Source organism: Halolamina rubra, from assembly GCF_000739555.1.
GTDB classification, from domain to species: Archaea; Halobacteriota; Halobacteria; order Halobacteriales; family Haloferacaceae; genus Halolamina; species Halolamina rubra.
This window is the reverse complement of record NZ_BBJN01000012.1, coordinates 1-53,021: the sequence shown is the minus strand read 5'-3', so window position 1 is coordinate 53,021 and position 53,021 is coordinate 1. Positions and strand designations below refer to the sequence as shown.

59 protein-coding genes, 4 tRNA genes and 3 pseudogenes (1 of these 66 running past the window's edge) are annotated in these 53,021 nt (G+C 70.3%); 34 read left to right on the top strand and 32 right to left on the bottom strand.

Going from position 1 to position 53,021, the window contains the following annotated elements; genetic code table 11:
• From ACP95_RS03755 to ACP95_RS03745, 3 genes are all read left to right on the top strand, one after another.
• Positions 1 to 421, top strand: partial view of a DUF4396 domain-containing protein gene (locus tag ACP95_RS03755; protein WP_049979922.1) — the 3' portion only. 236 nt of this gene lie to the left of the window's left edge; only the last 421 of its 657 coding nucleotides appear in the window; its start codon lies off the left edge, out of view; its stop codon occupies positions 419 to 421.
• Between the two features lie 68 nt (positions 422 to 489).
• The gene (locus ACP95_RS03750; RefSeq protein ID WP_049979921.1) at positions 490 to 1,275 is read left to right on the top strand and encodes a helix-turn-helix transcriptional regulator; all 786 of its coding nucleotides are present in this window, start codon (positions 490 to 492) and stop codon (positions 1,273 to 1,275) included.
• A gap of 92 nt (positions 1,276 to 1,367) precedes the next feature.
• Positions 1,368 to 2,000 (top strand): hypothetical protein, encoded by a 633-nt coding sequence (locus tag ACP95_RS03745; RefSeq protein ID WP_049979920.1) that lies wholly within the window; start codon positions 1,368 to 1,370, stop codon positions 1,998 to 2,000.
• Positions 2,001 to 2,033: 33 nt separating this feature from the next.
• Here the strand turns inward: ACP95_RS03745 and ACP95_RS03740 are convergent, their stop codons facing one another.
• The 5 genes from ACP95_RS03740 to ACP95_RS03725 all read right to left on the bottom strand — a co-directional run bounded on the left by ACP95_RS03740 (position 2,034) and on the right by ACP95_RS03725 (position 6,122).
• A complete protein-coding gene (locus ACP95_RS03740) occupies positions 2,034 to 2,690 on the bottom strand; it encodes a DNA-3-methyladenine glycosylase family protein (protein WP_237560394.1) in 657 nt (218 codons plus the stop codon).
• A gap of 2 nt (positions 2,691 to 2,692) precedes the next feature.
• Positions 2,693 to 3,445: an MBL fold metallo-hydrolase gene (locus ACP95_RS03735; protein WP_049979919.1), complete on the bottom strand. Its 753-nt coding sequence runs from the start codon at positions 3,443 to 3,445 to the stop codon at positions 2,693 to 2,695.
• A gap of 38 nt (positions 3,446 to 3,483) precedes the next feature.
• Complete coding sequence (locus tag ACP95_RS15140; protein WP_154018426.1) at positions 3,484 to 4,218, bottom strand: sensor histidine kinase; 735 nt, start codon at positions 4,216 to 4,218, stop codon at positions 3,484 to 3,486.
• Complete coding sequence (locus tag ACP95_RS03730) at positions 4,155 to 5,144, bottom strand: histidine kinase N-terminal 7TM domain-containing protein (protein WP_049979917.1); 990 nt, start codon at positions 5,142 to 5,144, stop codon at positions 4,155 to 4,157. The genes ACP95_RS15140 and ACP95_RS03730 overlap by 64 nt, the downstream gene beginning before the upstream one ends.
• 90 nt (positions 5,145 to 5,234) lie before the next feature.
• Entirely contained in the window at positions 5,235 to 6,122 is an 888-nt protein-coding gene (locus ACP95_RS03725; RefSeq protein WP_049979916.1) for a complex I NDUFA9 subunit family protein, read from the bottom strand.
• A gap of 95 nt (positions 6,123 to 6,217) precedes the next feature.
• On the opposite strand from ACP95_RS03725, the gene tmk reads away from it, so the two are divergent.
• Positions 6,218 to 6,811, top strand: a complete 594-nt coding sequence (gene tmk / locus ACP95_RS03720; protein ID WP_049979915.1) for a dTMP kinase — start codon at positions 6,218 to 6,220, stop codon at positions 6,809 to 6,811.
• 1 nt (position 6,812) lies between these two features.
• On the opposite strand, the gene ACP95_RS03715 is transcribed toward tmk, so the two are convergent.
• Together ACP95_RS03715 and ACP95_RS03710 are read right to left on the bottom strand one after the other, a co-directional pair.
• The gene (locus ACP95_RS03715; RefSeq protein WP_049979914.1) at positions 6,813 to 7,133 is read right to left on the bottom strand and encodes a hypothetical protein; all 321 of its coding nucleotides are present in this window, start codon (positions 7,131 to 7,133) and stop codon (positions 6,813 to 6,815) included.
• A gap of 149 nt (positions 7,134 to 7,282) precedes the next feature.
• Positions 7,283 to 7,807 carry a DUF5813 family protein gene (locus tag ACP95_RS03710; protein WP_049979913.1) on the bottom strand — a complete coding sequence of 175 codons (525 nt, stop codon included), beginning with the start codon at positions 7,805 to 7,807 and terminating at the stop codon, positions 7,283 to 7,285.
• 140 nt (positions 7,808 to 7,947) lie between these two features.
• Here ACP95_RS03710 and ACP95_RS03705 point away from each other — a divergent pair, with 140 nt between their 5' ends.
• Positions 7,948 to 9,168 (top strand): carboxylate--amine ligase, encoded by a 1,221-nt coding sequence (locus ACP95_RS03705; RefSeq protein WP_049979912.1) that lies wholly within the window; start codon positions 7,948 to 7,950, stop codon positions 9,166 to 9,168.
• 149 nt (positions 9,169 to 9,317) lie between these two features.
• Complete coding sequence (locus ACP95_RS03700; RefSeq protein ID WP_049979911.1) at positions 9,318 to 10,673, top strand: LLM class flavin-dependent oxidoreductase; 1,356 nt, start codon at positions 9,318 to 9,320, stop codon at positions 10,671 to 10,673.
• A gap of 227 nt (positions 10,674 to 10,900) precedes the next feature.
• Here ACP95_RS03700 and ACP95_RS03695 read toward each other — a convergent pair whose 3' ends face one another.
• The 6 genes from ACP95_RS03695 to ACP95_RS03670 all read right to left on the bottom strand — a co-directional run bounded on the left by ACP95_RS03695 (position 10,901) and on the right by ACP95_RS03670 (position 14,540).
• Positions 10,901 to 11,089 (bottom strand): hypothetical protein, encoded by a 189-nt coding sequence (locus ACP95_RS03695; protein ID WP_049979910.1) that lies wholly within the window; start codon positions 11,087 to 11,089, stop codon positions 10,901 to 10,903.
• A gap of 220 nt (positions 11,090 to 11,309) precedes the next feature.
• A tRNA-Leu gene (locus ACP95_RS03690) sits at positions 11,310 to 11,394 on the bottom strand.
• 45 nt (positions 11,395 to 11,439) lie between these two features.
• Positions 11,440 to 12,402 carry a succinylglutamate desuccinylase/aspartoacylase family protein gene (locus tag ACP95_RS03685; protein ID WP_049979909.1) on the bottom strand — a complete coding sequence of 321 codons (963 nt, stop codon included), beginning with the start codon at positions 12,400 to 12,402 and terminating at the stop codon, positions 11,440 to 11,442.
• Positions 12,403 to 12,444: 42 nt separating this feature from the next.
• On the bottom strand, positions 12,445 to 13,098 hold the full coding sequence (locus tag ACP95_RS03680) for a DUF7504 family protein (protein WP_049979908.1): 654 nt from the start codon (positions 13,096 to 13,098) through the stop codon (positions 12,445 to 12,447).
• The gene (locus ACP95_RS03675) at positions 13,091 to 13,960 is read right to left on the bottom strand and encodes a GAF domain-containing protein (protein ID WP_049979907.1); all 870 of its coding nucleotides are present in this window, start codon (positions 13,958 to 13,960) and stop codon (positions 13,091 to 13,093) included. The genes ACP95_RS03680 and ACP95_RS03675 overlap by 8 nt, the downstream gene beginning before the upstream one ends.
• Before the next feature lie 40 nt (positions 13,961 to 14,000).
• Positions 14,001 to 14,540, bottom strand: coding sequence for a hypothetical protein (locus ACP95_RS03670; protein WP_049979906.1), 540 nt, complete (start codon positions 14,538 to 14,540; stop codon positions 14,001 to 14,003).
• Between the two features lie 129 nt (positions 14,541 to 14,669).
• Between ACP95_RS03670 and ACP95_RS03665 the strand changes: the two genes are divergently transcribed.
• Complete coding sequence (locus ACP95_RS03665; RefSeq protein WP_049979905.1) at positions 14,670 to 15,347, top strand: LiaF transmembrane domain-containing protein; 678 nt, start codon at positions 14,670 to 14,672, stop codon at positions 15,345 to 15,347.
• Between the two features lie 33 nt (positions 15,348 to 15,380).
• On the opposite strand, the gene ACP95_RS03660 is transcribed toward ACP95_RS03665, so the two are convergent.
• Together ACP95_RS03660 and ACP95_RS03655 are read right to left on the bottom strand one after the other, a co-directional pair.
• Positions 15,381 to 15,456, bottom strand: a tRNA-Ile gene (locus ACP95_RS03660).
• Between the two features lie 48 nt (positions 15,457 to 15,504).
• Positions 15,505 to 15,577: transfer RNA gene (locus tag ACP95_RS03655), tRNA-Asn, on the bottom strand.
• Positions 15,578 to 15,675: 98 nt separating this feature from the next.
• Here ACP95_RS03655 and cca point away from each other — a divergent pair.
• Positions 15,676 to 17,088, top strand: coding sequence for a CCA tRNA nucleotidyltransferase (gene cca, locus ACP95_RS03650; RefSeq protein ID WP_049979904.1), 1,413 nt, complete (start codon positions 15,676 to 15,678; stop codon positions 17,086 to 17,088).
• Positions 17,089 to 17,109: 21 nt separating this feature from the next.
• On the opposite strand, the gene ACP95_RS03645 is transcribed toward cca, so the two are convergent.
• The 3 genes from ACP95_RS03645 to ACP95_RS03635 all read right to left on the bottom strand — a co-directional run bounded on the left by ACP95_RS03645 (position 17,110) and on the right by ACP95_RS03635 (position 18,878).
• Positions 17,110 to 18,117, bottom strand: a complete 1,008-nt coding sequence (locus ACP95_RS03645) for a histone deacetylase family protein (protein WP_049979903.1) — start codon at positions 18,115 to 18,117, stop codon at positions 17,110 to 17,112.
• Positions 18,117 to 18,548, bottom strand: coding sequence for a histone (locus ACP95_RS03640; protein ID WP_049979902.1), 432 nt, complete (start codon positions 18,546 to 18,548; stop codon positions 18,117 to 18,119). The genes ACP95_RS03645 and ACP95_RS03640 overlap by 1 nt, the downstream gene beginning before the upstream one ends.
• A gap of 257 nt (positions 18,549 to 18,805) precedes the next feature.
• A tRNA-Arg gene (locus ACP95_RS03635) sits at positions 18,806 to 18,878 on the bottom strand.
• Between the two features lie 123 nt (positions 18,879 to 19,001).
• On the opposite strand from ACP95_RS03635, the gene ACP95_RS03630 reads away from it, so the two are divergent.
• The 4 genes from ACP95_RS03630 to radA all read left to right on the top strand — a co-directional run bounded on the left by ACP95_RS03630 (position 19,002) and on the right by radA (position 21,776).
• Positions 19,002 to 19,487: a hypothetical protein gene (locus ACP95_RS03630; RefSeq protein ID WP_049979901.1), complete on the top strand. Its 486-nt coding sequence runs from the start codon at positions 19,002 to 19,004 to the stop codon at positions 19,485 to 19,487.
• Between the two features lie 50 nt (positions 19,488 to 19,537).
• A complete protein-coding gene (pspAB, locus tag ACP95_RS03625; RefSeq protein WP_049979900.1) occupies positions 19,538 to 20,209 on the top strand; it encodes a PspA-associated protein PspAB in 672 nt (223 codons plus the stop codon).
• 106 nt (positions 20,210 to 20,315) lie between these two features.
• Positions 20,316 to 20,570, top strand: a complete 255-nt coding sequence (locus tag ACP95_RS03620; RefSeq protein ID WP_049979899.1) for a hypothetical protein — start codon at positions 20,316 to 20,318, stop codon at positions 20,568 to 20,570.
• A 174-nt stretch (positions 20,571 to 20,744) separates the two neighbouring features.
• Positions 20,745 to 21,776: a DNA repair and recombination protein RadA gene (radA, locus tag ACP95_RS03615; protein WP_049979898.1), complete on the top strand. Its 1,032-nt coding sequence runs from the start codon at positions 20,745 to 20,747 to the stop codon at positions 21,774 to 21,776.
• Between the two features lie 68 nt (positions 21,777 to 21,844).
• Here the strand turns inward: radA and ACP95_RS03610 are convergent, their stop codons facing one another.
• Positions 21,845 to 22,066 (bottom strand): DUF7561 family protein, encoded by a 222-nt coding sequence (locus ACP95_RS03610; RefSeq protein ID WP_049979897.1) that lies wholly within the window; start codon positions 22,064 to 22,066, stop codon positions 21,845 to 21,847.
• A 104-nt stretch (positions 22,067 to 22,170) separates the two neighbouring features.
• Complete coding sequence (locus ACP95_RS16005; RefSeq protein WP_202593766.1) at positions 22,171 to 22,344, bottom strand: DUF5786 family protein; 174 nt, start codon at positions 22,342 to 22,344, stop codon at positions 22,171 to 22,173.
• A gap of 153 nt (positions 22,345 to 22,497) precedes the next feature.
• Here ACP95_RS16005 and ACP95_RS03605 point away from each other — a divergent pair, with 153 nt between their 5' ends.
• The 3 genes from ACP95_RS03605 (at position 22,498) to ACP95_RS03595 (ending at position 24,978) form a co-directional block, all read left to right on the top strand.
• Positions 22,498 to 23,514 carry a DUF5784 family protein gene (locus tag ACP95_RS03605; protein WP_049979896.1) on the top strand — a complete coding sequence of 339 codons (1,017 nt, stop codon included), beginning with the start codon at positions 22,498 to 22,500 and terminating at the stop codon, positions 23,512 to 23,514.
• Positions 23,515 to 23,558: 44 nt separating this feature from the next.
• Positions 23,559 to 24,383, top strand: a complete 825-nt coding sequence (locus ACP95_RS03600; protein WP_049979895.1) for a PHP domain-containing protein — start codon at positions 23,559 to 23,561, stop codon at positions 24,381 to 24,383.
• Positions 24,384 to 24,480: 97 nt separating this feature from the next.
• Positions 24,481 to 24,978, top strand: coding sequence for a DedA family protein (locus ACP95_RS03595; RefSeq protein ID WP_049979965.1), 498 nt, complete (start codon positions 24,481 to 24,483; stop codon positions 24,976 to 24,978).
• Here the strand turns inward: ACP95_RS03595 and ACP95_RS16000 are convergent, their stop codons facing one another.
• Complete coding sequence (locus ACP95_RS16000; protein WP_202593765.1) at positions 24,979 to 25,143, bottom strand: DUF6757 family protein; 165 nt, start codon at positions 25,141 to 25,143, stop codon at positions 24,979 to 24,981.
• Positions 25,144 to 25,233: 90 nt separating this feature from the next.
• Between ACP95_RS16000 and hemB the strand changes: the two genes are divergently transcribed.
• Together hemB and ACP95_RS03585 are read left to right on the top strand one after the other, a co-directional pair.
• Complete coding sequence (gene hemB / locus ACP95_RS03590; RefSeq protein ID WP_049979894.1) at positions 25,234 to 26,238, top strand: porphobilinogen synthase; 1,005 nt, start codon at positions 25,234 to 25,236, stop codon at positions 26,236 to 26,238.
• A gap of 181 nt (positions 26,239 to 26,419) precedes the next feature.
• Positions 26,420 to 26,827 (top strand): universal stress protein, encoded by a 408-nt coding sequence (locus tag ACP95_RS03585; RefSeq protein WP_049979893.1) that lies wholly within the window; start codon positions 26,420 to 26,422, stop codon positions 26,825 to 26,827.
• Here ACP95_RS03585 and ACP95_RS03580 read toward each other — a convergent pair.
• The gene (locus tag ACP95_RS03580) at positions 26,806 to 27,369 is read right to left on the bottom strand and encodes a GNAT family N-acetyltransferase (protein ID WP_049979892.1); all 564 of its coding nucleotides are present in this window, start codon (positions 27,367 to 27,369) and stop codon (positions 26,806 to 26,808) included. The genes ACP95_RS03585 and ACP95_RS03580 overlap by 22 nt on opposite strands.
• 2 nt (positions 27,370 to 27,371) lie before the next feature.
• Positions 27,372 to 27,739 (bottom strand): annotated as a pseudogene (locus ACP95_RS03575) (universal stress protein).
• A gap of 87 nt (positions 27,740 to 27,826) precedes the next feature.
• Between ACP95_RS03575 and ACP95_RS03570 the strand changes: the two are divergent.
• Positions 27,827 to 28,612 (top strand): DUF5806 family protein, encoded by a 786-nt coding sequence (locus ACP95_RS03570; RefSeq protein ID WP_082224550.1) that lies wholly within the window; start codon positions 27,827 to 27,829, stop codon positions 28,610 to 28,612.
• A 22-nt stretch (positions 28,613 to 28,634) separates the two neighbouring features.
• Here the strand turns inward: ACP95_RS03570 and ACP95_RS03565 are convergent, their stop codons facing one another.
• Complete coding sequence (locus tag ACP95_RS03565) at positions 28,635 to 29,738, bottom strand: aminopeptidase (protein WP_049979891.1); 1,104 nt, start codon at positions 29,736 to 29,738, stop codon at positions 28,635 to 28,637.
• Between the two features lie 129 nt (positions 29,739 to 29,867).
• Here ACP95_RS03565 and ACP95_RS03560 point away from each other — a divergent pair, with 129 nt between their 5' ends.
• Together ACP95_RS03560 and gnd are read left to right on the top strand one after the other, a co-directional pair.
• Positions 29,868 to 31,307 carry an amidohydrolase family protein gene (locus ACP95_RS03560; protein ID WP_049979890.1) on the top strand — a complete coding sequence of 480 codons (1,440 nt, stop codon included), beginning with the start codon at positions 29,868 to 29,870 and terminating at the stop codon, positions 31,305 to 31,307.
• Positions 31,308 to 31,346: 39 nt separating this feature from the next.
• Positions 31,347 to 32,261, top strand: a pseudogene (gnd, locus tag ACP95_RS03555) (phosphogluconate dehydrogenase (NAD(+)-dependent, decarboxylating)); the annotation flags it as partial.
• Positions 32,262 to 32,269: 8 nt separating this feature from the next.
• Here gnd and ACP95_RS03550 read toward each other — a convergent pair.
• From ACP95_RS03550 to ACP95_RS03535, 4 genes are all read right to left on the bottom strand, one after another.
• Positions 32,270 to 33,202, bottom strand: coding sequence for a ferritin-like domain-containing protein (locus ACP95_RS03550; RefSeq protein WP_237560393.1), 933 nt, complete (start codon positions 33,200 to 33,202; stop codon positions 32,270 to 32,272).
• Between the two features lie 145 nt (positions 33,203 to 33,347).
• A complete protein-coding gene (locus ACP95_RS03545; protein WP_049979888.1) occupies positions 33,348 to 34,241 on the bottom strand; it encodes an ABC transporter permease subunit in 894 nt (297 codons plus the stop codon).
• Positions 34,238 to 35,191, bottom strand: a complete 954-nt coding sequence (locus ACP95_RS03540) for an ABC transporter ATP-binding protein (protein ID WP_049979887.1) — start codon at positions 35,189 to 35,191, stop codon at positions 34,238 to 34,240. Before ACP95_RS03540 ends, ACP95_RS03545 begins: the two co-directional genes overlap by 4 nt.
• Before the next feature lie 90 nt (positions 35,192 to 35,281).
• Complete coding sequence (locus ACP95_RS03535) at positions 35,282 to 35,539, bottom strand: hypothetical protein (protein ID WP_049979886.1); 258 nt, start codon at positions 35,537 to 35,539, stop codon at positions 35,282 to 35,284.
• Between the two features lie 196 nt (positions 35,540 to 35,735).
• Between ACP95_RS03535 and ACP95_RS03530 the strand changes: the two genes are divergently transcribed.
• The 3 genes and pseudogenes from ACP95_RS03530 (at position 35,736) to ACP95_RS03520 (ending at position 39,354) form a co-directional block, all read left to right on the top strand.
• On the top strand, positions 35,736 to 36,137 hold the full coding sequence (locus ACP95_RS03530) for a carboxymuconolactone decarboxylase family protein (RefSeq protein WP_049979885.1): 402 nt from the start codon (positions 35,736 to 35,738) through the stop codon (positions 36,135 to 36,137).
• A 49-nt stretch (positions 36,138 to 36,186) separates the two neighbouring features.
• Positions 36,187 to 37,934, top strand: a pseudogene (locus ACP95_RS03525) (excinuclease ABC subunit C).
• 115 nt (positions 37,935 to 38,049) lie between these two features.
• Positions 38,050 to 39,354, top strand: coding sequence for a COG1470 family protein (locus tag ACP95_RS03520; protein ID WP_049979884.1), 1,305 nt, complete (start codon positions 38,050 to 38,052; stop codon positions 39,352 to 39,354).
• 63 nt (positions 39,355 to 39,417) lie between these two features.
• Here ACP95_RS03520 and ACP95_RS03515 read toward each other — a convergent pair whose 3' ends face one another.
• From ACP95_RS03515 to mdh, 3 genes are read right to left on the bottom strand one after another with little or no spacing between them, the layout of a single operon-like run.
• On the bottom strand, positions 39,418 to 39,864 hold the full coding sequence (locus ACP95_RS03515) for an FxLYD domain-containing protein (RefSeq protein ID WP_049979883.1): 447 nt from the start codon (positions 39,862 to 39,864) through the stop codon (positions 39,418 to 39,420).
• Positions 39,865 to 39,901: 37 nt separating this feature from the next.
• The gene (locus tag ACP95_RS03510; protein ID WP_202593763.1) at positions 39,902 to 40,798 is read right to left on the bottom strand and encodes a CPBP family intramembrane glutamic endopeptidase; all 897 of its coding nucleotides are present in this window, start codon (positions 40,796 to 40,798) and stop codon (positions 39,902 to 39,904) included.
• A 42-nt stretch (positions 40,799 to 40,840) separates the two neighbouring features.
• Positions 40,841 to 41,755, bottom strand: a complete 915-nt coding sequence (gene mdh / locus ACP95_RS03505; RefSeq protein WP_049979881.1) for a malate dehydrogenase — start codon at positions 41,753 to 41,755, stop codon at positions 40,841 to 40,843.
• Between the two features lie 151 nt (positions 41,756 to 41,906).
• Between mdh and ACP95_RS03500 the strand changes: the two genes are divergently transcribed.
• From ACP95_RS03500 to ddh, 7 genes are all read left to right on the top strand, one after another.
• Positions 41,907 to 42,962 (top strand): isocitrate/isopropylmalate dehydrogenase family protein, encoded by a 1,056-nt coding sequence (locus ACP95_RS03500; RefSeq protein WP_049979880.1) that lies wholly within the window; start codon positions 41,907 to 41,909, stop codon positions 42,960 to 42,962.
• Between the two features lie 137 nt (positions 42,963 to 43,099).
• Positions 43,100 to 44,095: an ABC transporter substrate-binding protein gene (locus tag ACP95_RS03495; protein WP_049979879.1), complete on the top strand. Its 996-nt coding sequence runs from the start codon at positions 43,100 to 43,102 to the stop codon at positions 44,093 to 44,095.
• On the top strand, positions 44,092 to 44,487 hold the full coding sequence (locus ACP95_RS03490; protein WP_049979878.1) for a hypothetical protein: 396 nt from the start codon (positions 44,092 to 44,094) through the stop codon (positions 44,485 to 44,487). The genes ACP95_RS03495 and ACP95_RS03490 overlap by 4 nt, the downstream gene beginning before the upstream one ends.
• 1 nt (position 44,488) lies before the next feature.
• On the top strand, positions 44,489 to 45,451 hold the full coding sequence (locus tag ACP95_RS03485; protein ID WP_049979877.1) for a carbohydrate ABC transporter permease: 963 nt from the start codon (positions 44,489 to 44,491) through the stop codon (positions 45,449 to 45,451).
• Entirely contained in the window at positions 45,448 to 46,302 is an 855-nt protein-coding gene (locus ACP95_RS03480; RefSeq protein WP_049979876.1) for a carbohydrate ABC transporter permease, read from the top strand. Before ACP95_RS03485 ends, ACP95_RS03480 begins: the two co-directional genes overlap by 4 nt.
• Positions 46,303 to 46,323: 21 nt before the next feature.
• Positions 46,324 to 47,448, top strand: coding sequence for an ABC transporter ATP-binding protein (locus ACP95_RS03475; protein ID WP_049979875.1), 1,125 nt, complete (start codon positions 46,324 to 46,326; stop codon positions 47,446 to 47,448).
• A gap of 106 nt (positions 47,449 to 47,554) precedes the next feature.
• Entirely contained in the window at positions 47,555 to 48,493 is a 939-nt protein-coding gene (gene ddh, locus ACP95_RS03470) for a D-2-hydroxyacid dehydrogenase (RefSeq protein WP_049979874.1), read from the top strand.
• Between the two features lie 27 nt (positions 48,494 to 48,520).
• On the opposite strand, the gene ACP95_RS03465 is transcribed toward ddh, so the two are convergent.
• Positions 48,521 to 48,781, bottom strand: a complete 261-nt coding sequence (locus ACP95_RS03465; RefSeq protein WP_049979873.1) for a hypothetical protein — start codon at positions 48,779 to 48,781, stop codon at positions 48,521 to 48,523.
• Between the two features lie 147 nt (positions 48,782 to 48,928).
• On the opposite strand from ACP95_RS03465, the gene ACP95_RS03460 reads away from it, so the two are divergent.
• The 4 genes from ACP95_RS03460 to ACP95_RS03445 all read left to right on the top strand — a co-directional run.
• On the top strand, positions 48,929 to 49,489 hold the full coding sequence (locus ACP95_RS03460) for an HIT family protein (RefSeq protein WP_049979872.1): 561 nt from the start codon (positions 48,929 to 48,931) through the stop codon (positions 49,487 to 49,489).
• Positions 49,490 to 49,615: 126 nt separating this feature from the next.
• Positions 49,616 to 50,959 carry a sodium-dependent transporter gene (locus ACP95_RS03455; RefSeq protein WP_049979871.1) on the top strand — a complete coding sequence of 448 codons (1,344 nt, stop codon included), beginning with the start codon at positions 49,616 to 49,618 and terminating at the stop codon, positions 50,957 to 50,959.
• Positions 50,960 to 51,074: 115 nt separating this feature from the next.
• Positions 51,075 to 51,989 (top strand): cation diffusion facilitator family transporter, encoded by a 915-nt coding sequence (locus tag ACP95_RS03450; RefSeq protein ID WP_049979870.1) that lies wholly within the window; start codon positions 51,075 to 51,077, stop codon positions 51,987 to 51,989.
• Positions 51,990 to 52,058: 69 nt separating this feature from the next.
• Positions 52,059 to 53,021, top strand: a 963-nt coding sequence (locus ACP95_RS03445; protein ID WP_049979869.1) for a carotenoid oxygenase family protein, incomplete at its 3' end; no start/stop codon positions are given.

Genomic DNA, 53,021 nt, shown 5'->3' with positions numbered 1-53,021 from the left:
CCGCGGGATGCGCTCGACGGCGCACTGCTACTCTGGCTGTGGCGTCGGCGAGGTGCTCGGCGTCACGCTCGCGGCCGGGATCCTGCTGTTGAACACCGTCGGCGTCGTCGCCACCACGTTCACGCTCGCGTACACCTTCGGCGTCGCGTTCACCGTCGGCCCCCTGCTGCAGGAGGGCGTCGGCCTCCGCGAGGCGCTCTCGGATGCGGTGTACAGCGAGTCCGGTAGCATCGTCGCGATGGAGGCCGTCGCCATCGGCTCGGACATCTACCTCGCCGGCGAGGCGACGATGGGCGAGCCGGTGTTCTGGGCGTCGCTCGCGGTGTCGCTCTCGCTGGGGTTCCTCGCGGCGTTCCCGATCAACCTCGGGCTGCTCCACGCCGGCGTGAAGGAGGGGATGGGCGACCCCTCGGCGATGTAGCGCACGCGGCGTCGACACCTGGCCGAACCACGCGGAGACTTTTCTCGCTCGCCCCCGAGACGCGGAGCATGGCCGACGACACCGCCCGGTTCCTCGCGGACTCGCCGGACCGGCTCGCCCTCCTCGAACGCCTTCGCGACGCGCCGGCGTCGCCGTCGACGCTGGTCGCCGACCTCGACCCCGCCCGCCGGAGCATCCAGCGCAACCTCGCCGCCTTCGAGAGTCGCGGCTGGGTCGCCCACTGCGAGGACGGCTACCGACTCACCGCTGCCGGCGACTCGATCGCTCGCGCGCACGCCGACTACCTCGGCCAGTTGCGGCGGATCGGCGAATCCATCCCGTTGCTCTCGCATCTCGATCCCGCAGACGCACCGGGGGCGGAACTGCTGGCCGACGCCGACCTCGTGGTGGCCTCCGAGGCCGATCCGCAGGCACCGATTCACGCCTACACGGAGCAACTCCGGGAGATGGACGGCGACCGAATCCGGGTCTGCTCGCCGGTGCTCTCGAGAGCGTTCCACGAGGCCCACGCCGCGCTGGCGCTGGACGGCGTCCGGACGGAGCTCCTGCTGTCGACGACGACGGCGCGGCGGGCGAAGGAACTGGGGCCGCTGGAGTTCGCGGCGGTGCTCCGGGCCGGCCCCCTGGACCTGTTCGTCCGCGACGGCGAGATTCCGTTCGGCCTCGCCCTCGGCGAGGAGTCGCTCCTGCTCGGCGCGTACGCGGAAGGACACCTCCAGGCCTGCCTCCAGGGGACCGACCCGGACCTGCTCGCGTGGGCCGAGTCGGCGTTCGAAGCGCTCCGCGAGGACGCCCGGCGGGTCGAGTCGCCCGGCGACCTCGACCCCGCGTAGCGCCCAAGCAGTCGAAAGACCGGCGAGCGGTGACAGCCCCTGTCACCGCCGCCGACGCGAGTCGTAATACCCCCGCGGCACGAACGGGGCGTATGGCGAAGCCCTCCGGCGCCGTCGCCTCGGCCCTCGTCGACCGCACCGCCCTCGCCCTGTTCGCGCTCCTCGCCGGCGGGTGGTTCCTCCCCGTCCTGTATCCCCCAGTTGCTGGCACGCCGGTGATCGTTCCGCCCTACCTGGTCGTCATCGTGCTCTACGACGGCCTGCTCGGGCTGGAACACGTCGCCTACGCCGTCGCGGAGATGCTCCCCCTGACACGGGGTCTCGCCTTCGACGCCGGCCTCCTCGTGACGTTCTACCTGTTCGCGGTCGTCGTCGCCGCACTCGGCAGGGTGCTGAGGAGCCGACTGGGACCGGTGACGGCCGATGGGAGCGACACGCGGACGCTCGGCCAGTTCGGCTACGCCGTCGCCGCCGGCACGCTCGTGATCGGCCTGCTGCTGGCCGCGCAGGGCGTCGTCGCCCAGCCGACCGTGACGACCGAGAGCTGTACGGGGCAGGGAAGCGCCGCGGCGAACGGCGGGTCGACGACGACGGCTACCGGGACTTGCACGACGACGACGGAGCCGGCGACGGGGCAACTGCTCTACATCGTCTCGCTCGGCCTCGGCATCGCCGCGCTCGGTGCAGGAATCGTCGGCGTCGACCGCTGGCTGGCGGGCGGGTGAGCGACCGTACTGCAGGTGGTCCCCTCCCGTCGCTCACTCCCCGACCACGTCGCCGACGCGCTCGCCGAGCTCCTCCTCCACCTGCCAGAGGTACAGCGCCGCGTAGCTCCGGACCGGCGCCCAGCGCTCCGCGAACGCGGTCATCTCCCCCCGCGTCATCTCCGGGTCCTCGCCGTGGTGGTCGACCAGCGTCTTCAGCCCCTCGCGGACGCCGAGGTCGCCGACGGGGAACACGTCCGGCCGACCCAGCACGAACAGCAGGAACATGTCGGCCGTCCACGGGCCGACGCCGGTGATGTCGGTCAGCGTCGCGCGCACCTCGGCCTCGTCCATCCCGGCGAACGAGTCGCGGCTCCACCCCTCCTCGGCGAACCGGTCCGCGATCTCGTTGACGTAGCGCGTCTTCTGTCGCGAGAGGCCGGCGTCGCGCAGCAGCTCGTCGTCGGCGGCGCGGATCCCCGCGGGTGTCACCTCGACGGCGTCGTGCAGGCGTTCGCGGGTGGCCGCCGCCGACGCGACCGACACCTGCTGGCTGACGATCGAGCGGATCAGGCGTTCGAACGCGTCCTCTGCGGGGTCGAGCGAGACGGGGCCGACCTCGGCGGCGATCGGTCCGAGGTACGCGTCCTCGCTGAGGCGCTCGTGGGCATCCTCCGGGTCGATTTCCGACGGTGTGGCTGTCTCGTCCACGGTCACACCTCGAACCGCATCCCGTCCTCGGCGACCGCCACGTCGCCGTCGAAGCCGGCGCGCTCGACGCTCTCGATCATCTCCTCGTGCTTCCCCTCGGTGTGGGGGTAGAGGTGGGTCAGGAGGAGGCGGTCGATGTCGGTCCCGGCCAGCGCCTCGCCGAGCTGGGTCGGCGTCGGGTGGTTGTCCACGTCGACCTCGTCCGGGAACGAGCAGTCGTGGAGCAGCGTGTCCGAGCCGTCGGCGAAGCGGGCGATCGACGCGCTGGCCTCGCCGTCGGCGCCGAAGGTGAACTCCGCCCCGTCCTCCCCTCCGGCGAACCGGTAGGCCAGACAGTCCATCGAGTGGACCGTCTCGTGGGTCGCGATCTCGAACCCGGCGGCCTCGAACTCGACGCCGGTGCTGATCTCCCGGATCGAGAGGTCGACCCGCCCCTCGAGGTAGTCGTGGACGGAGAGCAGGTCGTCGAGCAGCGCCTTGGTGCCGGCGGGCCCGATCACTTCCAGGTGGGTCTCGCCGGCGAGCCAGCGCGCCTTCAGCAGCGCGAGCAGGTCGCTGACGTGGTCGAGGTGGTGGTGCGTCAGCAGTACCGTCGAGACGCCCTCGTAGCCCACGTCCGTCGTCGAGAGGCGGTGGAGGACGCCGGCGCCGCAGTCCACGAGCAGCGCGCGGTCGTCGCGTTCGAGCAGCAGGCCGGTCTGGACGCGGTCGGGGACGGGCATCGCGCTCCCCGTGCCCAGTAGCGTGACGCGCATACCCGGGGCTCTGGCGCCTGCGGGGAAAGGCTGTGTGGTCAGCCCCGGTCGGCCGGCGGGAACTCGATCCGGACCGTCGTCCCGTCGGGGCCGCTCGACTCGACGGCGAGCTCGCCGCCGGCCGCGCGGGCGCTCCAGGAGGCGAGCCAGAGGCCGAGCCCACGGCTGTGTTTCAGCGGCGTCTCCGTCTCGCGGCGGAGCACCTCCCGCTCCTCCTCGGGGAGCCCCGGCCCGTCGTCGACGACCCGGAGCCACGCCCGGTCGCCGTTCCGTTCGGCGTCCACGCGGACCCAGGGCTCGTCGCACTCGTTGTGCTCGACGGCGTTCTCGAGCAGGTTCGACAGCGCGGTCGCGAGCGCGGACTCGTCGGCGACCGCCGCGGGCGCCCGCGAGAGCTCACACTCGACGGTCGCCGCCCCCTCGCCGTCGAACTGCGTGGCCACCTCCTCGGCGACCGTCCCCAGCTCGGTCGGCGCCGCGTCGTCGACGGAGGAGGGCTCCATCCGGGTCATCTCCCGCACCTTCTCGCTGGTTTCGACGACGCCGTCGACTTTCGACTGGATCCGGGCCGCGACCGCGGCGGGGTCGTCGGCGTCGCCGGCCGCGATCCGTCCGGCGAGCCCGTGGACCACGTTCATGTCGTTTCGGAGGTTGTGCCGGAGCACCCGGTTGGCGACCTGCAGGCGCTGTTCGTACGCGCGGCGGTCGGTCACGTCCCGGAGCACCAGCGCTTGGCCGGAGAGCCGGTCGTCGGCGCCCCGTAGCGGCGACACCTGCACCTCGTACGTCCGGCGGATGGCCGCGGTCTCGCTCTCGACGGTGGTCCCCGAGAGCCGCTCGAGCGGGGTGTCGGGGAACACGACGAGACGTGCGTGCCGACCGCCGGCGCCGGCGTGAGCACGCGCCGGGCGCGCTCGTCGGCGTCGACGACCATCCCCTCGGCGTCGAGCACGACCAGCCCGTTGCCCACCACGTCCAGCGCCGCCGCGCGGGCGATCGGCGTGCGGTCGAGCAGGTCGAACCGGAACAGCGCGACGCCGATGAACACGACCGTGGCGCCGAACGTGAACGGGGTGAGGTCCAGCCCCGGCACCGGGCTAGCCCTGAGCGTGAACGCGACGTGGGCGACCCAGGGCGGCGCTACCGCGGCGAGCAGGGTGCCCGCCTGTCGCCGGTAGAGGGCCGAGGAGCGGGCGGCGGTCCGGAGCACGAGGTAGCTGGCGAACCCGACGATCGCGTAGGCGTAGGCGATGTGGAGGTAGTAGCCGACCGCGAACTCCGGGGCGAACACCCCGACCGGCGCCGCCGCGAGGCGGAACTCGGTCCAGATCAGCCCGTGGCGCGGGTTGGTGAGCACGAACGCCGCGAACACCGCGGGCTCGGACACCATCAGCCAGCGGGCCGGACGAGTGAGCCACGCGTCCTTCCCGGCGTAGCGCAGCGTGAACAGCAGCCACGCGGTCGGGATGAACCCCGCGACCGCCAGCGTCAGCTGCCACCAGGGGAGCTGTGCCGCGCGGCTCCCGAACCCCAGCTGGACGCCGTAGCTGAGCGCCCACGCGCCGATGACGGCGACGAGCGCGACGAAGCCGCCGACGTAGCGTTCGCTCCGGGTGCGTCGGACGGCGACCGCGAGCAGCGCCGAGAGCAGGCTGATACCGAACAGGACGAACGACGGAACTCCCGGAACCCACGGCATCGTACGACAGTTGGGTCACGATGGCGTCGTAAAAAGATGGGCAACCGCGAGCCGGTCGGCAGGGCGCCAGCCGGACTCGGGCCGGGCGCCTCAGTCGAGGTCGAGGAACGACGACAGCGTCGTCAGGTCGGCCTCGTCGACGCCGAACGCCGACACGTCGTTGTCGTCGACGGTGTTGTCCATCTCCAGCGAGCGGTACTGGTCGGCGCCGAACGGGAACCCGGGGACGTAGTCGAGCACCGAGAGCCCGATCTTCGCCATCGACATCGGAACCGGGAGCACGTTCACCCCCCGGCCGTCGGCGCGGTGGCCCAGCCGCGCCACCTCGGCCATCGTGAGCTTCTCCGGGCCGCCGATGTCGTAGGCGTGGCCGACGTGCTCGTCCTCGAGCAGGGCGTCGGCCATGATCGGCACCAGGTCGCCGACGTGGATCGGCTGGAACCGCGTCTTCCCGCTGCCGGGCAGCGGCGTGACGTAGGGGGGTGCGAGCAGCTTGGTGAACTTCACGAACTCGCCGCCCTCGCCGAACACCACCGAGGGGCGGGTGATCGTCCAGTCGAGGCTCGACGCGCGCACGACCTCCTCGGCCTGCCCCTTCGCGCGGATGTAGCTCGTCGGCCCGTCCGGGTCGGCGCCGAGGGCGCTCTGCTGGAGGAACCGGTCCGCGCCGGCCGCCTCGGCGGCGTCGACGAGGTTCCGCGTCCCCTCGAGGTGGATGCGGAAATGCTGCTCCTCGCCGCCCTTCGGGCTGAACAGCGGCGAGAGCGCGACAAGGTTGACGACGGCGTCGTGGCCGTCGACGGCCGGCTCCGTCGAGTCGTAGTCGGTCACGTCGCCCGTTTCGTGGCTCACGCCCTCCGGGAGCGGGTCCTCCGGCTCGCTGCGGGACATCGCGGTCACGTCGTGGCCGCGGTCTGCGAGCTCCGAACAGAGCGGTCGGCCGATGAAGCCGTCCCCGCCGGCGACGAGTACCTTCATACGCCACGGGTTGACGCGCAGCCAACTTAAAGCCGGGCGCCAGCGGCACCCCGCGAACCGACGCGCCTTAATCCCGGGCCGAACACCCTCCGGCCATGCTCATCACGCTGGAGGGGCTGGACGGGAGCGGGAAGACGACCGTCTGGGAGGCCCTCCACGACTCCCACCCCGAGGCGACGTTCACCCGGGAGCCGACCGAGTCGTGGTACGGCGACGCCGTGAACCGCGCCATCGACGACGACGACGCCGACCCGCTGGCGACGCTGTTCCTGTTCACCGCCGACCACGCCGACCACCTCTCGCGGACGATCCGGCCCGCGCTCGAGAACGACGAGCTGGTGATCTCGGACCGCTACTCCGACTCGCGGTACGCCTACCAGGCCGCAGCGCTCTCGGGCAGCGACCTCACGCGGCCGATGGAGTACATCCGCGGCATCCACTCGGCGTTCACCCGCGAGCCGGACAAGACGATCTACCTCGAGGTGGACCCGGAGACGGCGGCGGCGCGCAGCGGCTCGACCAACCAGTTCGAGGACGCCGCCTTCCTCGCGCAGGTGGAGTCGAACTACGAGCGCCTCATCGACGCTGAGCCCGATCGGTTCGTGCGCGTCGACGGCACGCAGTCGCCCGAGGCCGTGATCGAGTCGGTGGAGGAGATCGTCGACAGGTTGCGAGCAGAGGACGCGTAGCTCACTCCCAGCTCTCGGGGAGGTCGACGCTGTCGGGCGGCGGGACGTACAGCACGTCGATCAGCGCGCCCATCCCCACCGGCACCGCGACTAGGAGCGTGAGCACGACGGCGGGGCTGCCCAGCCCCGGGCCGAGGTTGAGCAGCCCCGAGAACACGTACGTCGACGCCAGCAGCACGATGGGGATGGCGGTGACGGTGAACACGGCGGCGCCCCCGCGGGTGTCGAGCGCGATGCGGAAGTAGCGCGTCAGCACTGCCGCGACCAGGGTGTGCGCCGCGAGCACGACGAGCAGGAACGCGACCGAAAGCACCGAGACCATTGCTCGCCACTCGGCGCCGCGTGACCTTTTCGTTGTCGCTACTGTCCCGGGAAGTCAGAACTGAGTCGCCGACTCCTACCGTTCGACAGCGTCGGCTGGCCGGCGCCAACTCCTACTGTTCCACACCGTCGGCTGACCCCCGCCGACTCCTACTGTTCCACACCGTCGCTGCCGCCGGCCCGCCGCGCCTCGGCGAGGATCCCGGCGACGGGGTCGGTGTAGTCGTAGCCGGGGATCACGCCCTGGACGTACGTCCCCTCGACGAAGTCGATCAGCGCGGCGGCGTCGTTCACGCCGCGGCGCGGGTCGATGTCCGCGAAGGTGACGGTGACCTCCGCGCTCCGGGTCCCCCCGTGGACGGTCTCTCTCACCGCCGGGTCCGGCACGTCGTCGCCGGCCAGCACGCCGCCGCCGACGTTGCCGACGCGGCGCTCGAACGTCTCGTACCAGCCCTCCTCGACGACCGGCGCGACCTCGTCCTCGGTCACCGCGTCGAGCATCGGCGCGCGGACGGTCACGTCGAACTCGATCCGGCCGCCGTCGGCGGGCGCCGCGTCGACGACGCCGTCGAAGGGGGTCGAGGTAGCGACGAACCGGTCCGCGGCCGCCTCCGCGGCTTCGAACGCGTCGTGACTGCGGAACGCTCGCCGGGCTCTGTCGGGCAGCTCGCTCATACCCGTCCCAGGCGGTTGCGCCGAATAAGCGCGTCCCTTCCGGTGGGCCGCGGCGCCGCTACCGGGCGGGAGCGACCGCGGTACGGGCGCTCCCGTGCCGGTTCGACGGGGCTTTTCCCAGCCGACGCCGAACGCCGGGTATGGCCGAGCAGTTCCTCGACACCGACGCGCTCGTCGCCGCCGTCGACGACGCCGAGTTCGACCGCACGCCTGCGGTCGTCGCGAACGCACACATCACGGGGCTGAGCGTCGCCCGCGCGCTCGACGCCCACGGCGTGCCCGTGATCGCGATCGACCGAGTCGGCGACGGGGTCGCCCACCCCTCCGACGCGATCGATTTCGCGGGCGAAGTGCGCTACCCGCTCGACGACCCGCAAGGTTTCGCGGAAGATCTTGCCGCGATCGCCGACGCCGCCGGCGAGGTCGTCGCGTTCGGCTGCATGGACGAGTGGGTCCACGGGTTCGCCGACGCCGGCGTCGAGAACGTGATCCTCCCGTGGGAGAACCACGTGAGCGTGCTCGACAAGAGCCGACTCTACCGCCGCGCCGAGGAGCTGGGCGTCCCCTACCCCGAGACGTACTTTCCGAGCGAGACCGACCCCGACGCGGCCGCCGCGGAGCTCGGCTTCCCGCTGGTCGTCAAGCCCGCACGGAAGCGCGAGGGCGAGGAGGCGATCGGCAGCAACGTCGTCGAGGTGGCGAACGGGGAGGAACTGCACGACGTGCTCGACGCCGCCGCGACCGCGGGCGTCGAGGTGATGCTGCAGGAGAAAGTGAACATCGCGACCGGGAAGGACCGCTCGCTGGCCTCCTACGTGCCGGCGGAGGGCGAACCGCTCGCCGTGGTCGGCAACGCCGCCGTGCGGTTCCCGCTGGAGTTCGGCACCTCCTGTCTGGTGGAGACCGTCGACGCCCCCGAGATCGAGGCCCGGGCGCTCTCGGTGATCGAGGACGCCGGCTACCGCGGGATCAGCGAGTCGGAGTTCGTGTACGACGCCGACCGCGAGGAGTACGTGCTGCTGGACATCAACACCCGCCCCTGGAAGTGGATCTCGCTGCCGGTGTCGGTGGGCGCGAACCTGCCGTACGCCGCCTACGCCGACGCCGTGGGGGAGGCGTTCGAGCCGGGCCCCATCGACGACGGGCGCTGGGTGTACCTGCGGGACTACCTCACCCTGCTCGCGACCGCGGAGGCGTTCTGGGACGTGCTCGACACCGAGGACTGGATGTCGCTGGTCTCCGGCGACTTCGAGCCCGACGGCGACCTGACGACCGGCGTCTATCGCCCGAGCGATCCGGCGCCGACGGCGCAGCTGCTCGACACCGAGTTCACGGACCGCGAGTACTACTGCTCCTGCTGAGGCGGCCATTCGGGGTGGTCCAGCCGACGGCGTCGACGACGCTCGACGCCCCAGACCTGCACACTGTCGTACGGATCCGTCCACGAAACCCCACCGTTTCGCCGGCACCCGGTGGTTCCTAACCCGTCACGCCGCTACTGGCGAGTAAGATGAGCGATCGGCTCCACCTCAACCTCTTCACGATGAACGCCGTCGAGCACGTCTCGCCCGGGACGTGGCGGCGGGACGGCGACCGCTCGGGCGAGTACACCGACCGGGAGTACTGGACCGACGTGGCCCGCACCGCCGAGCGCGGCAAGTTCGACGCCGTGTTCTTCGCCGACGTGCGCGGTATCTACGACGTCTACGGCGGCGACCGCGAGACGGCCATCGAGAAGGCCGTCCAGACGCCCTCGAACGACCCCGCACTCGTGGTGCCCGCGATGGCGGAGGTGACCGACGATTTGGGGTTCGCGATCACCAAGTCCACCACGTACAACCACCCCTACCAGCTCGCCCGCGAGTTCTCGACGCTCGACCACCTCACCGACGGCCGCGTGGCGTTCAACGTCGTCACCTCCTACCTCGAGTCCGCCGCCGACAACCTCGGCCTCGACGAACGGATGGAGAAGGAGACGCGCTACGAGCGCGCCGCGGAGTTCCTCGACGTCTGCTACGCGCTCTGGGAGGACTCGTGGGAGGACGATGCCGTGCTGCGGGACGCCGAGTCGGGGCGCTACACCGATCCGGAGAAGGTCCACAGCATCGACCACGAGGGCGAGTTCTTCGACGTGCCCGGCCCGCACGGCTCCGAGCCCTCACCGCAGCGCACGCCGGTGATCTACCAGGCCGGCTCCTCGGAGTACGGTCGCGACTTCGCCGCCGCCAACGCCGAGGCGGTGTTCTGCTCCCAGCCCACCGAGGAGGGGGTCCGGGAGTACGTGGAGGACGTCCAGCAGCGGGCCGCCGACGCCGGCCGCGACGAGGACTCGATCTCCTTCTTCATCGGCATCGTGCCGGTCGTGGCGCCGACGGAAGCGGAGGCCGAAGCGAAGTACGAGGCGCTGAAGGACTCGATCGACGTGGAGTCGACGCTCGCCCTGCTCTCGGGCTTCCTCGACATGGACCTCTCCGAACTCGACCCGGACCAGAAAGTCGAGCACATCGAGACGCAGGCGATCCAGGGAACGATGAACGCGTTCACGCAGGCCGACCCCGACCGCGAGTGGACCGTGCGCGAGGTGGCGGAGTTCTCCGGCCTCGGTTCGACCTCCCCCATCGTCGTCGGCACGCCCGAGCAGGTCGCCGACGAACTCGTGTACTGGCACGAGTCGGTCGGCGTCGACGGGTTCAACGTGAAGGAGGCGGTCCGCACCGGCAGCCTCGACGAGTTCGTCGATCAGGTGGTGCCGGAACTGCAGGATCGCGGCCTGTTCCGCACCGAGTACGAGGGTGACACGCTTCGGGAACGGCTCTACGGCGAGGGGCAGCGACGCCTCCCCGACCACCACCCGGCCCGGCAGTGAGGACCGCAGAACCGCTGCCAGGGGCGCCCGTGCGTCAAGGCTCGGCGTTCCGGTAGCGAATAGGTTTAAGGTGTTCCACCCACATGGTTCAGGTGACGCTTCGCTTTGGAGGGCCGAAGCGTCAGCGGGGACCAACCGGGCTCGCGCCGCCGCGCTTTTTCGCGGCGGCGCGGCCCGTTTTCGCTGAAACGTACTCGACCAGCGTCGCCGCCGTCACCGGCGACGGCTCAGTTCTCCGTCGGCGGGTTGAGCGCGACGCCGTCGACGACGGCGAGGCTCGCCAGCACCGAGCCAGCGCCGGCGCCGACGCCGATCGACAGCGGCGAGAGTACGGCGGCGAGCACGCCGGAAAGCAACGCGAACGGGATGAACAGGAGCTGGAGGTCCGGCCGCGTGAGGTCGCCGACCGAGCGCATGGTAATTACATGTAATTAGATCCAGCGTCAAAGAGTTTGTGTCGAGGGGCGTCGATGAGGCGTCGATGATCTGTGGCGTCGAGGCCGTGGGAAAATCGGGGAGGGATTCGAACCACGGTCGGACCTGCTCGCTCGCGTTCGCTCGCTGCGCGCGACCTCCCTGGTTCGAAGCCACTCCCGTGACGATTTTCACGACGCTCCCTTCGGTCGCGCCGGAAAATGCGAGGGGAGGGATTCGAACCCACGGACCCCTACGGGAGCGGGTCTTAAGCCCGCCGCCTTTGTCCTGACTCGGCCACCCTCGCGCGTCCGGCAGTTCCCCGTACCGCCGGAAGTCGGTTTCGGTCCCGCTACTCCTCGAGCAGCAGCGCGACCCCGACCAGGTTCGAGCCGGCGGTCACCGTCGCCTCCCGCTCCAGCGAGTAGACGATCCCCTCGCGGTCGACGGTCACCTCCTGCAGCGCCTCGTAGCTCGTCGGGTCGTACAGCGTGCCGACGTAGTCCCCCGGCTCGACGTAGTCGCCGAGTTCGACCGGGCCGTCGACGTGGAACAGCCCCGAGTCGGCGGCTTTCACCCGGCCCAGGTGGTTGCGCGCGACCGTCGCGTTCTTCGACGCCGGCTCGCCCGGCAGCATGTCGAGGTGCCGGAGCGTGTCGAGCATCCCGGCCAGGCCGGCGTCGATGGCGTCCTCGACGAGTTCGGTGTTGTGGGCGAGCTCGGGCGTGATGGTCGGGATCCCCTCCTGGGTGGCCGCGACGCGGAGCTTCCCGCCGAAGTCGCGGTCCTGCCACTCCGCGTCGGCGTCCTCGCCCGCCGCCTCCGCCAGCAGCAGGTCGATGCCGAACGCCTCCGCGAGCGCGCGGCACTCGGCGTCGCCCTTCAGGTAGACGGTGTGGGGGAGCATCTCCAGCCCCCCGGTGTGGAGGTCGACGATGGCGTCGGCGTCGCCGGCGTACTCCCAGAGCGTCGCCGCCATACGCTCGTGGAGCGTGCCGTCCTCGTCGCCGGGCCAGCAGCGGTTCATGTTCGCGTTCACCGAGTCCAGCGGCTCCGGCGCGGTGTAGGAGACGCGGTCGAACGTGATCGGGTCGGCGACGGGGACGGCGATCAGCGTGCCAGAGAAGTCGTCCTGCCGCGCGAGCAGTTCGGCGTGGAGCCGTCGGAGCACCTCGCTCCCGTTGATCTCGCGGCCGTGCTGGGCCGCCTGCACGTACAGCGTCGGCCCGTCGCCGTCGCCGTACGTGTGGACGGTCGTCTCCAGTTCCACGCCCGAGGGGAGTCGGGCCAACGTGACGCGTTCGGCGTCGTGCATAGCCGGACCAACGGACTCGGGGGTCTTTGCACCACCGGCTAGCTACTCCCACGCCAGATCGAACCCGCGCCAGTCCCGTGACTGGCTGGGGAGGCCACGCGCCCGGAGCTCCGGCCCGTCGTCGCCCTCGCGGACGTCGATGCGGCCGGCACAGAACTGCGAGAGCGTGCTGATCGTCGCGTCGTCGTGGATCGCCGGGTCGACCACCAGCACGCCCAGCCCGTCGAGGGAGTCGATGCGACCGACGAGCGTGTGGACGAACCGCGAGACCGTCTTGAGGTCGCCGAACGAGAGCAGCGTCGACAGCGAGAACAGCCCCGTTCGGATGCGGTCGATCCCGGATCGGGCGAACTCGCGGTGCACGTCCGAGTAGCGCATCCCGATCCCCGTCAGGTCCGAGGGGCCCGAGACCGGGAGTACCTGTGCGGGCACGTCGCTGTCCTCGCCACCGACGCAGTCAAGGATGGCCGTGCTGTCCGCCGCCAGCCGGAGCCCCGCGCGCTCGCAGTCGGCGGCGATGCGCCGGGAACGTCGGTTGGTGGTGACGAGGATCGCCCCCTCACCCTCCCGGCCGGCGAGCAAGCGGAGCCCCAGTTCGCGCGTTCCGGCGTGGCTCGGCCCAGCGAGCAGCACGGTCGTCCCCGGCCGGATCGTGTCGAGCGGGACGTCCTCGAACCCGTAGCGGTCGTCACTCATCGTCGACCTCGCGGAGTCGACGGCGGAGCGTCAGTTGCTCCATCGCTTCGTCGCCCAGGAGTGAGAGGAGCTCCCGGTCGCGCGCCGAGAACCCCCGCGGTTCGTCGTCGTAGACACAGAACGTCCCGATGGCCTCGCCCGAACCCGTCTCGATCGGTGCGCTGGCGTAGAACCGGATGTTCGCCGCCTCCAGTCCCTCGTTCTCCGCGAACCGGGGGTCCTCCTCGGTGTCCTCGATCACGGTCACGCCGTCGTCGAGGATCGCGTAGGTGCAGATGGTGTCTTCCCGGTCCATCGGGCCGAGCGAAACCCCGTGGCAGGCGAGAAAGCGCTGTTCGTGGGTGTCGATCAGACCGATCGCGGCGGCGTCGACGCCGAACAGTTCGGCCGCGAGTTCGGTCAGTCGGTCGAACGACTCCCCGAGCTCGCCGGGGTTGGCCGCGTGCTGCTCAAGCGCGGCGAGGCGAGCCTCCTCGTTCTCCGGCAGCGGGTAGGCTGTCTGATCACGGAACGCGACGGCGTGGTTCAGCAGGTCCACGACCTCCGACCGCGCGTTTGGCGCGTCCTTCGGGACGTACTCGACAACGAGGTCGCCGAACGCCGCAGTGTCGATCTCCGCAACGGGCACGTCGGTGAACAGGACACAGGGCGTGTCGGGGACGGCATCGCGCACGTCGGCCACGAGTTCCAACCCGGTCCCGCCCGACAGCGTTTGTTCGGTGACGACTCCCTCGAGATCGTCGTCGAAACGCTCCCGCGCGGCGCCCGCCGTCGCCGCCTCCGCGACGGTGAACCCGGCATCCCGCAGCGTCTCGGCCGTCGCCGTCCGCGCGGCGGCGTCCGAATCGACGCAGAGTAACATACGCGCCCTTCCCCCGGCGGGGTTAGGAAACTGGCGGCCCTCAGCTGGGCGTCCGCTCGGCGATGTCGACCATGATCTCGTCCAGCGCGCGGATCAGGTCACGCTCCCGCGGGCCGTCCGCCCACGTCCGGCCGTACGTCGACGTGCGGTTGTCGAACGTCACGCCGACCAGGAGCTGGGGGTCCGGTTCGCTGTCCCCGATGCCCTGGTTGTCGAACGTTTCCTCGAACGCGTCGCTCTCCTCCCAGTCGATCCACGTCGGCTCGGCGGCGTCGCCGAGGAGGCCGATCTTGCGGTCCTCGGTCAGCCACTCGGCTGCCTGCTCGGGGTCGACGCCCGTGTCCCCGGGGAGGAGGAGCAGGTCGGCGTCGCCGGGCTCGCTCTCGGTGGGGACCTCGTCGGGGAGCGTGAGGTCGACGCCGTCGGCGACGTAGGTGGGCGTCTGGTGGAGCTCGTCGAAGGTGAGCTCCTCGGTCGTGTCGCTAGTGCCCGGCAGGGTCGAACAGCCGGCGACGGCGGCTGTGAGCGTGGTGGCTGTGGCGGCGACGAACCGTCGTCGGTGGAGGGCGTTCTGTCGCACGAGTGGGGGTTGTGGCCGGCCCGATAAAGAAGTCACTCAGAGACAAAACGGCGTTTGAGTGACGGTGTGGCGTGCCAGTCCGGTAGAAACCTCGGCGTAACAATACGGGGGCTCGGCCAATCCCGCCGTATGGCCGACCGCACACTGTCGTCGCAAGTCGTCGTGGGCGTGGTGATCGTGCTCGTCGGGGTGCTCCTGTTCCTCGACACGACCGGGATTTACGACACCGGACCGCTGTTTCGCTACACGCCGGCGCTGTTCGTGCTCGTCGGCCTCTACGCGATCGTCGTCAGTGGCTTTCGGAACCTGTTCGGCCCGCTCACACTGATCCTGGTCGCCGGGGCGATCCAGCTCGTGACGCTCGATATCTTCGAGTGGGCCGAACTCGCGACGCTCTGGCCGCTGGTGATCGTCATCTTCGGCCTCTCGCTGCTCGCCGGGCGGTTCGACCGCACGACGCCGACGACCGAGCGGTCGGTGGTCGACACGTTCTCGCTGTTCGGCGACGTCGAACGCCGGGTCCGCGGCACCGCGTTCGAGCGAGCGAACCTGATCACCCTGTTCGGCGGAACCACGCTCGATCTGCGTGACGCCAGCCCCGGGGAGCGCCCCGCACGCGTGAACGTGACCGTGCTGTTCGGCGGCGTCGATATCGTCGTCCCCCGCGACTGGAACGTCGAACTGGACGTGTTGCCCGTCTTCGGCGCCAGCGAGGACAGCCGGCTGCGCGTCGACGCCGATCACGAGACGGTCGATCTCGTCATTACTGGCTTCGTCGCGTTCGGAGGCGTGGAACTGAAAGACTAGTCGCTGGTCGGTGCCAAACTGTAGCAGTTCGAGTGGGCCCTGGCGGATTTGAACCACCGATCGCCCGGTTATGAGCCGGGTGCTGTGAACCAGACTAAGCTAAGGGCCCTACGTGAATAGCCGGAGGGCTCGCCCTTGAGACTACCGAAAGGATCGACGCCGTCGCCAGGGCTCGAACCTGGGACAACCACGTTAACAGCGTGGTGCTCTACCAGCTGAGCTACGACGGCTCATTCCCACGTACCGCGGTTTCATTCATATGGGTTTCGTTTCCCCGCGGCGGCGGCCGACCGACACGGTTTCCCCGCCGCCCGGAATACGCTCGCGCATGACCGACGACGCCCTCGACGCCGTGCTCGACCGCGTGAGCGAGCGCGTCACGCCCGACGGCGACGAGCGCGAGCGCCTGCGCGCCGTGGCCGCGGAGCTCACCGCGCGCGCCGAGGCCGCCATCGACGACCTGCCCGTCGACGCCGACGTGACCCAGGTCGGCTCCAGCGCCCGCTCGACGTGGCTCGCCGGCGACCGCGACATCGACCTGTTCGTCCGCTTCCCCACGTCGATCGACCGCGAGGCGCTGGAGCGCTACGGCCTCGAGGTGGGCCACGCCGTGCTCCCGGACGGCCACGAGGAGTACGCCGAACACCCCTACGTGAAGGGGGAGTACGAGGGTTTCGACGTGGATCTCGTGCCGTGCTACGCCGTCGACGCCGCCACCGACATCCACTCCGCGGTCGACCGGACGCCGTTCCACGACGCCTACCTGCAGGCCCGCTACAACCCCGAACTCGCCGCGGCCGCCCGGCTGTGCAAGCGGTTCATGAAGGGCGTCGGGATCTACGGGAGCGACCTCCGCACCGAGGGGTTCTCCGGCTACCTGGTCGAACTGCTGATCCTGGAGTACGGCGGCTTCGTCCCGCTGGTCGAGGCGGCCGCCGACTGGCACCCGCCCGTGCAGTTCGACCTGCGCGGGAGCGAGGGACCGGCCGAAGTCCCACCCGAGGAGGCCGAGGCCGCCGAGTTCGACGACCCGCTGGTGGTCATCGACCCCACCGACCCCGACCGCAACGTCGCCGCCGTGCTCTCGGCGGCGAACCTCGCACGCTTCCAGCACTACTGCCGGGAGCTGCTCGACGACCCCCGGGAGTCGCTGTTCTTCCCGGAGCCGACCGAGCCCATCGACGCCGCGGGCGTCCGCGACCACCTCGATCGCCGCGGGAGCCACGCGGTCGCGCTCGTCTTCGATACGCCCGACGTGGTCGAGGACCAGCTCTACCCCCAGCTCCGCCGCTCGCTCGGCGGCGTCACCGAGGAACTCGACCGCTGCGGGTTCGACAGCCTGCGGGCGACCGCGCTCGCCGACGGCGTCGGCGAGGACGGGTCGGGTCGCTCGGTGCTGTTCGTGGAGACCGCGGTCGACGAGCTCCCCGGGGTCGAGCGCCACGAGGGGCCACCGGTTCACGTCGGCGAGCACGCGGCCTCGTTCTACGACGCCTACGCCGACGATCCGGCCGTGTACGGCCCGTTCGTCGAGGGCGGTCGCTACGTGGTCGAACGCCCGCGTGATCACCGCACGCCCGAGGCGTTCCTCCGGAGCGACGCGCTGTTCGACGTGGCGCTCGGGACCCACGTCGAGACGGCGCTTGAGAACGAGTACGCGGTGCTCGTCGGCGACGAGGTGGCGTCGCTGGCCGAGCGGTTCGGCGAGGAGCTCCGGGAGTACTTCGAGCCCGAAGTCTGAACCAGTCCGGGGGCAACCGGCTCAGAGGTCGTGGATCTCGCGGAGTTCGTCGACCAGCGTCACGACCTCGTCGGCCGGCTCGTCGTCCTCGGGGATGGGGTCGCGGCCGTCGAACGTCTCGTGGACGACGGCGACGCTCTCGGAGAGCGTGTCGAGGCCGTAGCCACCCTCGAGGACGAACGCCAGCGCGGCGTCGAGCTCGTCGGACAGCTCCCGGACCGCGTCGGTGAACTGGGCGTACCCCTCGGTGGAGACGCGCATCCGCGAGATCGGGTCGTGTCGGTGGGCGTCGAACCCCGCGGAGACCAACAACAGATCGGGGTCGAACCGCTCGAAGGCGGGGGCGATCAGTTCCTCGAACGCGTGGCGGTACTCCGCGTCGCCACAGCCGGCCGAGAGCGGCACGTTGAGCGTCGTCCCCTCGCCCGCGCCCTCGCCCGTCTCCTCGATCGCGCCCGTGCCGGGGTAGAGCCCCTCCTCGTGGGTCGAAGCGTAGAACACGTCCGGGTCGTCGGCGCAGATCTCCTGGATCCCGTTGCCGTGGTGGACGTCCCAGTCCCAGATCGCGACGCGGTCGACCGAATCGTGGCCGTCGATCGCCGCCCGCGCGGCGACGGCGGCGTTGTTGAAGAAGCAGAACCCCATCGCCTCGTCGGACTCGGCGTGGTGGCCCGGGGGGCGGCCGATCGCGAAGGGGGTGTTACGGCCGTCGGCGCCGTCGACGGCCGCCTCGGCGGCCCAGATCGCCAGCCCCGCGGACTTGCGCGCCACGTCGTACGTGTCCTCGCCGGCGACGGTGTCGGGGTCCCACTCGCCGCCGCCGTCCTCGCAGAACTGCTCGACCTCCTCGACGTACTCGGCGTCGTGGGCGCGCTCCAGCGCCTCGCGGTCGGCGGCGGGGGCGTCGACGTACTCGACGCAGTGGCGGTCCTTCAGCGTCTCGCGGATCGCCCGCATGCGGTCGGGCGACTCGGGGTGTCGGGGGCCGGTGTCGTGGTCGAGACAGCGGTCCGAGTAGCCGAACTGCATTACTCGAACAGGGCGAAGTACGTCTCGATGTCCTCGGCCTGTACGGTTCGGCGGTCGGCGTGGCGGGCGAGCTTGGCGGCCGCGCGTGCGACGTTGTCGGCGTAGTCCTCGAGGATGTCCGCCAGCGCGATCCGGGCCTCCATCGACACCCGGTAGCGGTCGTCGATGCGCAGGCGGGCGATGCGGTCGACGGGCGCGACGGGGAGGTCGACGGCGTCGCGGTCGACGACCTGGCCGACGCCGAAGTCAGCGGCCATGAGGGTCTTCCGGCCGTCCTCCGTGGCCTCCTCCGCGGCTTCGACGGCGAGTTCGGCGCCGCGGTCCTGGATGCGCGCCGCCAGTTCCTCGGCCGCGTCGGCGCTGACGCGGAGTCCGTCCGCGTTGCGACGGATGATCGCGTCGACGGGGGCGAACGGCAGCTCGACGGTCATACCCACACGCCGGGCGTGGCGCGTAAAACGCTTCCCCTCCGCTCTCAGGGCGTCACAGGGAGTATGCGTCGGCGTCGACGTTGCGGGTGACGATGATATCGGCGCTCGCTCCGCTCGCGGGATGGCGCCGACAGCAACGTCCGGACGGAGTCCACGCGAGAGACTCGCTTCGCTCGTCTCTCTGGCTCAAATCTCCGCGACAGCCGTATCGACTCACGGACTTCTCGCTGTCGCTCGTTGTCGTAGTTCGTCGAAAACGTCCCGGCGGCGATTTGAACGCCGGTCCCTGGCTCCGCAAGCCAAGAGGATAGTCCACTACCCTACCGGGACTCGTTTCCACAAACGCCCGACCTGCATAAGTCGGTTCCGGTTCCCGAACGGCGTGGGGGGAAGGAACAAAGCACGTTTTGTCCATACCGCGACCTTATGCAACCAGCCGCCGTCCGTGGAGCTATGGAGCGCAGAACGTTGCTCACGGGCGCCGCCGGGGCGCTCGCGACGATCGCCGGCTGCGTCGGGTCGTCCCCGGAGACGCCCGACGACGGTCCAGCAGCGACGGACACGCCGACGGCGACGCCGGCGGCGCCGACGATCACCGCCCGGTCGCTCGAGCCGCGTGAGGAGTGCCCCGAGCCCGGGAGCGCCAGCATCGCCGCCGAGGGGAGCACCGTCACCGTCGAGGGCTGCATCGTCGGCAAGAACGGCTGCATGGTCGCGTCGCTCGCGTCGGCGACGTACGACGCCGAGGCGGACGAACTCGCGGTGCGCGTGGCGACCCGCGACGACACCGACGAGGACGAGATGTGCACCCAACAGCTCGTCGAGCGGGGGTACACCGTCACCGTGGAGTTCGACGGCGGCCTCCCGGGGACGACGACGGTCACCCACGACGGCGTCGACGGCGAGCAGCAGGTCGCCCAGCGGCAGACCGGCGAGTAGCCGGTCGTGGGTGACCGGAGGACTAACGGCGCCGCGGGCGAACGACCGGTATGGGCATTCTCGACTCGCTGAAGTCCGTCCTCGGCGTGCGCGCGGAGGCCGACGCCGCGAGCGCGGCCGACCCCGAGGCGCTGTTCGGCATGAGCACGGCCTACGTCACGATGGAGGCCGAACTCGGCTACCGCTCGGCCGGCGCGGCCGCGCTCTGTTTCTCCCGGGTCGACAGCACCGCGTTCGCCGACGCCGTCGACGAGGTCGAGACGATCCTCCGCGCGGGCGAGGCGGAGACGGGCACCGAGTTCCGCCGCCACGAGGACGACCACGGCTACCACTGGGTGATCCTCGTCGACGACGACCCGGAGGACCTGGTGACGAGCGTCCACTTCGCCGCCGACGAGTTCGTGGAGCAGGGGTTCGGCTCCCGGCTGCTTGCCGCCGTCTTCGGCTTCGAGAAGGCCGACAGCGACGCCGCCGAGAACGGCGGCAAACGCGGCGAGTGCGGCGCGAGCGCCACCCGCGCCAGCACCGATCGCGCCTACTGGATCTACTCCTTCCGCCGCGGCGCATACTACCCGTTCTGCCCCAGCGGCGACCACGACCGCAACACGAAAGCGGAGTTCAAGCTCCGTTCGGTGCTGGACGGCGAGCTCGACATCGAGGACGACGAATCCCACTGGTACCCGCTCTGGCCCGACTCGCCGGGCGGCCACCCCTGGGAGTGACGATGGCCGACGAGCCCGCAGTCTACGATCACTACCGCCTGACCGAGGGCGAGCCGCCGGCGCCGTCTTCCGGGTCGTCGGCGTCGGCGGCGGCGACGACGACCGCGTGACCCTCCTGCGTCTCACCGACGCCGCCGGGAACCGCGAGGCGACGGGCGACCTCCGGCACGTCGGCCGCGAGGAACTCGACCGCGCGTTCACGCCCGCGAGCGACCCCGCCCCGCGCTTCGAACTGCCCGACTACCTCGCGGGGCTGTCGCTGCTGGCCGGCGTCGCGCTCGCGGTCCACCCCGCCGGCGACCGCCTCGGCGGCGCGATACTGGCCGTCGGTGGGGCCTACCTGCTCTGGCGGCGCCACTGAGCCGCCCCTTCGACGGTCGCGTCGACGCCACGCCGTCGACGCCTCACCGTCGCCGCCGCGTCATCCGGTTTTAACGTTCGTGCGCGAGTGAGACGCAGCACCAGCACGGCCCCAGTTTCACTTTCACTCTACTGTTAACGAGGGTTTATCCCGGGTGGCGCACAACGGAGGAGTATGGCAGAAGACGACCTCGAAAGCCTGCCCGGCGTCGGCCCCGCAACCGCAGACAAGCTCACGGAGGCTGGGTTCGACAGCTACCAGAGCATCGCCGTCGCGAGCCCCGGCGAACTGTCCAACTCCGCGGACGTGGGCGACTCCACGGCCGCCGACGTGATCAACGCCGCCCGCGAGGCCGCCGACGTCGGCGGCTTCGAGACCGGCGCGAGCGTGCTCGAGCGCCGCGAGCGCATCGGGAAGCTCTCCTGGCAGATGGACGAGGTGGACGACCTCCTCGGCGGCGGGATGGAGACCCAGTCCATCACCGAGGTGTACGGCGAGTTCGGGACCGGGAAGTCCCAGGTCACCCACCAGATGTCCGTCAACGTCCAGCTCTCGCAGGAGAACGGCGGCCTCGACGGCGGCGCCATCTTCATCGACACGGAGGACACGTTCCGCCCCGAGCGGATCGACGACATGATCCGGGGGCTCGACGACGAGATCATCGCCGAGGAGCTCGAACGCCGCGAGATCGAGGGCGAGCCCGGCGACGAGGAGGCGATGGAGCAGCTGCTCGAGTCGTTCCTCGACAACATCCACGTCGCGAAGGCGTTCAACGCCAACCACCAGATGCTGCTGGCCGAGAAGGCCCTCGAGCTCGCGAAGGAGCACGAGGACACCGACTGGCCGATCCGACTGCTCTGTGTCGACTCGCTGACCGCGCACTTCCGCGCGGAGTACGTCGGCCGCGGCGAGCTCGCCGAGCGCCAGCAGAAGCTCAACAAACACCTCCACGAGCTCGACAAGGTCGGCAACCTCCACAACGTCGCCGTCCTCGTCACGAACCAGGTCGCCTCCAATCCCGACTCCTACTTCGGCGACCCGACCCAGCCCATCGGCGGGAACATCCTGGGCCACAAGTCCACGTTCCGCATCTACCTCCGCAAGTCGAAGGGCGACAAGCGGATCGTCCGGCTCGTCGACGCGCCCAACCTCGCCGACGGCGAGGCGGTGATGCGCGTCCAGGACGGCGGCCTGAAGCCCGAGTAAGGCGTCGGTTCGGTTCCCCCGGTTTCCCCGATTCCCCCACCTATCCCCTCATTCCCGCCGTTCCCCACTCACTCCTCGGCACGATCCGCGAGCGCGTCGACGTCCTCGGGCGTCGCGTCGCGGTCGTCGGGCAACTGCTCGATACAGTCGAAACAGAGGAAGAACTCCGAGCCGTCGGCGAGCTCCAGATCCATCCCCTCCGTCGACCCGCCCTCGAACGTCCAGAAGTCGCCGATCCCCCCGCCGATCCGGGTCCGCCGGTCGCAGCCGTCACAGCGCTGAGTGGCCATCGACGGCGCTTCGGGCCCGAGTCGGTTAGGCGCTCCGGCGGGGGCCCGACGATCGGCGGCGCCGCCGCTGGACGGGTGAGCTGCCGGAGGAAGGAGATCGCGGATCAGTCCTCTTTGATCTCTTCGAACTGGTCGAGCAGTGCCTCCGCCGAATCGCCGGAGTCGTAGCTGACGCTGCCGCTGAACTCCTCGGGCGCCTCCTCGAACTCGGCGTCCGCCTGCGAGGTCAGTCGTTCGCGTCGTTCGTGTTCGCCTTCGTCATAGGCACCGAATGACATGGTAACTAGTCACTTTGTGGTTGCCTTGCATATACGTATCGGTTAGTTTCAGCCCGGAACCACGTAGGTACCAGACGCGACGGCCGCGCTAGTTAGCCCGAGGGCCCCGGCGTGGCTCGAAAACTGTAAACCCCCGCCCCGCCGAGGGAACGTGTGGCAAAGCCGCTTCGGTTCCGATACGCCCCCGGGTCCTGGTCCGAGGCGCGCGTTCGTAACGAGCTGTTGCAGCCGCTGCAGGCCAACATCGGGGCGGAGATGCGCGATCCGTGGTACCAGTCGCCGGCTGGCTTCGACGCCGTCCGGTTCGAGATGGCCAACGGCGACGTGGCGCTGTTCTGCTGGGACGACGAGGCCGGCTACTGGCTGGGCAACACCGAGACGCCGTCGGCGCTCTGGCGCACCGACAAACACGGGTTCGCGGAGGTGTCCTACCCGATCCGGCGCTGGGCCGAGCGCGAGCTGCTCGCCCAGTTGAACGAGGAGTCCCCCTGGCTGGAGGCGTACCCGCACGTCTCGTGGTTCTTCCTCCCTGTGTTCCTCTCGAAGGACGGCCGACACACCACCCGGGAGTTCTTCCGCGATCACGCCGCCGGGTTCCCCGACGCCGACCGGGACGACGTGCTCGCGTTCTACGAGGAGTTGCTCTCGACAGGCGCGCTCGACCCCTACCGCGAGACGATGGCCGGCAAGCTCGGCACCTCCGAGACGCTCGACCTCACCCGGATGACGGCGACGATGGGCGAGTTCAACGCCGCCTACCTCCTCCTCGAGGCGGGCTACGACGTGACCCCCGAGGCGGCGGTGACGACGGGCCACTCCATCGACTACCGCGCCAGCCACGACGGCGACGAGGAAGCGTCGCTGGTCGAGGTGACCCGACCCCTGCCGCCGAAACACCGCTCGGCGGGCTCGCCGATCACCGCGATCCGGGAGACCGCGGAGACGAAATCCTCGGGCCAGCTGGAGGAGCACGGCGGCGGCGTCACGCTGTTCGTCGACTGCTCCTCGTTCCCCGACGACGACTGGCTGGCGATCGCCGGCGAGCAGCCGGAGGTCCGCCACCGGCCGGCGGTCGTGTTCCGCCTCCGGCCCTCCGGCCACGTCGAGGCTTACCGGAAAGGCGGGCTCCCGCTGGATCTGGGCGACGCCGTCGAGTGGATCGACGACTGATCGGCATCGCAAGCGGTTTCTCCCGGCGCCGACACGTTCCGGCAATGAGCGTCGTCGCCGACCTCCACACGCACACCACCGTCTCCGACGGGACGTTCTCGCTGGACGCGCTGGTCGAGACCGCCCGCGAGGAAGGGCTCGACGCCGTCGCCGTCACCGACCACGACCGCTACCACCCCGAGCTCTCGGTCCCCGTCGAGCGCCGCGGCGACCTGCTCGTCGTCCGCGGGATCGAACTCCGCGTCGAGACGCCCGAGGAGCGCGTCGACCTGCTGGGCTACGGGCTCGAGCCCACCGACGCCCTGACCGCGGAGGTCGAGCGCCTCCAGCAGGACCGCATCGACCGCGGGCGCCGGATCGTCGAGAACGTCGAGGCCGAACTGGGCGTCGATCTGGGGATCGAACCCCACGCCGGCCTCGGCCGCCCCCACATCGCCCGCGCAGTCGTCGAGAGCGACGCCGACTACGACGCCGTCGGCGCCGTCTTCGACGACCTGATCGGCGACGACGGCCCCTGCTACGTCGCCCGCGAGGTGCCCGACTTCGAGACCGGACGGGAGCTGCTCGCGGACGCCTGCGCGTTCGTCGGGCTCGCCCACCCGCTTCGGTACGACGACCCCGCGGCCGCGCTGGAGCTGGCCGCGGATCTCGACGCCGTCGAGCGCTACTACCCCTACGACCGGCCAGTCTCCCCGGACGACGCCGACGCGCTCGACCCGCGACCCGTCGAGGCCGCGATCGCCGACCACGAGCTGCTGGCGACCGGCGGCACCGACGCCCACGAGGAGGAGTTAGCCGTCGACGGCCTCCCGGCGGCCGCGTGGGAGCGCGTTCGCGAGCGCCTGCCCGAACCGGTCGAACTCGCCTGACACGACGGTCGAAGCGGCTGCTTGCCAGCGGGGAGAGAAACTGATTTACCCGCGACTCCGGTATCGCCGGGGCGTGAACGAGGGGATCGTCGCCGAGATGCCGGCGTGGCTCCAGTCGCTGCTGCACTCCGATTGGGCGCTGGTCGTCCTCTTCGGCGTGTTCGTGCTCGAGGGCGCGATGCTGATGTACTTCGTCCCGAGCGAGCTCATCGTCCCCGGGTCGCTCGCGCTGCTGGGCCACAGCCCGGATACGCTGCTGCCCGTGCTCGGCGTCGCCGTCCTCGGCGCGACGGTGGGCCAGTTCGCGCTGTTTCTCGTCGCCCAGCGCGGCGGCCGTGAGTACCTGCTGCAGAAGCGGTGGTTCCGCGTGAGCGAGGACGCGCTCGCCCGGTTCGACGGCTGGTTCGACCGCTGGGGCGCGCCCGCCGTCGCCGGCAGCAACGCGATGCTGTTCACTCGCGGGATGTTGACGGTGCCGGCGGGACTGGCGAAGATGGACGCGAAACGGTTCGTCGCGCTGTCGGCCGTCGGGACGCTGGTGTTCGAGTCGGCGCTCGCCGGGCTGTACGTGTTCGGCGTCGACGTGCTCTGGTAGTTACTCCGCGCGGTCGATCTCGGTCCGCTCGCGCAGCGCTTGCAGTCGCTCGTCGTCGGCCAGCTCCTCGACGCGCTCCTGGAAGTGCTGCTCACAGAGGCCGACTTTGACGCCGTCCGTCTCCGCGGCGTAGACGGCGTCGTCCTCGCAGTAGTGGCACTTCATACACGAATGTACGCGCCCCACTCGGTTAAGAACGCGGGTAGCGGCCGGGCGGAGCGACGCGGTTTTGCCGCCGGAGATGCTGGTGCCGACATGAACCACGCCCCACGTCCAGGCCGCGACGACGCCCGGCGCCCCCGTCGCCTGCGGGCCGACGGCGTCCGCTCGCTCGTCGCCGAGACCGACCTCTCCGCGTCGGACCTGATCGCCCCCGTGTTCGTCGACGCCACGACCGACGAGCGGGTCCCGATCGACTCGATGCCCGGCCACGAGCGCGTCCCCGTCGACGACGCCGTCGCCCGCGTCGAGGAGGTGCTCGCGACGGGCGTCGAGGCGGTGATGGTGTTCGGCATCCCCGAGTTCAAGGACGACCGCGGCACCCGCGCCTACGCCGAGACCGGCGTCGTCCAGCGCGCCGTCCGGCAGATCACCGAGGAGACCGACGCGTACGTGATCACCGACGTGTGTCTCTGTGAGTACACCGAGCACGGCCACTGCGGCATCGTCGAACCCGGCGCCGCCGAGGACCCCCACCTCACCGTCGAGAACGACGAGAGCGTCGACCTGCTCGCGGAGATCGCGGTCTCCCACGCCGAGGCGGGCGCGGACATGGTCGCGCCCTCGGCCAGCCTCGACGGGATGGTCGGCGCCATCCGCGAGGGGCTGGACGAAGCGGGCTTTTCGAACCTGCCGATCATGTCCTACGCCGCGAAGTACGAGTCGGCGTTCTACGGCCCGTTCCGGGACGCCGCCGACGGCGCGCCCGCCTTCGGCGACCGCCGACACTACCAGATGGACCCCGCCAACGCCCGGGAGGCGCGCCGCGAGGTCGAACTCGACGTGCAGGAGGGCGCCGACGTGCTGATGGTCAAGCCCGCGCTCCCGTACCTCGACGTGGTCGCGCAGGTGCGCGAGGACCACGACCACCCCGTCGCGGCGTACAACGTCTCCGGCGAGTACGCGATGCTGCACGCGGCCGCGGAGAAGGGCTGGCTCGACCTCGACGCCGTGGCTCACGAGTCGCTGCTGTCGATCAAGCGCGCCGGCGCGGACCTGATCCTCACGTACTTCGCCGAGGACGTGGCCGAGTCGCTCTGAGCGCGGGTCGTTTTCGAGGTGGTTTGGCGCCTCGCTTCGGTCGGAGTTTTCGAGGTCGCGGCTCACGGCTCACTTCGTTCGCCGTTCGCTCTCGAGGTGGTTTGCCTCCTCCCTTCGGTCGGAGTTTTCCCACCTCGCTTCCGACGGAAACGGTTTTGCATCGGCGGCCTGACTCCCACCCATGGATCCGTTCGACCTCGTGCTCGTCGCCGTCGACGGGAGTGAAGAGTCCACTCGCGCCGTCGAGTACGCCGTGACGGTCGCCGACGCCTACGACGCCGCGGTCCACGTCGCCTACGTGCTCGGCGAGGACGTCGCGGAGAACTACGAGGACGAGGGGTACGCCGAGACCGCAGCCGAGATCGCCGACGAGCGCGGCGTCGAGATCGACACTAGCACGGTCTCGGGGTTCTCGAAGAGCCGCCTCTCCCAACACCCCGGCAGCGTCGTCCTCGACACCGCCGAGGAGCGCGGCGCCGACTTCATCGTCCTCCCGCGGGAGCCACAGACCGGCACGCGAGCGGCGGTACTGGAGAAGACGGCGGAGTACGTGCTCTGCTACGCGAGTCAGCCCGTGCTCTCGGTCTGATCGTCGAGCCGGATCGCCATCTCCAGCTCGAAGCTCTCGGCGTCGGTCGTCTCGAACCCGATCTTCTCGTACAGCCCCACCGCGGCGCGGTTCCAGCGTTCGACCGTGAGCCACACCTGCGAGATCCCCTGGTCGGCGCCGTAGCCCAGCGTCGTCTCGATGAGCGCCGTCCCGATGCCGGCGCCCTGGTGTGACTGCAGCACGAAGATCGCGAGCTCGTACGGCGACTCCGTCCCGTTCTCGGGGACGAGCGTCACGTGGCCGACCACGTCGTCACCGTCCCACGCGAACACGTTGAAGCAGTCCTCGGAGAGGATGCGGTCGAGCCAGCCCCGGAGCTTCGACGGGCGGCTCGGCGGGATCCCCTGTGCGCGGTCGGCGGGGTCGAACGCCTCGTACATCGCCTGCAGCGCCTCGCGGTCGGCGTCGCTCCCGTCGTACACCCGGAGCTCGATCGTCCGGCCCTCGGCGTCCTCGACGGTCCGGGGCGGCGACGGGAACCCGCCAGCCTGGTCGTCGGGGTAGCGCTCTGGTCCGGTCATGCTCACCGAACCAGCTTGACGCTCGTGTGGGCGTTCAACAGGACGAACTCCGCGATACTCCCCACGTTGATCTTCCCCATCGGCTGGTCTGGCCGCCGCCCAGCGCGATCTCGTCGTACCCCTCGCGCTCGGCGATGTCGACCAGCTCGCTCCCGGGGTCGCCCTCGACCTGCCGGATCTCGGCGTCGACGCCGGCGGCGTCGAGCTCCTCGCGCGTCCGCTCGGCGATCTCCTCGCGCGAGCGGGGCGACCGCGGGTTCTCGACGATCGCGACGGTGAGCTCGTCGCCAACCTCGGCCGTCCGGGCGACTACCCGTTCCAGCGCCCGTATGGAGTCGTCGCTTCCGCCGATCCCGAGCAGCACCTTCATGAGCGGGCGCAGGACCGCTCTGTTCATAAACCCCGCGGGCCGGCGCCGGTGAACAACCCTATGTCCGTGGGTGTGTCAGGTGGGTGCATGAGCGACGATCCGACGCCGACGGGGGAGGAGACCGACCGCGAGGCTGTGGGCGAGGGGGCGCCCAGCGACGACGGGGTCGACCGCCCGGACGCCCCGAGCGACGACGGGGGAGACGACGAGGTGGCAGGCGACGACGCGGGAAGCGATGAGGCGGTAGGCGACGACGGGGCGATCGACGGCGAGTTCGACCGCGCCGACGCCGCCGATAACGGCGCGGGCGACGTGGAGCAGGGCCCCGAATCGGACCCCCTCGCCGACGTGCCCGAGGACGTGCAGGCGTACGAGCGCTTCACCAAGATGGACCGCGCGGACTACGACCGCGTCAACGAGTTCCTCCGCGAGCGCACCTACATCACCGCCCGCGAGTGGGCGATCGCGCGGCTCTGTGCGGACTTCCGGACCGAGACCGGCGTCGAGATGACCAAGATCGGCGAGAACCTGCCGCGGCTGGTGCCGTTCATGACCGACACGTACAGCCCGCAGGCGGTGAATCAGGCCCGCGCCTCCTTCGAGGAGAAGGTCACGAAGGCGGGGGCGACGTTCCTCTACGGCGCGATGTCGGGGTTCTACACCGCCGAGGAGCTCGACGACACGATGTACGAGGTGACCGAGATCGCGAAGTTCCTGCTGGAGGTCGAGGGCGTCGACCTCTCCGTCGAGGAGGAACTGGAGGCCGAAGACGAGATCTCGCAGGTGATGCGCGAGGTGCGGGAGGCCTCCGCCCAGGTGCGCGGTGAGGAGGTGAAGTGCCCAGAGTGCGGGCACGTCCACGAGACGGAGTAACCACCGGACGGACGACTCGTCGCTACCCCTCGAACCCGTCTTCCCACCGGAACGTCCCGTTGCGCTGGACGACCTCGCCGTCGATCTCCAGCCGCGAGTCCTCGCTCATGTCGGTGATCATGTCGACGTGGACCGCCGAGTCGTTGGCCTCGTCCTCGCTGCCCTCGGGGAAGTTCGACTCGTAGGCCCGCCCGAGCGCGAGGTGGACCGTGTCGCCCATCTTCTCGTCGAACAGGATGCTGTCGGTGAACCGGTCGATCCCCCGGTTCATCCCGATGCCGAGTTCGCCCAGCCGCTTCGCGCCGTCGTCGGTGTCGAGCACCTCCGCGATGGCGTCCTCGTTCTGCTCGGCGGAGAAGTCGACGACCTCGCCGTCCTCGAAGGTGAGGTGGACGTTCCGGACGCGCTGGCTGTTGATCGTCATCGGCACGTCGAAGAACACCTCACCCTCGGTGGCGTGGGGGGCGGTGAACACCTCGCCGGAGGGGAGGTTGTGGGAGTCGTAGACGACGCTCGCGGCGGAGTTGACCGCCGTCCGCCCCTCGATCGACATCGTGAGGTCGGTGGCTTCCTTCACGATGCGCACCTCGCTCCCCTCGTCGAGCAGCTCCTTCATCGTCGCCATCTCGTCGGCCAGTTCCTCCCAGTCCCGGAGGACGGCGTCGTAGACGAACTCCTGGTACGCCTCGTAGCTCATGCCCGCCTGCTGGGCCAGCGCGCGGGTCGGGTGGACCGTCGACACCCAGTCGGTGTCCATCCGCGCCTCGCGGATCCCCTCCCGTGATCGCTTCTTCGCCTGGCGCTTGGCGGCGGGTACGTCGGCGCTCGCGGTCGTGTTGCGCCCGCCGCCGAGGCGGAGCATCGCGTCGGCGTGCTCGTACAGCGCGCGCTCGAACTCGGGGTTCTCGTCGAACTCGCCGCTGTGGGCCAGCGTGTGGGCGCGGTCGACCTCGTCGGCGTCGTACAGCGTCACCACGTTGGCGTCGCGCTCGCCCAACTCCTCGGCGACGGCGACGGCCAGGTCGTGGGCGCCCTCCGAGACGGAGAGCACCACGTCGTCGCCCGCCTCGATCCGGGCGCTCCAGTCGACAAGCGTCCTCGCGTGCTCGCGGATACGTTCGTCCATGCACGGGGCGTGGGGTGGCCCGGCAAAATACCCGCGGGATACCCGCCGGAACCGCCTCGTCCGGCACCGGCCCCCCAACCGGCCTCACCTCAGGGGAAGATTCAGGCCGCGACCGGCCGAACGCCGGCCATGGCTCGAACCGTCCTCGTCGGCGGCACCGTCGTGCCCGTCGACGCCAATCGCCGCGTACTGGACCCCGGCGCCGTCGCCGTCGACGGCGACACAGTCGTCGCCGTCGGCCCGCGCGAGCAGGTGCTCGCGGACCACCCCGACGCCGAACGCATCGACCTTGCCGACCACGTCCTCCTCCCCGGACTCGTCGACAGCCACGGCCACGCCGGCCACAGTCTGACGAAGGATCTCGTCGACGGCGCCGGCAACGACTGGCTCGACCTCGTGAAGGAGATCTACTTCGAGGGGTCGGGCACCGAGTTCTGGCGGGCCGAGAGTCGACTCGCCGCGCTCGAACGCCTCCGGGCGGGCGTCACCACCTCGCTGTCGTACGTCGGCTCGATGCCCCGCGTCGACGACCCGAAGTTCGCCGCCGCGGCGACGACGGGCTACCGCGAGTTCGGCCTGCGCCACGTCGTCGCCGTGGGACCCCCGGACGGCCTCCCGGTCCACGCGACGGATCCGGACACCGGGACGGAGACGACCATCGACCTCGACCGCGCGATGGCGACGACCGAAGCGGTCGTCGACGAGCTCGACGGCGCCGAGAACGGCCGGCTCTCGGTCGCGGTCGCCCCCTCCTCGCTCGTGCCCGAGACGGACGACGACGGGCAGGCGACCGCGGCGAGCGTCGAGCAGATACGCGCGGTGCTGGAGCTCGCGACGGCGGAAGACCTCCCGATCCACGCCCACGCCTACGAGGGGGAAGTGGCCGCGGCCGCCGACGCCGAGCCCGAGATCCTGACCGACCGCCTGTCGCTCGCGCACTGCGCGGGGATCAGCAGCGAGGAAGTGGCGCTCATGGCCGAGCACGGCGTCGCGGCCTCGACCGGCCCGCTCACCCACGCCTACGCGTGGGACCGCTTCCCCGTCGTCGTGGCGATGGAGCAGGGCGTCACGGTCGCCGTCTCCACCGACGGCAGCGCGCCGGACCGCTCGTTCGACCTGCTCTCGCAGGGGCGCATCGCGGCACAGCTCCAGCGGGCGCACCACGGCGACACGAGCCTGCTCCCGGCCGGGCGCGTGCTGGAGTCGATGACCGTCGACGCCGCCGCGGCGCTCGGGCTGGCCGACGAGGTGGGCTCGCTCGCGCCGGGCAAGCGCGCCGACGTGATCGCCGTCGACCGCCGGTCCGCGAAGCTCGGCCCCCACCTCGATGCGGGGCTCACCGTCCCCAGGCTGGTTCACTACGCCGACGGGGGCGACGTGTCGTTCGTGATGGTCGACGGCGACGTGCGACTGCGTAACGGCGCGGTCGTCGCCCCCGAGGCGCCGCCGATCGAGACCGTGCTCGAAGACGCCGCGGCGGCCGCCGAAACGGCGATCGACCGCGTCGGCGCCGCGGACGCGCTGGAGCCACATCCGGACCTCTGGGGCGCGGTCCGGTACGGCGAGTGACCCCGGGGCCACGGAACCGCAACGGCTACCCGTACTTCGCTCACACTCACGGCCATGCAACTGGGCGTCATCGGACTCGGCCGGATGGGACAGATCGTCGTCGACCGGTGTCTCGACGCGGGCCACGACGTGGTCGCGTTCGACCTGAGCGCGGAGGCGACCGCCGAGGCGGCCGAAGCCGGCGCGACCCCCGCCGACAGCGTCGCTGACCTCTGTGACCGACTCGGTTCCGAGAAGCGCCTCTGGCTGATGGTGCCGGCGGGCGACCCCGTCGACGCCACGCTCGACGACCTCGAACCCCACCTCGACGCGGACGACGTGGTCGTCGACGGCGGCAACTCCCACTTCGAGGAGTCCGTCCGCCGGGCCGAGCAGACTGACGCCGCCTACCTCGACTGCGGCACCTCCGGCGGCCCGGCCGGCGCCCACCTCGGCTTCTCGCTGATGGTCGGCGGGCCCGAGTGGGCCTACGAGGCGATGGTCCCCGTCTTCGACGCCGTCGCGACCGGGCACGAGGGGCACGACCGCATGGGCCCCGCCGGCTCGGGCCACTACGTGAAGATGGTCCACAACGGCGTCGAGTACGCGCTGATGCAGGCGTACGGCGAGGGGTTCGAACTGCTCGCGAACGGGCGCTACGACCTCGACCTCGAGTCGGTCGCCAACACGTGGAACAACGGTGCCGTCATCCGCTCGTGGCTGCTCGAACTCTGCGAGGAGGCGTTCCGCGAGGAGGGGAACGACCTCGGCGACGTGGCCGACCACGTGGCCGGCGGCTCGACGGGGACGTGGACGGTGCAGGAGGCGCTGGAGCAGGAAGTGCCCGTGCCGCTGATCTACCAGGCGCTCGCCGAGCGGTTCGGCTCCCGGGCGCCTGAGGACGGGCGGTTCGCCCGCCGGCTCGCGAACCGCCTGCGCTACGGGTTCGGCCGCCACGAGATCGAACGGCAGTAGCTCGCCGATCAGCCGCCGTCCGGCGTCGCCGTCTCGTTGCCGCTGGGGGTCATCGTCTCGTTACCCATCGTCGTCTCAGTCTCGTTGCCGGCGGGCGTCGCCGTCTCGTTACCCATCGGCGTCTCGGTCCCGTCGCCGTCGGCCGGCGTCGCCGTCTCGTTCCCGTCCGCCGGCGGCTCCGTCCCCGGCTCGCCGTCGTCGGTCTCCTCCTCGACGATGAACTGACTCACGGCGTCCATCACCTCGGACTGCGAGCTGGCGGCGTCGAACGCGTCCGGGAACGGCGAGGCGCCCGTCAGCCAGTTCAGCACGGCCGCGTGGCGCGCCTCGACGCTGTGGATCGACAGCGCGACGCTCAGCAGGTCGGGGCTCTCGACGAACGGCGCGGCGCCCGCGTAGGCGGCGACGCCCGTGTTCTCGATGACCGTCGCCAGCGAGAGGAACTCGCCGACCGTCTCGAACTCGAAGTTGTACTCCGCGGGCGCCGCTGGCTCGCCGCCGAGCAGTTCGACGGCCTGCCCGAGGACGGAGACGTGCTGTGTCTCGTGTTCGGCCATCGTCCCGACGAAGCCGTACACCGTCTCCCGGGTGGCTTCGTCGAACGCCGACAGGGCGTCGGCCTCCAGGAACGCCTCCTCGTCGAAGGTCTCGAACCCGGCCGCGTACAGTGCACGCTCGAGATGTTCGAGCGAGAGTGCGTAGTTCAGCACGTCCACGTCGGTGCCGTCCACGTCGTCGAACGCCGCTTCCGGCGCCTCGGTCGGGACGTGTTCGTCCGCGAGCGCGACGCCCGCGCCGCCGCCGAGCGCCAGCAGCGCGCCGCCGGCCAGCGCGGACCGCGTGAGGAAGCCGCGTCTGGACGCGCTCGATTCGTCCGTCGCCGTCGTCTGTGGGTCGTTGGTGTCGGTCATGGTGTCGCCGATGATCGGCGGGCTATGCATGCGAGGCCGCAGAATTAGTTATGTACGAGCAACGAAACGTAGGGTCGGCCCAGTTCGAGTAGGACCGGTTCCACGGCGCGCGTACGATCGCCTTACGCGAGCCGGAGTGGCCGACGAGGGGCGGCCGTAGGCCGGTCGTTCGACCCTACAGCTCCGCCTCCCGGAACCAGACGATCCCCACCGCCAGCGGGAGTGCCAGCCAGAGCAGCATCGCCGCCAGCACGACGGCGTCGCCGAACGCCGGCGAGAGCTCCGGGCCGAGCGCCTGTGCGGCCTGCTGGTTCGGGATCATCCCGAACAGCATGCTGAACATCCGGATTCGGGCCTCCAGGTCGCTCATGAACAGGCTGTCGACGAGCGTCTTGTACGCCTGGATCGGGTTCAGAATCTTCAGCGCCAGCCGGAGCCGGAACTGGTCGGGCGTCGACAGCCCGAACAGGTCCGTCGCCGCGCGGTTGACGCCGGTGACGAAGAAGTTCCAGAGGAACCAGAAGATCGCGAACAGCCCGCCGGCGCCGACCAGCGCCTGCTGGTTCGTGTTCGCGGCCGCCGAGACGCCGACGCCGATGCCGACGAACACGACACCCAGCAGCGCCGTCAGCAGCGCGAACTGGACGTAGACGAAGATGTCCAGCCCCGACGCCGCCGGCAGCAGCGCCAGCAGCGCGACGACGAAGCCGATCAGCACCGGGAGCGTGACGACCGCGCTCCGGCCGAGGAACTTCCCGAGCACCACGTCGTCCCGGGAGTGAGGGAGCGAGAGCAGGAGCTTGATCGTCCCCGACTCCCGCTCGCGGGTGATCGCCGCGTACGTGACCACCAGCGCCGTCAGCGGGATCACGATCGCCGTCCCCTGCTTCAGGTAGAAGAGGAACCCGCGGAGCAGGGCGGCCGCCTCCTGCTGGTTGCCGCCGCCGACGTACAGTCGCCCGACGGCGGCGCCGGCGAACACGAGGATCGACAGCGCGGACAGCACCCAGAGCCAGCGCGAGCGCACCGCGTCCTGGAAGTCCTTGCGGGCGACGGCCTCCCAGCTCATGCGTCCACCTCCTCGCCCGCAGCGTCAGTGGCTGCATCACTCGGTGCCTCGCCCTCGGTGTACGCCAGGAACAGGTCCTCCAGCGACGACTCGCGTGTCGAGAAGTCCTCGACGGCGACGCCGGCGTCCTCGAGCGCGCCGATGACGGCGGTTTTGGCCTCGGAGTCACACTGCACCGTGACCGTGGCCCCGTCGGTGGAGGCGGCGTCGACGCCGTCGAGGGCGCGCACCGCGCCGAGATCGTCGTCGGTGACGCCCTCGGCGGTGATCTCGAGGGTCGCGCCGGTGCCGACCGCCTCGCGGAGCCCCTCGATGGAGTCGCGCGCGACCAGCTTCCCGTCGCGGAGGATGCCCACGCTGTCACAGACCGCCTCGACCTGCCCCAGCACGTGGCTGGAGAAGAAGACGGTCGCACCGCGCTCGGCCTCCTCGCGCACGATGTCGCGCATCTCCTTCGCCCCCGCGGGGTCGAGTCCCGAGGAGGGCTCGTCGAGGATCAGCAGGTCGGGGTCGCCGACGAGCGCCATCCCGAGCGCGAGGCGCTGGGCCATCCCCTTCGAGTAGCCGCCGGCCTTCCGGTCGCCGTCGCCGGCGAGCCCGACGCGTTCGAGCACGGCGTCGGGGTCGGCGTCGGCGCCCTTCGACTCGATGGCGAACTCGACGTGCTCCCGCCCCGTCAGGCGGTCGTACGTCGAGAACCCCTCCGGGAGCACGCCGGTCCGCTTCCGGACCGCGACGCTCTCGCGCTGGGGGTCCATCCCGAGCACTTCGACACGCCCCGCGGTGGGACGGACGAAGTCGAGCAGGACGTTGATGGTGGTCGACTTCCCGGCGCCGTTGGGGCCGAGGAAGCCGAACACCTCGCCCTCCGGTACCGTCAGGTCGAGCTCCTCGACGGCGGTCACGTCGCCGAACCGCTTGGTGACCCCGTCGAGTTCGATAGCGGCCATGGACCGGCTTGCCGCGGTTTCGGATAAAGGGTTTCGGCCGCGGGATCGACAGGTCGGCACTCTGTCGGGTGGGCGCCTCGCGCTCGGGGATCAGAGCTCGTCGTCGGGGTCGTGGCTCGCGGCAACGCGGTCGGCCTCGGCGGCGTAGCGCGCGACGGTCTCGGGGTCGTCGACGGGGTCGAGCCGGTCGTCGTCGACGTCGAGGGCGGCGGTCGGGCCGTCCCGGCGGGCGAGGCTGTCCAGCGCGGCCTGCCGGGTGAACGCGAACTCGCCGTCCGGCGTGGCGTACGTCATCGTCACGAGGTTGCGGCTGTCGACGTCGCGGTCGACGAGCCAGACGCGGGTCATGGGCGTGGTTGCGGTGGGCGCGGCTTGTAGCCGGCGGTCGCGCGTGTCGCCCGCGGCGTCGGTATCGCGACCCAAACCAGTCCGTTCCTGAACACGGACGGCGGGATATCCGACGACACGCGGGCACAGGTAGGGTCAGCACAGCTAATCGGTGTCGAGTTGTGTGGTAGCACTGCCCACGAACGGGCGACAGATCATGGCCACACAACAGACGGCGACGGAGATCGAGGAGACGCTCGGGACCGTGCCCGGGTTCATGCAGACGTTCGCCGAGCCGGCGAGCGACCACAGCTGGGGGATCTTTCGGGATCTCCTGCTCGGAGAGACCGAGCTCTCGCCGCGGGAAAAGGCGCTCGTCGGCCTGAGCGCGGCGGCGTCGATGAACTGCGCGTACTGCACGTACTTCCACCGGGAGGAAGCGCGCTTCGCCGGCGTCTCGGAGGCGGAACTGGACGAGGCGGTCAACATCACCGGCGTCACCGAGTACTTCTCGACGATGCTGCACGGCAACGAGTACGACCACGACGCGTTCGTCGCGGAGACCGACGAAGTGTTCGACCACCTCCGCGAGGAGGGGATGGCCCCGGCGGACGACTGATCGGTGGCGGGCGTCACGCTCAAACGCGCCCGTCCCGTATCGCGGATAGATGGACGCGAGCGAGCTGCGCGAGCGCGCCGGCGACCTCCCCCGCGAGCCGGGCGTCTACCAGTTCCTCGACCGCGACGGCGACGCCGAGACCGTGCTGTACGTCGGGAAGGCCGTCGACGTCCGCGATCGCGTGCGCTCCTACGCCGACCCGCGAAGCGACCGCATCCGGAAGATGGTCGCCCGCGCCGACGCGATCGACACCGCCGTCACCGACACCGAGACCCAGGCGCTCCTGCTGGAGGCGAACCTGATCAAGCGCCACCAGCCGCGGTACAACGTCCGGCTGAAGGACGACAAGTCGTACCCGCTGGTCCAGCTCACCGACCACGAGTACCCGCGCATCGAGATCACCCGCGATCCGGACGACGCCGCCACCGTGTTCGGCCCGTACACCCGGAAGGGCGAGGTCGAGACGGTCGTGAAGGCGATCCGGGAGACGTACGGGCTGCGCGGCTGCTCGGACCACAAGTTCCAGAACCGCGACCGGCCCTGCCTCGACCACGAGATGGGGCTCTGTTCGGCGCCCTGCGTCGACGCCGTCGACGCCGAGAGCTACGGCGAGGACGTCGAGAGCGCGGTCCGCTTCTTCGAGGGCGAGACCGGCGTCCTCGCGACCCGCTCCGCCGGGAGATGGAGCAGGCGTCCCAGCGGGCGGAGTTCGAGCGCGCGGCCAACGCCCGCGACCGGCTCGAGGCGGTCGAGTCGTTCCACGGCGAGGGCGGCGAGGCGGTCTCCTCGCCCGGCAGCCGGCGCGAGGTCGACGTGCTCGCGGCGGTCGTCGAGGGCGGCGACGCCACCGTCGCGCGGCTGCACGCCGACGCCGGCCAGTTGGTCGACCGCTCCCGCCACCGTCTCGACGCGCCAGAGGGCGAGGACCGCGTCGCGAGCCTGCTCTCGGCCTTTTTGACGCAGTACTACGCCGAGCGGGAGCTCCCGGACGCGATCCTGCTCTCGGAGCGGCCGGACGACGCGGACGTGCTCGACTGGCTGGCGAGCGCGGGCGTCGAGGTGTCCGTGCCCGGCGCGGGCCGGGAGGGGAAGCTCGTCGAGCTGGCGCTGAAGAACGCCCGCAGCGGCGTCGGCGGCGCCGACGACCCAGTGGGCGCGCTGGGGCAGGCACTCGACGTCCCCCGGCCGGAATGCATCGAGGGGTTCGACGTGAGCCACGCCCAGGGGAAGGCGGTCGTCGGCAGCGACGTGTGTTTCGTCGGCGGCAGCGCCGAGAAAGCCGACTACCGCCGGAAGAAACTCAGCGACCGGAACGACGACTACGCCAACATGCGCGACCTGGTGCGCTGGCGGGCCGAGCGGGCCGTCGAGGGGCGGGACGACAGGCCCGATCCGGACCTCCTGCTGATCGACGGCGGCGAGGGGCAGCTGGCCGCCGCGCAGGACGCGCTGGCCGAGACCGGCTGGGAGGTGCCCTGCGTCGCGCTGGCGAAGTCGGAGGAGCTGGTCGTCACGCCCGACGGGGTGGAGCGGTTCGACGACGACGCGCCCCACCTCCACCTGCTCCAGCGCGTCCGCGACGAGGCCCACCGCTTCGCGGTCCAGTACCACCAGAGCGTCCGCGACGAGGTGTCGACGGCGCTCGACGAGGTGGAGGGGGTCGGCCCCCAGACGCGGCGGCGCCTGCTCCGCCGGTTCGGCTCGGTGGATGCGGTTCGTGAGGCCGGCGAGGCCGCGCTGCGGGACGTCGACGGCGTCGGCCCGCGGACGGCCGAGCGGATCGAGCGGCGGCTGTAGCCCGGTGACACAAATCACCGTTTTAGACTCCCGTAATTACTTGTCAGAAGGAAGTAAACGATCGCCTGTTCGCCGCCCTCCGCCCTCCAGGCGAGTCGTCGGCGTACGCCAACCCATGAAACGAGTCATCCTTATCGCAGTCGTCGTCGCGCTGGCGGCCGTGCCGGTCGCGACGGCAGTCGCACCGACCGACGGTGGGACGCCCGCAGCGGTTCCCGCCCCGAACGAAGCCGTATCGACCACGACCGCAACCGGCTCCGACAGCGGCTCGGCCGGCGACGACGCTCCCGCGAACTACACGCGGCTCTACGTCGACGCCCGGGACAGCTACCTCGACCTCAAACCCGGCGAGAGCGCGACGTTCACCGTCGTCGTCGAGAACGGCGAGGACGAGGCCGTCGACGTGAACCCCCACCTGTTCACGTCGCCGACTGACCGCAGCCCGCTCGAGTCCTCGTGGGTCGAGATCGACGGGCCCGACAGCATCGACGCCGGCGAGGAGGTCGAGTACGAGGTGAGCGTCGCGGTGCCCGAGGACGCCGAGATCGCGCGCTACTCCGGCATGATCGCGTTCACCGACGAGACCGTCGCGACGGCGCCGAACCGCCCGCCGCGACCGGTCCACGCGGCCCACACCAGCGTCAACGTCTGGAAGGAGCCGACCGTGAAGATCCGCTCGGAGACGTACATCAACACGCAGGTCGAGGCCGGCGATTCGGTCACCAAGCAGATCGTGATCGAGAACACCGGCGACGAGGCGGTGCCGCTGAGCCCAGAGCGCGCCGAGCAGCGGGGCCACTGCTACGGCACCCACTGCCCGGAGCAGGTCGACCAGTCCTGGATCGACATCGACGCGCCGAGCCAGATCGCGCCGGGTGAGACCGCGACGGTGACGGTCACCATCTCGCCCGACGCCGACGCCGACCGCGGGCGCTACGACAGCTCGATCGATCTGGGGCTCACCGACCCCAACCGGCGCGACGACAACGGCTACTGGCAGAAGATCAACCTCAACTTCGTCGTCTGGGAGCAGCCCGAGGAGCCCTACGAGGTCGAGTTCACGACCACCGAGCGCACGGACACCGTCACGCTGACGCTCACCCCGCAGAACTACCGCGCGGCCGAGAACGCCGACGACCCGAGCTTCGACGTGACGTTCGTCTCGCCCGACGGCGAGCGCATCGACGCCGAGCGCGTCCAGGTCACCGAGCGCGGCTCGGTCAACCTCGGCGCCCAGCGCCAGCAGGGCGCGACCGAGGACGGCGCCTACGCGACCCGCAGCGAGCGAACCGAGTTCGTCTACGAGCTCGATTCGCCGGACGCGGGCGAGTGGACCGCCGAGATCATGCCCGACAACACGATCGGGTTCGGCTACGAGCTCACCAACAACGAGTCCGACGACGCGGCGTCGGACGAGTAACCGCGATCCGGCTACCGCGACACCCCATTTTTCGCGGCGCGGCACTGATTGCTCAGCGGCGGTTCAGTCGCCCAGTTCGACGACGAGCCGGTAGTCGGCGACGGCGCGGGCGTCGACGCCGCTGCCGGGGTAGGTGAGATCGACCTCCCAGCGTCCGCCAGCGGCGAGGCGGTCGGTCCGGGCCTCGCTCTCGTCGAGGCGCTCCCCGTTCTCGTCGAAGAACCGGGCGAGGGCACGCACGCCTGTCGCAGCCGACTCGCCCGCGTTCTCGATCACGGCGTCGACGGCGACGAGTTCGTCCTCGTCCCCCTCGTTCGAGCGAGTGAGGTCGTGGTCGACGGCGGCGATCGCGGCCGAATCGGGCGTCTGCACGGTCGCTGGCGTCGCTGTGGGAGAGGCGGTCTGGCTCTCGGTCGGCGACTCTGTCTGGTCACCGACGCCCGCACAGCCGGCGAGTCCGGCGGCGGTGGTCAGGAGGGCGGTGCGCGCGAGGAGGGCACGGCGGCGCATGCCGGCGCCTCGGCCCGCGAGCGCATAGCTCCTGTGGCTACGGTCGGAGCAGCCACACCGCCAGCGCCAGCCACGGCAGCGCCGCCACCAGCCCCACCGGCGTCGGCCCGAGCAGGCTCTCGGGCTGGCCGGCGACGAACAGCACCGAGATCCCGGCGACGGCGTTGATCGCCCCGTGACCCACGCTCGCGGGCCAGACGCTCCCCTCGCGCTCGGTCAGGACGGCGAGGAACGTGCCGGCGCCGACGGTGAAGGCGAGGAAGGCGAGCATCCCGGTCCACGGGAACCCGGGGTAGTCGAAGCCGTAGTTGTACCCCATCGCGATCACCGGCCAGTGCCAGACGCCCCAGATGGCGCCGGTCAGGACGATCGCCCGACGCCGCCCGAGCGGAGAGAGCTTCGGCAGCAGGTACGCCCGCCAGCCGAACTCCTCGCCGAACGCGAACAGCCCGTTGATGATCGGCGCGACCGTGAGCGCGGCGACGATCTGGATCGCCGCCAGCAGCCACGGGTCGACGCCGACGCCCATGCTCGCCAGCTGGTCGCGGAACGTCGCCATCGTCGGGTCGAACTGCCCGGGGAAGGCAGCGAAGTAGAGCCCGGCGCCGACGACGGTCAGCGCCGCGGGCGCCAGCCACGCGGCGGCGTAAATCCACACGGTGCCGTCGAACTCGGGGTACAGTCGGTGGTCCTCCCACCCCTCGCTCGTCGCGAGTCGGGCGGCGACGTTGCCGACCGCCGGGCCGAACATGTAGCCGGTCGGCAGCAGGACGGTCGCGAGCGTGATCCCCTCGAGGAGTTCGGGGCTGTCGGTCAGGCCGCCGGTGGTCCAGATCACCAGCGCCGTCGCCCACGAGACGCCGAAGGCGACGAGGAGGAAGACGCCGATCCGGCGGCGCTGGAGCGTCGCCGGGGTCCGTAACCGGTCGTGCACACCCCGCCGGTGCAGCCGCCGCCGGCAAAAACGTTGGCGAGTCTACTCGATCTTCGCGTACTGGTCCCGCAGCTTCCCGGCGGCCTCGTCCATCAGGTCGGCCTCGTAGTCGGAGAGCTCCCACTCGACGACCTCCTCGACGCCGTTCTCGCCGAGCTTGACCGGGACGCCGAAGGCGGTGTCCTCGTAGCCGAACTCGCCGTCGAGGACGATGCTGCCGGGCAGCACCTCGCCGGTGTCGCGGATGACCGCTTCCGCCATGTGGGCGACGCCGCTCGCCGGCCCCCACTCGGTCGCGCCCTTGCGCTCGATCACGTCCATCGCCGACTGCTGGAGGTCGCCCAGGATCTCCTCGCGCTCGTCGGCGGTGAACTCGGGGTCGGTGCCGTCGACGCGCACCTTCGAGAACACGGGCACCTGCGCGTCGCCGTGCTCGCCGAGGATCGTCGCCTCGACGTTCCCCACCTCGGTGTCGAAGCGCTCCGAGAGCACGTAGCGGAAGCGCGCGGAGTCCAGCCGGCCGCCGAAGCCGATCACCTTCGACCGGTCGCGGTCGCCGGTCTCGTAGAGGTGGCGGTTGAGCAGGTCGACGGGGTTGGAGGTCGTGATGGTGACGTAGTCGTCGTTGTGCTCGGCGAGCGAGCTGCCGATGTCGTCCATGATCGGCGCGTTGTCGCCCGCGAGGTCGATCCGGGTCTGGCCGGGTTCGCGGGGGATGCCGGCGGTGATGATCACCACGTCCGAGCCCGCGGTGTCGGCGTAGCTCCCCTGCCGGACGGTCGTGTTCGAGTCGTAGGCGACGCCGTGGTTGGCGTCGGCGGCCTGCCCGACGGTCACGTCCTCCTGCTCGGGGATGTCGACGTACACCAGTTCGTCGACGACGTCCCGGAGCGCGAGGTTGTACCCGGCGGCCGCGCCGACGGTTCCTGCCGCACCGACTACGCTGACTTTCGTCATGACGCGTTAGAGTTGGGCGAGTCGGCGATTAAACCCAGCGATGGCGGTGGCTGAGAGTCGGCGGCCGCGTGGGCGTCAGTGCGAGGACGGAAGCCGGAGAGGTTTGTGAACAATGAACACCCTTTTGCGCCAGGTGTCTGATAGCGCCCCCGTGACCTACGACATCGCCACGATCCCCGGCGACGGTATCGGGCGGACGGTCGTCGACGCGACGCTGCCGGTGCTCCGCGCCGCCGGCGACGCGTACGGGTTCGAGATCGACGTGACCGAGCACGACTGGGGGACGGAACGCTACCGCGAGCGGGGGGCGATGATGCCCGACGACGCGCTGGAGCAGCTGGCGCCGCGGGACGCGATCCTGCTCGGGGCGGTCGGTCACCCGGACGTGCCCGACCACGTGACGCTGCACGGGCTGCTGCTGCCGATCCGGAAGTCGTTCAACCAGTACGTCTGCAAGCGGCCGACGGTGCTGTACGAGGGCGTCGAGAGCCCGCTGCGGGGGTACGAGGGCGGCGACATCGACTTCGTCGTCTACCGGGAGAACACGGAGGGGGAGTACGCCGACGTGGGCGGCCGGGAGCACGAGGGGTTCGACAACGACGTGGCGATTCAGTCGGCGCTGTTCACCCGGGAGGGCGTCGAGCGGATCGTCCGTCAGGCGTTCCAGGCCGCCAGCGAGCGACGGGGGCACCTCACGAACGTGACGAAGTCGAACGCACAGGCGTACGGGATGGTGCTGTGGGACGACGTGGTCGAGGAGGTGGCGACGGAGTTCCCCGACGTGACCGTCGAGCGGCTGCTCGTCGACGCGGCGAGCATGGATCTCGTCCGCCGGCCCGAGGCGTTCGACGTGATCGTGGCGTCGAACCTCTTCGGCGACATCCTCACCGACATCGGCGCCGTGGTCTCGGGGAGCATGGGGCTGGCGCCCTCGGCGAACATCAACCCCGAGGGCGAGTACCCCTCGCTGTTCGAACCCGTCCACGGCTCGGCGCCGGACATCGTCGGCCGGGAGATCGCCAACCCCCTCGCGACGGTGCTCTCGGGGGCGATGCTGCTCGAGGATCTCGGCGAGACGGCCGCCGCGGCGGGCGTTCGCGACGCCGTGCGTTCGCAGCTGGCCGACCCGGACGCGCCCCGCACGCCGGATCTCGGCGGCGAGGCGTCGACGTTCGCGGTCGCCCGCGACGTGGAACGCCGCCTGTGACCGAACGCCGCCGACATTGGTTCTCCGGGCGGGGGCGGAACCAAACTCCCTCGCGTACAGCAGCCCCCGCCTCGGCGAAAGTATCAACGAATATACCCACCCAACATTTATGAAGTACGGATAGATTAACGTGGCTCATGGGACAGGACCCCACGGGAGACGGTAGCAGGAAGCAGGTGTCACGACGGGCCGTCGTCGCCGCAGCGGGCGTCGGCGGGCTCTCGACCGGGCTGGCAGGCTGTCTCGGACTGGGCGGCGGCGGGAGCTCAGAGCCCGTGAAGTACATCTCGAACAACAACTCGCCGCAGTTCAAGGAGATGCTCCGCGGGTTCGCGGAGGATTTCGAGGAGGAGCACGACATCGAGGTCGACATCGAGTTCACGGAGATCGGGGGCGACTACGGGCAGCGCGTCAGTCAGCTGATCCAGGGTGGGAACCCGCCGGACATCATCAACGCCGAGCAGTTCCGCATCGGTGCGTACGCGACACAGGACATCCTCCGGCCCGTCGACGACGTGCTCGACGCCGTCGAGGAGCAGGAGGAGAAAGTGCCCGAGAAGTTCGGGTTCGTCTACGACGGGAACCACCGGCTCGTGCCGGCGGTCGCGTCGGTGACGAACAACTGGTACCGCTCGGACATCTACGACGAGATGGGGCTGGCGCCGCCGACGACCTGGGAGGCCGAGCGCGAGGCCGCACAGGCGATCACGGAGGCGGACAACGACCTCTACGGGCTCGGCTACACCACGTCGGCGACGGTGTACGGCTCCTACCACGCCTGGACGCGGCTGTGGGGTAACGGCGCGGAAGTCGCGGCCCGCGACGGCGACACCGTCAATGTCGCGCTCGACAGCGGGCAGAACCGGGACCGAGTCCGTGAGGTGCTCGAACGCGCCCAGCAGATGGTCGAGTACTCGCCGACGGCGACGAACTGGGACTGGGGGGAGATCTACGAGTCCTACGCCGGCGGGACGACGGCGACGGCCGTCTACTCCGGCGGCCGCCCGAAGACCCAGTCGATCGGGCAGGACCGCGAGTGGGCCGACGCGACCAAGCGCGTCTCGAACCCGTACAACAGCTCCAACCGCGACGCGCCGCTGGGGAACTCCGCCGCGACCGGCTACGCCTCGTGAAGGGCTCCGCCAACCCCGAGGGCGCGAAGGAGTTCGTCCAGTACATGGTCACCGGCGAGCGCCTCGTCGAGTACGCGCGGGCGCTGCGGTTCCACAACATCCCCATCTACGACAGCTGGTACGAGCCGGGCTCGGCGTACCGCGACGGCTGGGACTACCTCAGCGAGAACTTCGAGGAGGAGACCATCCAGAGCGAGCGCGAGGCGCTGTTCTCGGACAACACCCAGCCGTTCACCGCCGAGACCGAACCCGCCAACCCCTACGCCTCCCCCGCGTTCACGTCGTTCCAGCTCGGGCAGATGTTCTACGACGTGACCGAGGGCGGGAAGAGCATCGACGACGCCATCGACGAGGCGGCGTCGGTGCTGCGCGAGAACACAGGCATGGAATGAGATGTCGGTCGTAAGCGATCGCGTCACCGCCCTCGTGCCGTCGCAGTGGTGGCAGCGGAGCCACGAGCTGCTCTCCCGGGTGTTCGAGGACGACCGCCGGCTGCTGGCGCTCTGTCTGACGCCGGCGCTGGCGCTGTACGTCCTCGTCGCCATCCTCCCGATGGTGTGGGCGTTCAACCTCAGCCTCTACGAGGTGTCGACGCTCAACCCCGTCTGGGAGTGGACGGGGCCGGGACGGCTCCTCGACATCGTCGCCTCCGGCACGTTCCAGGCGGCGTTCGGCCGGAGCCTGGTGTTCGGGTTCGGCTCCGTCGCCTTCCAGATCGTCGTCGGCGTCTCGTTAGCGCTGCTGGTCAACCGGGAGTTCAAGGGGGCGGTGCTCGCCCGCGCGCTGGCGCTGCTCCCCTACATGGTCCCGGCGGTCGCCATCGGGATGGTCGGCCAGTTCATGCTCAACGCCCAGTACGGCATCATCAACCTCGTGCTCATCCGCGTGGGGATCCTGAACAACCCGGTCGCGTTCCTCGGACTCCCCGAGACCGCGATGGCGACGGTGATGGTCGTCGGCTCCTGGAAGTTCGCGGTGTTCGTGACGCTGCTGACGCTCGCGCGGCTGCAGTCCATCCCCGAGAACTTCTACGAGGGGGCGACGATGTGCGGCGCCAACGCCTACCAGAAGTTCCGGGACGTGACACTCCCCCGCATCAAGAACGTGATCCTCATCGCCGCGCTGCTGCGGACGCTGTGGATGTTCAACAAGTTCGACATCATCTACATCATGACCCGCGGCGGCCCGGGTGAGACGACGACGACCATCCCGCTCCACGCCTACGAGGTCGCGTTCAACCAGTACCGCCTCGGCGAGGCCGCGGGCATCGCCGCGCTGATGTTCGTGTTCCTCGCCCTCTGGTCGATCGTGTACTTCCGCGTCGCGCGGCCCGAAGAGGAGGTGCGTGTCGCATGACCCAGATCGTCGGCAACTACCTCTCGTACGGACAGGCAGCCCGGATCAAGTCCGTCTCCTACCAGATCGTCGTGTGGTCGGCGCTGCTGGTGTTGATGCTGCCAATCGTCTGGGTGCTCGTCGGCACGTTCAGCGGCCTCGACGCGCTGCTCGCGGGGAACCTCTCGCGGATCCTCGGGAGCGCCACGATCCAGCCGCTGCGGGACGTGTTCTTCGCGTCGAACTTCATGATCTACTACCGGAACAGCCTGCTCGTCGCCGCCGGCGTGGTGGTGTTCACCGTCGTCGCGTCGACGCTCGCGGGCTACGGGCTCACGCGGGTGCAGTTCCGCGGGAAGAAGTGGCTCGCGCGGTTCATCCTGTTCGGCTACATGTTCCCACCGCTGCTGCTGTCGATCCCGATGTACCAGATCTGGAGCGAGCTCGGCCTGCTGAACTCGCTTCTCGGGCTGGTGCTGGCGGAGGCATCGGTGCCGCTCCCGTTCGGCATCTGGACGATGTGGCTGTTCTTCCAGACGGTGCCGCTCGACTACGAGGAGTCGGTCTGGATGGCCGGCGGGTCGCGCTGGCACTCGTTCAAGGATGTCGCGCTCCCCCAGGCCGCCCCCGGGATGATCGCGGTCGGCATCTTCGCGTTCCAGTCGTCCTGGAACAACTACACGTACCCGAAGGTGCTGATCTCGGAGGACACCCTCCGGCCGCTCACCACGGGGCTCACCCAGTACGCGGTCCAGAACTACGTGTTCTGGAACCAGGTGATGGCCGTCGTGCTGACGATGGTGATCCCGGCGTTCCTGATGGTGTACTTCCTCCAGAAGTACCTGCTCGAAGGCTACAAAGCAACGGCGTAACAACGACACGGCTCAACAACTATGACAGATATTCAGGTCGATACGCTCCGCAAGGAGTTCTCCAGTGACGGCGGCGAGATAGTCGCGGTGGACGACGTGTCCTTCACCGTCGAGGACGGCGAGTTCGTCTGTATCGTCGGCCCCTCGGGCTGCGGGAAGACGACGCTGCTCCGGTGTATCGCGGGGCTCGAACACCCCACCAGCGGGGAGATCACCCTCGGCGGCGAGGCGGTGACGGACGTGCCGCCACAGAACCGGAACCTGGCGTTCGTGTTCCAGGACATCACCCTCTACCCGCACATGAAGGTGTGGGAGAACATCGCCTACCCGCTGAAACTCGACGGCGTCGGCGCCGACACCCGCTACGAGCGGGCTCAGGAGGTCGCGGACACGATCCAGATCGGGGAGCTGCTCGACAAGTACCCCGGCGAGCTCTCCGGCGGCCAGCAGCAGCGGGTCGCGATCGGGCGGTCGATCATCCGCTCGCCGCGGGCGTACCTGCTCGACGAGCCGATGAGCGACCTCGACGCCAAGCTGAAAAAGGAGATGCGCGTCGAGCTCCAGCGCATCCAGCAGCAGGTCGGCGGGACGATGGTGTACGTCACCCACGACCAGGAGGAGGCGATGACGCTCTCCGACCGGATGATCGTGATGGACGACGGCGAGATCCAGCAGTTCGGCTCGCCACAGCGCGTCTACCACGAGCCGAACAACGTGTTCGTCTCGCAGTTCATCGGCTCGCCCGAGATCAACCTGCTCCCGGCGACGTGTCGGGACGGGGCGACCGTCGCCGTCGACGACACCGACTGGCGCGTCGACACCGGCGTCGACGCCGACTCGGTCCCCGAGAGCGTCACCCTCGGCTTCCGGCCGCGACACACGACCGTCGAACGGACGGCGGATCCGGACGGGATCGGCGGCGAGGTCGCGCTCGTCGAGGCCGTCGGCGACGAGAACATCCTCTACATCGACAGCGAGGTCGGCGAGCTGCGTGCGGTGGCCGACATCGAGCAGAACCCGATCGAGGAGGGCGACAGCGTCGCCATCGGCGTCGAACGCGCCTACCTGTTCGACGCCGAGACGGGCGAGACCGTCGCCACGAGCCGTCGCCACGGCGACCGATCCGAGGATCAGGTGGAGGCCTGACCGGCCACTCTCACGGTGGCGCGTCGCCGTGGCGGGCGTCGCCCGCCCGCGTGCCGCTACGGTGACCAGTACCAACGTTGAATAGCCGCCGAACTCGCCGTCGGGTATGGCCGACCGCGAGCCGATCGAGCGACTCTGCGTCCACGAGAGCACCGACGAGAAGGTTCCGATCGACGCGTTCGTCGACGCGCTGACCGACCTCCCCGTCCCCGTCGAGGTGGTCGGCGACGACGCGACCGTCGACGCGACCGACGCCGTCGCCGCCTACCGCCCCCGGGGCTGGTTCCGCGAGGCGGGCTGGGTCCACTGTCTCCGGGCGGGCTACGACGAGTTCGACACCGCGGCCTACGAGGCGGCCGGGACGCCGCTGACCAACAGCACGGGGATCCACGACGAGACGGTCGGCGAACTCGTCGCGGGCTGTATGTTGACGTTCGCCCGTCGGCTCCACGTCTACCGCGACCACCAGCAGCGACGGGAGTGGTACGACCCGCCGTACGAGCAGCCGTTCACCGTCGCCGGCGAGACGGTCTGTGTCGTCGGCCTCGGGACGATCGGGAAGGGCGTCGCCGAGCGGGCGCGGGGGCTGGGGATGGAGGTGGTCGGCGTCCGCCGGTCGGGCGACCCGGTCGACGGCGTCTCGACGGTGTACCGGCCGGCGGCGCTCCACGACGCGATCGCCGACGCCCGGTTCGTCGTCCTCGCCGTCCCGCAGACCCCGGAGACGGAGGGGATGATCTCGGACGCCGAGTTCGAGCGCATGCGCGAGGACGCCTACCTCGTCAACGTCGCCCGCGGGCCGGTGGTCGACGAGGACGCGCTCGTCGCGGCGCTCGAGGCCGGCGAGATCGCGGGGGCGGGCCTCGACGTGTTCGACACCGAGCCGCTGCCCGAGGAGTCGCCGCTGTGGGGGTTCGAGGAGGTGCTGGTCTCGCCCCACGAGGGGTCGACGACGAACCAGTACCACCGCGACCTCGCGACGCTGGTCGCTGGGATCTTCGACCAGTATCAGGCCGGGGAGCCGCTGCGGAACCGCGTGGCCTGAGAGAGCTGCGAAACGAGGCTTACCGCGTCAGCAGGTCTCGGCGCCGAACGTCGCCTTCACGAAGTTCGGCACCGGCAGGTCGGCCATCAGCCCCGAGACGAAGTCGGGGACGAGCCCGCCCACGAACCCGGGCGGCCCCTCACCGTCCGGACCGTTCTCGGCGTTCTTGCAGTCGTCCACCTGTGCGGCCGGGCCGTCGGCGGCCCCCGGCGCGGCAGCCGCGGGCATCGCGACGACGCTCAGCAGCAGCAGCGCCGCGAGGGCGCCGACGATCGGTTTGGCGTTCATTGCGTTTCGACCCAGGAACCGGACGGGGATAAACCGGGGAAGCGCTACAGCCGGCTTGCGGTCGGTTTAACCGCGGTTAACGCTAGTTCGCCCCGGACGGCACGCGAGAGGGGAACCACTAACCGCCGGCCGGCCGACCGTCCGGGCATGGACCAGCTGTTCGCCCCGTGGCGCATCGACTGGGTCGAGCGCGACCCCGAGGACGACGAGATCGACGGCTGCCCGTTCTGCGTGCTGCCCGAGCGCGACGCCGACCGGGAGAGCCGCATCGTCGCCCGCAGCGAGCACTCGTTCGTCATCCTCAACAACGCGCCCTACGCGCCGGGGCACGTGATGGTGATCCCCGACCGCCACACGGGCGAGTGGGCCGACCTCACCGACGCCGAACTGCTCGATCACGCGAAGCTGAAAGTCGCGGCGATCGACGCGCTGGAGGCCGGCTTCGACCCAAGCGGCGTCAACGCCGGCGAGAACCTCGGCGGCGCCGCCGCCGGCGGCTCGATCGACGACCACCTCCACACCCACCTGATCCCGCGCTGGGAGGGCGACACCAACTTCATGCCGATCGTCTCGGACACGAAGGTGATCGTCGAGGCGCTGGAAGCCAGCTACGAGAAGCTCCACGAGGCGTTCGCGGCGCTCGAGAGCGCCGACGGCGGGGAGACGGGAGCGGTCGAACTGCGGTTCTCGGCGTCGGCGGGCCAGTAACCCCACGCCGTCGTCGGGTTACCTCCGGAAACGGTCGGTCACGCCCCGCGAGAAAGTTCAGCTGAGTTAATTATTACGACCGCTCCGAACGATTTTTACCACGAGAAGCTGACCGTGTGGTAGACAATGTCTGAACGAGAAACCTGGACGACGCGTGTAGGGTTCATCTTCGCCGCCGTGGGGAGCGCCGTCGGGCTCGGGAACATCTGGTCGTTCCCGTTCCAGACCGGGTCGAACGGGGGCGCCGCGTTCCTCCTGATCTACCTGCTGGCGGTGTTCCTGATCGGGTTCCCGGCGATGATGATGGAGTTCGTCATCGGTCGTGGATCCAGCATGAACCCGATCTCCGCGTTCGAGAAGCTGGGCTACGGTAACTGGTCGGTCGCCGGCGCGCTCGGCGTGTTCACCTCGATCGTGACGCTGGCGTTCTACAGCGTCGTCGGCGGCTGGGTGATCAGCTACATCGCCGGCAGCCTCACCGGCGCCTACTTCGGCGACGCGGGCACGTTCTTCGGCGCCGTCTCCGCCGGCCCGACCTCGGTGCTGACCCACGCCCTGTTCATGGCGATCACCATCGGCATCGTCGCCTTCGGGATCCAGAACGGGATCGAGAAGGCGACGAAGGTGATGATCCCGGCCATCATCGTGTTGCTGGTCGGGCTCGCCGCCTGGGGGGCCACGCTCGACGGCGCGGCCGCCGGCTACGAGTACTACCTCTCCCCCGACTTCGGCTACCTCGCGGCCAACTTCGCGTCGATCGTCCCCTCGGCCGTCGGACAGGCATTCTTCACCCTGTCGCTCGGGTTCAGCGTGATGGTCGCGTACGCCTCCTACCTCGGGCGGGACGATAGCCTCCCCGCCGACGGGGGCGCCATCGTCGTCGTCAACACGCTCGTCGCGCTGCTCGCGGGGTTCGTCGTGTTCCCCGTGCTGTTCGCCATCGGCGCCGAACCCGGCTCCGGCGGCCTCGGCGCGGCGTTCGTCAGCCTCGCCGGCGCGTTCGGGCAGATCCCGGGCGGCTCGATCCTCGGGTTCGTGTTCTTCATCATCCTGCTGCTCGCCGCGCTGTCCAGTTCGATCAGCCTGCTCGAGACGCCCACGTCGTACGTCGTCGACAACTACGACTACAGTCGCAAGCAGGTCGCCACCGGGCTCGGCGCCCTCGTCTGGGCGGTTGGGATCCCCACCGCGCTGTCGACGAACACGCTTGGCTGGTACAACGCCGTCGTGTTCAACCTGCTCCTGCCCGTCGTCGTGCTGCTGTTCGCGGTGTTCGTCGGCTGGGTGGCCTCGGACCTCTCCGCGGACGAGATCGGCCGCGGGACGACCCTCGACGCCGGCTTCGCCACCACGTGGCTGTGGTGGGTCCGCATCGTCATCCCGGTCGCCATCGGGCTCACGCTCGTCCTCGGCATCCAGAGCCTGCTGATTCGTGCGGGGGTGCTCGAGGCCGCCGTCATCCTCGGCTAGAAACCGGCGCCGATCCCGGTTTCCCGAGCGAACTCGCCGATCCGGACCGTTTTTCGCCGCGAACGCTCGCCCGATAGCGACCTTTCAAGTACGACGGCGCACCCACTCTACCCGAATGGAGCGCAAGCAGGTCGTCCGCCGGGTCGGCGTCGTCGTCCTCGTCGCCAACCTCGGACTCGCAGTGCTGAAGGCGGGCGTCTGGCTGGAGACCGGGAGCCTCGCGCTGGTGAGCGAGGCGGTCAACAGCGGCGCCGACGCGCTGTACAGCGCCGTCGTCGTCGCCGGGCTCTACCTCACCACCCAGCCGCCGGACTTCGAACACCCACACGGCCACGAGCGCATCGAGCCGTTCGTCTCGCTGTTCGTCGCCGTCGGCGTGCTCGGCGCCGGCGTCGCGGTGGCGTGGTCCGGCATCAGTTCGCTGCTCGCGGGGTCGTACGCTGCGGTCCCGCCGCTCGCGGCGGTCGTCCTCGGCGTCGGCGCCGCCGCGAAGTACGCCCTCTACCGCTACTGTCTGGGCGTCGGCGAGACCCACAACTCCCCCGCGCTGGTCGCGACCGCGAAGGACAACCGGACGGACGTGCTCACGGCGCTCGCGGCGCTGATCGGCGCCGGCGGCGCCGCGGTCGGCTACCCCGTGCTCGACCCGATCGCCGCCGTCGTCGTCGCGATCGGCGTGTTCCTCACCGGGATCGACATCGTGCGGGACAACGTCGGCTACCTCGTCGGCGCCGCGCCGCCGGAGGAGCTCCGGCAGGACATCGTCGACGCCGCGCTCTCCCACGCCGAGGTCCAGGGCGCTCACGACGTGGTCGCCCACTACGTCGGCCCGGAGGTCGACGTGAGCCTCCACATCGAGGTCGAGGGCGACATGACCCTCCGCGAGGCCCACGAGATCGAGACGGCGGTGATCCAGTCGATCCGGGAGCTCCCGGAGGTCGACGACGCGTTCGTCCACGTCGACCCGAAGGAGCTCGGCGAGTGGAAGGCCGAGGACCGCTGGCGCGACGAGCGCGTGACCGACGAGTGATCGGTCAGGTGGCGTGCGGCCGGTAGCACCGGGCGAGCGCTTATTCGGGTCCGCGCCCCAGCACACCCCATGGCCGGCTACGAAGCGGGCTTCCGCGACCTGACCGAGGAGTGCCGGGACCGCGACCTCCCGGTCGACGGGTCGATTCCGGCGTGGCTCGACGGCGCGCTGTACCGGAACGGCCCGGCGCGCTGGTCGGTCGGCGACGCCGAGGCCGACCACTGGTTCGACGGGCTCGCCCACCTCACCCGGTTCGCGTTCGACGACGGCGCGGTGCGGTACACCAACCGCTTCCCACGGACGGGGGCGTACCGCGCCGCCGTCGAGGACGGGAGCTTCGCGGGCCAGTTCTCCTCGACCGACGGCTACCTCGCGCGAGTCAAGTCGATGCTCGCCGGCGAGTCGACCGACAACGCGAACGTCCACGTCGCCCGGCTCGGCGGCGACCTCGTCGCGCTGACGGAGACGCCGAACTGGCTGCGGATCGACCCCGAGACGCTGGAGAGCCGGGGGACGCTCGACTACGACGACGAGCTCACCGCCCACCACGTCACCGCTCACCTGCGGCAGGACCCCGAGACCGGGGCGCACTGGGGCTACTTCACTCGGTTCGGCCGGACGAACGAGTACGTCCTGTTCCGAGTCCCGGAGGGGACGACCCGCCGCGAACAGGTCGCGCGCGTCAGCGTCGACCGCCCGGCGTACATGCACAGCTTCGCGCTCACCCCCACCTACGCGGTGCTGGTCGAGCCGCCGCTGACTACCCACCCGGCGAAGTTCCTCCTCCCGGGCTCGGGCGGGTTCATCGACAACTACGACTGGCGGCCCGACCGCGGGACGCGCTTCCTGGTCGTCCGCCGTGACTCGGGCGAACTGGTCCGCGAGGCGACCGTCCCGGCGTTCTTCACGTTCCACACCGCCAACGCGTTCGAGCGCGGCGACGACGGCACGGAGCTCGTCGTCGACCTCGTCGCCTACGCCGACGACAGCGCGGTGACGGACCTCTCGATCGCGGCGCTGCGGGGCGGCGAC

What these genes read in the sequence shown, in the direction of transcription:
- ACP95_RS03750 (WP_049979921.1), top strand. Translation starts at nt 490, where the DNA reads ATGGCCGACGACACCGCCCGGTTCCTCGCGGACTCGCCGGACCGGCTC.
- ACP95_RS03745 (WP_049979920.1), top strand. Translation starts at nt 1,368, where the DNA reads ATGGCGAAGCCCTCCGGCGCCGTCGCCTCGGCCCTCGTCGACCGCACC.
- ACP95_RS03735 (WP_049979919.1), bottom strand. Translation starts at nt 3,445, where the DNA reads ATGCGCGTCACGCTACTGGGCACGGGGAGCGCGATGCCCGTCCCCGAC.
- ACP95_RS03730 (WP_049979917.1), bottom strand. Translation starts at nt 5,144, where the DNA reads ATGCCGTGGGTTCCGGGAGTTCCGTCGTTCGTCCTGTTCGGTATCAGC.
- ACP95_RS03725 (WP_049979916.1), bottom strand. Translation starts at nt 6,122, where the DNA reads ATGAAGGTACTCGTCGCCGGCGGGGACGGCTTCATCGGCCGACCGCTC.
- tmk (WP_049979915.1), top strand. Translation starts at nt 6,218, where the DNA reads ATGCTCATCACGCTGGAGGGGCTGGACGGGAGCGGGAAGACGACCGTC.
- ACP95_RS03715 (WP_049979914.1), bottom strand. Translation starts at nt 7,133, where the DNA reads ATGGTCTCGGTGCTTTCGGTCGCGTTCCTGCTCGTCGTGCTCGCGGCG.
- ACP95_RS03710 (WP_049979913.1), bottom strand. Translation starts at nt 7,807, where the DNA reads ATGAGCGAGCTGCCCGACAGAGCCCGGCGAGCGTTCCGCAGTCACGAC.
- ACP95_RS03705 (WP_049979912.1), top strand. Translation starts at nt 7,948, where the DNA reads ATGGCCGAGCAGTTCCTCGACACCGACGCGCTCGTCGCCGCCGTCGAC.
- ACP95_RS03700 (WP_049979911.1), top strand. Translation starts at nt 9,318, where the DNA reads ATGAGCGATCGGCTCCACCTCAACCTCTTCACGATGAACGCCGTCGAG.
- ACP95_RS03695 (WP_049979910.1), bottom strand. Translation starts at nt 11,089, where the DNA reads ATGCGCTCGGTCGGCGACCTCACGCGGCCGGACCTCCAGCTCCTGTTC.
- ACP95_RS03685 (WP_049979909.1), bottom strand. Translation starts at nt 12,402, where the DNA reads ATGCACGACGCCGAACGCGTCACGTTGGCCCGACTCCCCTCGGGCGTG.
- ACP95_RS03680 (WP_049979908.1), bottom strand. Translation starts at nt 13,098, where the DNA reads ATGAGTGACGACCGCTACGGGTTCGAGGACGTCCCGCTCGACACGATC.
- ACP95_RS03675 (WP_049979907.1), bottom strand. Translation starts at nt 13,960, where the DNA reads ATGTTACTCTGCGTCGATTCGGACGCCGCCGCGCGGACGGCGACGGCC.
- ACP95_RS03665 (WP_049979905.1), top strand. Translation starts at nt 14,670, where the DNA reads ATGGCCGACCGCACACTGTCGTCGCAAGTCGTCGTGGGCGTGGTGATC.
- cca (WP_049979904.1), top strand. Translation starts at nt 15,676, where the DNA reads ATGACCGACGACGCCCTCGACGCCGTGCTCGACCGCGTGAGCGAGCGC.
- ACP95_RS03645 (WP_049979903.1), bottom strand. Translation starts at nt 18,117, where the DNA reads ATGCAGTTCGGCTACTCGGACCGCTGTCTCGACCACGACACCGGCCCC.
- ACP95_RS03640 (WP_049979902.1), bottom strand. Translation starts at nt 18,548, where the DNA reads ATGACCGTCGAGCTGCCGTTCGCCCCCGTCGACGCGATCATCCGTCGC.
- ACP95_RS03630 (WP_049979901.1), top strand. Translation starts at nt 19,002, where the DNA reads ATGGAGCGCAGAACGTTGCTCACGGGCGCCGCCGGGGCGCTCGCGACG.
- pspAB (WP_049979900.1), top strand. Translation starts at nt 19,538, where the DNA reads ATGGGCATTCTCGACTCGCTGAAGTCCGTCCTCGGCGTGCGCGCGGAG.
- radA (WP_049979898.1), top strand. Translation starts at nt 20,745, where the DNA reads ATGGCAGAAGACGACCTCGAAAGCCTGCCCGGCGTCGGCCCCGCAACC.
- ACP95_RS03610 (WP_049979897.1), bottom strand. Translation starts at nt 22,066, where the DNA reads ATGGCCACTCAGCGCTGTGACGGCTGCGACCGGCGGACCCGGATCGGC.
- ACP95_RS16005 (WP_202593766.1), bottom strand. Translation starts at nt 22,344, where the DNA reads ATGTCATTCGGTGCCTATGACGAAGGCGAACACGAACGACGCGAACGA.
- ACP95_RS03600 (WP_049979895.1), top strand. Translation starts at nt 23,559, where the DNA reads ATGAGCGTCGTCGCCGACCTCCACACGCACACCACCGTCTCCGACGGG.
- ACP95_RS03595 (WP_049979965.1), top strand. Translation starts at nt 24,481, where the DNA reads ATGCCGGCGTGGCTCCAGTCGCTGCTGCACTCCGATTGGGCGCTGGTC.
- ACP95_RS16000 (WP_202593765.1), bottom strand. Translation starts at nt 25,143, where the DNA reads ATGAAGTGCCACTACTGCGAGGACGACGCCGTCTACGCCGCGGAGACG.
- hemB (WP_049979894.1), top strand. Translation starts at nt 25,234, where the DNA reads ATGAACCACGCCCCACGTCCAGGCCGCGACGACGCCCGGCGCCCCCGT.
- ACP95_RS03585 (WP_049979893.1), top strand. Translation starts at nt 26,420, where the DNA reads ATGGATCCGTTCGACCTCGTGCTCGTCGCCGTCGACGGGAGTGAAGAG.
- ACP95_RS03580 (WP_049979892.1), bottom strand. Translation starts at nt 27,369, where the DNA reads ATGACCGGACCAGAGCGCTACCCCGACGACCAGGCTGGCGGGTTCCCG.
- ACP95_RS03570 (WP_082224550.1), top strand. Translation starts at nt 27,827, where the DNA reads ATGAGCGACGATCCGACGCCGACGGGGGAGGAGACCGACCGCGAGGCT.
- ACP95_RS03565 (WP_049979891.1), bottom strand. Translation starts at nt 29,738, where the DNA reads ATGGACGAACGTATCCGCGAGCACGCGAGGACGCTTGTCGACTGGAGC.
- ACP95_RS03560 (WP_049979890.1), top strand. Translation starts at nt 29,868, where the DNA reads ATGGCTCGAACCGTCCTCGTCGGCGGCACCGTCGTGCCCGTCGACGCC.
- ACP95_RS03550 (WP_237560393.1), bottom strand. Translation starts at nt 33,202, where the DNA reads ATGCATAGCCCGCCGATCATCGGCGACACCATGACCGACACCAACGAC.
- ACP95_RS03545 (WP_049979888.1), bottom strand. Translation starts at nt 34,241, where the DNA reads ATGAGCTGGGAGGCCGTCGCCCGCAAGGACTTCCAGGACGCGGTGCGC.
- ACP95_RS03540 (WP_049979887.1), bottom strand. Translation starts at nt 35,191, where the DNA reads ATGGCCGCTATCGAACTCGACGGGGTCACCAAGCGGTTCGGCGACGTG.
- ACP95_RS03535 (WP_049979886.1), bottom strand. Translation starts at nt 35,539, where the DNA reads ATGACCCGCGTCTGGCTCGTCGACCGCGACGTCGACAGCCGCAACCTC.
- ACP95_RS03530 (WP_049979885.1), top strand. Translation starts at nt 35,736, where the DNA reads ATGGCCACACAACAGACGGCGACGGAGATCGAGGAGACGCTCGGGACC.
- ACP95_RS03520 (WP_049979884.1), top strand. Translation starts at nt 38,050, where the DNA reads ATGAAACGAGTCATCCTTATCGCAGTCGTCGTCGCGCTGGCGGCCGTG.
- ACP95_RS03515 (WP_049979883.1), bottom strand. Translation starts at nt 39,864, where the DNA reads ATGCGCCGCCGTGCCCTCCTCGCGCGCACCGCCCTCCTGACCACCGCC.
- mdh (WP_049979881.1), bottom strand. Translation starts at nt 41,755, where the DNA reads ATGACGAAAGTCAGCGTAGTCGGTGCGGCAGGAACCGTCGGCGCGGCC.
- ACP95_RS03495 (WP_049979879.1), top strand. Translation starts at nt 43,100, where the DNA reads ATGGGACAGGACCCCACGGGAGACGGTAGCAGGAAGCAGGTGTCACGA.
- ACP95_RS03485 (WP_049979877.1), top strand. Translation starts at nt 44,489, where the DNA reads ATGTCGGTCGTAAGCGATCGCGTCACCGCCCTCGTGCCGTCGCAGTGG.
- ACP95_RS03480 (WP_049979876.1), top strand. Translation starts at nt 45,448, where the DNA reads ATGACCCAGATCGTCGGCAACTACCTCTCGTACGGACAGGCAGCCCGG.
- ACP95_RS03475 (WP_049979875.1), top strand. Translation starts at nt 46,324, where the DNA reads ATGACAGATATTCAGGTCGATACGCTCCGCAAGGAGTTCTCCAGTGAC.
- ddh (WP_049979874.1), top strand. Translation starts at nt 47,555, where the DNA reads ATGGCCGACCGCGAGCCGATCGAGCGACTCTGCGTCCACGAGAGCACC.
- ACP95_RS03465 (WP_049979873.1), bottom strand. Translation starts at nt 48,781, where the DNA reads ATGAACGCCAAACCGATCGTCGGCGCCCTCGCGGCGCTGCTGCTGCTG.
- ACP95_RS03460 (WP_049979872.1), top strand. Translation starts at nt 48,929, where the DNA reads ATGGACCAGCTGTTCGCCCCGTGGCGCATCGACTGGGTCGAGCGCGAC.
- ACP95_RS03455 (WP_049979871.1), top strand. Translation starts at nt 49,616, where the DNA reads ATGTCTGAACGAGAAACCTGGACGACGCGTGTAGGGTTCATCTTCGCC.
- ACP95_RS03450 (WP_049979870.1), top strand. Translation starts at nt 51,075, where the DNA reads ATGGAGCGCAAGCAGGTCGTCCGCCGGGTCGGCGTCGTCGTCCTCGTC.